The organism is Nostoc sp. JL31, from assembly GCF_017114965.1.
Lineage (GTDB): Bacteria > Cyanobacteriota > Cyanobacteriia > Cyanobacteriales > Nostocaceae > Nostoc > Nostoc punctiforme_A.
This window is the reverse complement of the sequence record NZ_JABXKO010000047.1, coordinates 57425-115095: the sequence shown is the minus strand read 5'-3', so window position 1 is coordinate 115095 and position 57671 is coordinate 57425. Positions and strand designations below refer to the sequence as shown.

Here is a 57671-nt window from a genome sequence, read left to right as displayed (position 1 = left end):
GATAGGAGTTCCCAAGGACTTGTACAGTTCACGGGCACCAATAACACCAATTTCTTCGATGGGGGTGACATCACCAGCAACGATACCGTAGGTAACGAGGCGGAGGTAATAATCTAGGTCACGCAGACAAGTAGCAGTCAATTCTTGACCGTAAGCGTTACCACCAGGAGACACAACATCAGGACGCTTTTGGAACAGTTGATCGCCAGCTTGCTTAACGAGCCGTTCGCGATTTTCTGACAAAACTTGAGCAATCCGCACACGGCGCTCGCCACTTGCAACAAAGGACTTGATCCGATCTAACTCACCAGGGCTGAGGTAGCGGGCTTCTGCATCAGCATTCACGATAGCTTTCGTGACAATACTCATTAATGGATTCCTCCAATACGAATGAAACCAGGATTTGATTAAACTGGTGCGACTTTGAGTTTGGTTTACTGAGTTTGTTTTTTCGTCCTTTTAGATACAACAGTTTTACAACTGATACGGCTAAAAAATTACGAGTTTGCTTGAGTCAACATTAGTACACAAGCTTTCAAACTCAGTTACCTTCCGCAAAACATTTTCCGGCATTCTGTTGAGCATTTATGACTGCTCTTAATACTTTGTAATATTGCTTTTCAGAATTTACTGTTCTAATTGCAATCTGAGAGCGGTATTACGAAAGGTTAAGAAGGGGACAGGGGAAAGGTTACAGGGGATAGGGAACAGTAAATAATCTGTACCCTATTCCCTATTCCCCCGACTCCCTACTTCTTAATCAACCGCTACACTGCCGAGGTAGTTACCTACTGGCAAAGATGGGAAGCGATTGTAAGGTACAACATCTTCACCGAAGTAGCGGCTATATTCTGGACTGTCGACTATTGCTTCTACAGCAGCTGACAAACCACTATCGGCTAGCAGCTTGTTGTACTGGCCAATTTCTTCCTGAGTTGCGGGTGTACGCCCCAACAGATGGCGGAAGAGGAACTCAATGACCTTGGCATGAGGATAAGGTGATAAGAAGCGCTGACGATAGATTTGTGAACTAGCTAGTTCACGCACAAACTCTCGCACGGAAATTTCACCATTTTGGAGTTTGCTATCTAGGTCAGTGCGACGGAAATTCTCAGGCACTTCACCGCTAAATACATCCAATACTTGACGATAAATGGCGTTGATTGCCTGTTGTTTTTCGCCTTGGTTGGTGTTTTCTGTTAGACGGTAAATGCGTGCATGTTTACGCACACCCATGTCCACGGTTTGTCCGCTAGCATCGTTGTAGGAACGACCTAGTTCAGCAAAGGATGGTTTACCATTTGTTTGTGCTGCGATATCTGCGATCGCCTGTACCAAAAGCGGTGTATCGTTACTAACTCCGACACGGGCTTGTACTGGTTTAAAGCTTGGTACAACAACGTCATCGTTTTGCTTGGTCAGCTGGTTGTACAGCTTCTCCGTATTCGGGAAGTTTGCCGCCGGGAGGGTCGGGAAGCGACGGTAAGGCACCGTATCTTCACCAAATACCTGGTTATATTCCACACTATCTACCAAAGCACCAATAAAGGCACGAATACCTTGAGTAGCCAAAATCTGGTTATATTTGCGGATTTCTGCTTGGTCTAGTGGCGCACGTCCCAAGAAGTGTTTGGTTCCCAACTCAATCACTTTGGTGTTGGGGTAAGGTGTGTAGAACTCTTTCAGGTAGAGGTTAGAGTAACCTAAACCTTCAATAAATTCCTTCACACTAATTTCGCCATTACCCAGCTTGCTTTCCCATTTGGTAAATTCGTTTTTGGCGATGTAGGGTGCAATATCCCGCTCAAATATCTGACGATACGCAGCGCTAATCAAAGTTTTGACTGCAACTTTGTCACTGGTATTGGCCACCAGCTTGAAGATTTTGGTCTGTTCCCGTTGCTTGCTGACACCTTGGTTAATGCGGAACTGAATATCTGGTTCTGACCGCTTTTCTGTCACTGTACCCAGTGTCACAAAGCTTGGTATTACTTCCTTCTGGACTTTTGCGGCAATATCATCACGAATGCTACCAACGCGTAATTGTCGCCCGGATACACCGCCAGGAGTCAAATACCGTTCGTAAGGAATTGTATCTTCACCAAATGCTTCGCTGTATTCTACGCTGTTAATAATGGCATCAACGACGGCGTAAAAGCCCTGTTTAGAAGCAATGTCAAAGTACTTGTTGATTTCTTGACGACCATAAGTCGGACGACCCAACAAGCGGCGGTGAATATACTCGATCGCTTTACAAACGTACAGCGATGACCAGTACAGATTGCGGAATACATCCGACTTAGCCAAAGCACGGATAAACTCGCGTACAGAGATATCGCCGTTTTCCAGCTTGATTTCCAATACCTTCGGGCGCTGGCCTTCGTAAAGATCGCGACCGAAAACTTGCAGGTAAGCAGCTTTAATCAATGCTTGCGTGGAGCTTTCGGAGAATCTGACGCTAGAATTTTTGGCAGCCTTTTTACCTCTAGTACCAGGCAGCTGATCTAACTTGAACACCTTAGGCCCAAGAGTACCAGGAGCTTCACCTCGCGCTCTGGGATTACTATTTTGGTTATTAATCCCTGCTCCTTGGTGAATCAGGATGCGTTTGGTATCCTTACTAAAAGGAGCCGGACTGGTACTGGGGTTGCGAGTTTCTTTCGGGAAAATCGCCCCAAACTGAATTTCCAAGGGGTCGTTACCAGAACCGTAGGGATGTTGATCTGGTAGCGGTTGCTCGTAAGCTGCAAATGTAGTGATGAACTGAGGTATCTTGCGGAAAGGCGCACTGTAGTTAAACAGGTCTTGCTGCGGCCCCCAGTTGCGACATTCTTGGGCTTCTTGACCCAGACCCCGCAGGTAAGGTACTGTTTCTTCACCAAAATAGTCGCTGTATTCAGCAGAATCTACTAAGGCATCTACTATGGCTGGTAGACCACCGTTAGAAATAATCGAGAAGTATTTCTGTACTTCTTCGCGGCTACTTGGCCCCCGTCCTAAAATGTGACGGAAAGCTAGTTCGATGACTCGGCTGTTAATAAAAGGCTGGTAAAACTGTTTTTGGTAAAGGGGAGATTTAGCTAAACGACGGACAAACTCTTTTACAGAGATGTCGCCATTTTTAACCTTGGATTCCAGGTCAGATATGGATAAGCTATAAGCACGGGTAATGTCGCGCTCAAAGATTTGCCGATATGCAGCCTTGATTACCTCATTTTTTTCGCTACTTGATAACCCAGTCTTCATTACAAACTTAGGACGCCGTTCTGCTGCATTAAAGTAAATTTGCGGCAGTTGTAACCCTTGTTGGTCACTAGAAGGGCGTTGGCGGACTTTGTTTGAAGGTGTGGCTGCTTTGAATTCTGTTAACAAAACATCCATGTACTGAGACACAATTTCTGTAGCCTGAGCATCGTTGCGGAAAAATGAAAGTGCCCCAGCTTTGATTTCCTGTAAAGCTACTAGCGTTGCTTCACCAGAGCAGGCATTTTCAATGATTTCTCGCAAACCCCTTGTATTCACCGCTATGATGTTGGGGTCGCCAGCAACGATCGCATAAGTAGCGTAGCGTAAGAACCAGGATAAATCCCGCAAGCTCTTGGCCATGTTGCTTGGGCCATAACGAGCAATGTTAATTGGTCTGAAACCTGCGGGTGTCGGGCCGCTAGGTGATGAATTAAATATTGAGCGTAAATTTTCTAGGAACCCACCACGACTTTCAACGTAGGTTACGGTTCCTAGTCTAAGGTCTTCTCTAACATCTTTACCACCACCAGCGGTTACTAGTTCTGCTTCTCTGGGCTTTTCTAAAAAAGCCATTGGCGAACCACCGACAAAAATCCGGTTGGCAGCCCGAGACACAATAATCTCGGCATTGTCTGTCAGCGTCTGAGAAATTTCTAGACGCTTTGCACCAGATGCAAAATAGCTTGCCAGTTCATTTAGTTCACCATTTCCCAAGAAGCGGTCTTGCTGCTCTGCTTGGATAATTGTGGCTACAGTTAGAGTTTGATATAGTTGCGGACGCGCAACCGAGCTTCCACCACTCGCCTTAACACTCATCGGATTTGTAAAACTCCCATCATAAGCGTTTATATGTTAAGTCTGGATTGTTTTGAGGCTTGACACATCGGTGTGTCTATGCTTTATGAGCTTGAGAGTGTTGCCTGCAAAACTGCCAGTAAATTAACCCAGTTAGCTTTTAGATTAGAACGTTTTGCGTTCTCAAGGCGGATTTATTAAGAAGTATGTAGAACCTGTATCTTAAATGTCTCCAGTCTTAAAAGTGCATACTCCAGATTGTCTGAGATTAAGTCTAAGTTTTGTAACTAAGTAGTAGGTTGGGAACTGTTTACTGATTTCTTTTTGATTTCAAGGCAGATGCGCTTCTTTACGAGACGCTACGCGAACGCCTTCTTGCAGGGTAAGGGCGCAGAGATCAGCCCAGAAGCACGCAGATAAGTTGCTACGAATAAATAAAATATTATACTTAGTTATGGGATAGTAGTTATTAGTCGATTTTAAGTTATTTTTGCTACTGGCAAGCTCATATTCACAACTGACACCGCACGGGAAGTAATTCCCAATTTGTAGTGGTTTAATCTGCAAAGAGTCAGTATTTACATATAGGGGAAATACTATAAACAAAAGTTGTTAATTTAACTATTTTTTCAATACTACGCTATCTGCGATCGCAGTTATTTTGGCTGTCAATCCGGCAAATGCGCTTCCAGACTAAAAACATCAACTGTCTGTTTTACATAAGCATTATCAGTAAATAAAGGCACGCAATCACTTACGTTATAAGCTGCGGACAGTTCAACATCAGACTCAAAACCTTTTTCAATCAACTCTTTACCCGAACTGCATTTTTTCAAGTACGCTATTAAATCGTGCTGGAAAGCCTGAAATGTTGTCACAGCAACTTCGGCTTCTGGTGATAAACTGCCATGTAAATAACTGAGAATTGCCCCAGCACCAATTAAATCTTCAAATGCAGGGCGGAGGCTACCATCTTCCTTCCACCTTTCACCGGCAGTAATCACAGTGATTTTATCACCATACTTTTGAGCAAACTGCGCTACAGCTTGGCAATTTCGCAAACAACCAGCCAAAGTTGGGGTAGTTCCAGTATGTAAAGTCAGAAAAGAACCATTAGGTGAAGGTAAAACTAGTCTAGTTCCAGCAGGAATCTGAGTCACCGATTTTGGCGAGAGAGAATATCCAGTTGTAGTCCAACGTTGTCTATGACTTGCTAACTCTGCTTGTACTGACTTGGCATAATCTATGGCTAATTCATTTTTCATTGCGTAGGGAAAAATTACCGCGCCGTTGTTGGTGGCAATTTCCACGCAAGTAGAAAAAGAGAGAACGTCAACTATTACAACTACATCACTGATAGAAGCGAGTTGAGCAACACCTTGTGGTCCCCATTCACAGCGTAAATTAAACTCTAATTGCTTGTAAATCATTGGAGCGATCGCAAAAGACAATATGATAAAAATTAAACCATAGATAAGTAAGGCAGTGTAAATAATTCAAGGTTTATACTCAACATAAAGCGTGCTTATTTTAGTATAAGATATCCATACAATTTGAACCTGTGAAACTCATATTAAAACAATAATCATAGATGATTTATTATCCATGTCTCTAATTGTTTCCAAGGTATTATTACAAGGTTATTTTCATTAATTTTATCTACATTGATATCATGCCAATATGACTTTCTTACTTTTTTTGCTATTACTATTTCAATACCATCTCTATTGCTAACTTCCAATTTTTTGCTTGAACTCAGTATAATTACAGTCTTATTTGATACCTTATCTAGTAAAACTAATGCTTTCTCTCCTTTTTCAAAACATGCATATGACCAACCTATATACACATTAAACTTGATATTTCCAAAGCAATCTGATTCAAATTCATCCTGTTGTCCTTTCAAGATGGCTAGGGGTTTTGCAGTGACCTTTGCACCTCTATTTTTCACAGATATAACTTGTATAAAAGCGATCAATTTTGCAGATCGGCAATCATTTAAAAAAGTATATGGGCCTGAGATTTGATATTCTTCTTTGAAGTCAAGATAATATTTAGGTAATAGCGATTCTTCTAACTCAAAATCTGGAAAAAGTGGGTCAGTTATCAATTGGAATATCTCACTTAATTCGTCATAATATTCATTCAGGCTGCGACAATATTCAGATGTATTTTTAGGGCTAGATTCAATAGAATATTTTAGTTGCCTTAAAATGTTTAAATCATTTTCTGGGAGTTCTGCATAATATTGAAACATTAGCGATCACTCAATTTTAAAATGGTTACAGATGTTCAAAGACCAATTAAAGTTAAATAATTTGTACAATCTTAACAGTTTTGGAGAAGATCCTCTCATCTTAGCGCAACACATACTTGTTGTTATTTAGATAAATGCGTATCTCATGTATTTTAGCTTGCTTGTTACTTTCAGGACTAAAACCTTACTATCAAATCTGGACAAAACTTAAATATAAGGCTTTAATCTAAGATTAGGAATTGTAAATTAGATAAAAATTTAAGAACAAAAATCTCATGAATCTAGTTGTAAAAATTTTCAGTGTGTTGGTTAAGCTTGAGCAAAGATATTACTTTGTAGATTAGGAACATACAGACTATTAGCAGCACAAGAACAAATTTTATGCTCCTTATAAACGCGAATTTACTGACTTTGCTGTTGGATAAGTAGTAAAAAATAAGTAATAGTAATCTTTGCTCTAATCAGCCACTATCCGCTAAACTCAGAAATGCTGCGTTATTCCTCATCATGTCCGATTCCCAAACCGTTAGTGCTGCTGTTGCCAAACTCTACAATACTTACCCCTTTCCGCCGGAAGCCCTGTTAGATGAACCACCTCCAGGCTATAACTGGCGCTGGAATTGGCTAGCTGCTCATAACTTCTGCACCGGTCACAAGCCCCAAAAGCAAGATATTCGGATTTTAGATGCAGGTTGTGGTACTGGTGTGGGTACAGAGTACCTAGTTCACCTCAATCCTCAAGCTTCTGTTGTGGGAATTGACCTCAGTACAGGCGCTTTAGCGGTAGCCAAAGAACGTTGTCAACGTTCAGGGGCTAACCGCGTTGAATTTCATCACCTCAGTTTGTTTGATGTGGAACAGTTGCCGGGTGAGTTTGATTTAATTAACTGTGTTGGTGTTTTGCATCATACTCCCGATCCCATTCGCGGGATTCAAGCTTTGGCGAAGAAGTTAGCCCCAGGCGGCTTAATGCACATTTTTGTGTATGGGGAATTGGGACGCTGGGAAATTCAACTCATGCAAAAAGCGATCGCACTTATTCAAGGTGACAAAAAAGGCGACTACCGCGATGGTGTCCAAGTTGGGCGACAAATATTCGCTTCTTTACCAGAAAATAACCGAATTGTCAAATATGATAAACAACGTTGGTCGCTAGAAAACAACAAGGATGAATACTTTGCTGATATGTACGTTCATCCTCAAGAAATTGACTACAACATTGAAACGCTGTTTGAATTAATTGATGCTTCGGGATTGGAATTTATTGGTTTCTCGAATCCGAGTTTCTGGGATTTAGAGAGACTTTTGGGTAAAGCACCAGAGTTAGTAGAACGGGCAAAAGAATTGAGCGATCGCCAGCTTTATCGCCTGATAGAATTATTAGACCCAGAAGTAACTCATTACGAGTTTTTCCTCGGTCGTCCTCCTTTAATCAAAGGTGACTGGTCAGAGGATAATGTCCTCCTAGCAGCGATTCCCGAACTTAATCCTTGTCTTGAGGGATTTCCCAGTCAATGTTTCTTTAATTACGATTACCAGATAGTTAATTTATCTGTAGCAGAGTTTGAGTTTATGCAAAGATGTGATGGTAATTCCACAGTTGCAGAGATATTGACAAATGTAGAACTGGAATTAGATGGAGTAAGAACCCTCCTCCAACAGCAGTTGATTTTATTGACACCTGCTTAGGGAATTCAAGTAAAAATATCCAATTATTTATTGTGGGACAGCCGAAAGGCCCATCCCACAATCAGATATTTATCTATCCTACAACAGCCGAACTTGCTACCTTCTCTTGTCTTTGGGAAGGCGGACGCATTCCCAAACCAAGTAAATTCAGCATTTCTCGGTCAGTATCGTAATCTGGACAGGGAGTTGTCACCGTCAACATCTTGTTGTCGTCGCTGGAAAAGATAGAATTAGCTCCTGCCATAAAGCAGAAAGCTTGCTCAACTTGAGAAAGTCTCGCCCTACCGGCACTAAGACGCACATCGGAAGCTGGCATTAAAATTCTGGCTGTGGCAATCATCCGCACGATATCCCAAATGGGGACATCAGGCTGATTTTCTAAGGGTGTACCCGGTACTTGTGAGAGAATATTAATTGGCACAGACTCTGGATGGGGATGTAAGTTTGCCAGAGTTTGTAACATGCCAACCCGGTCATCGACTGTTTCGCCCAAACCCAGGATACCGCCGGAACAGACAGTGACATTTGTCTGACGGACATTCTCAATTGTGTTCAAGCGATCGCTATATGTCCTTGTGGTAATAATTGTGCTGTAATATTCCTGCGAGGTATCTAAGTTATGGTTGTAGGCATAAAGTCCCGCTTCTGACAATTTTCTGGCTTGATTTGCCGTCAACATACCCAGAGTGCAGCACACTTCCAAACCCATTGCAGTCACATCCTTGACCATTTCCAGGACTTCCTCAAATTGTGAGTTATCCCGCACTTCGCGCCAAGCAGCACCCATACAAATGCGACTAACACCAGTTTCTTTAGCTTTCTGGGCGATGTTAACTACCGTTTCTTTTTCTAGGAGTGCTTGCGCCTTTACCTCTGTTTTATAGCGAGAAGATTGGGCGCAGTAGCTACAATCTTCTGGACAACCTCCCGTTTTGATAGATATGAGCTTGCAAACTTGTATTTTTGTTGGGTCATGATATTGGCGATGCACGCTAGCAGCTTGATAAATAAGCTCTAGCAATGGCGTATTGTATATCGCCCGAATCTCTAATTCCTGCCAATCGTAGCGTATTCCCACCACATCACTATCCTTCTTGTAGACTGGGTTAATCAAGAGCTGTTTTTTGCTTGAATCTGCTGCGGTACAGCGTTTAGGCAAAGCGATTTTATCGAAGTTATGCCGCGCACTGTGCTTTATCATCCATTGGCTCTCAATCCTTCCGCTCTAGATATTAGACATCAGCTTATCAAGATTTTGGTTGAATGGCAGATTAAGAGCAAAAATACTCACTCTATCTGTTGTAAAGGGCATTGGGCATTCAATACTTCTCGGATTTTGGGAAAAGGGAAAAGAAAAAACCTTTAACCCAAACCCAGTAACCTTTTACCAAAACCCGATTCCGAATTAAAAATGCCTAACCGAGAAGTATTGCATTGGGCATTAAGTACTTGTACTGAGCTTTGCCGTTGGCGTGGTAAGAAAGCTTTATCGAAGTGCAGCCTCTCCAATAGTTGTATTAAACATTAGCAAGACTTATCTAACTGGTGTGCAAATTCTATTCCCCCTAGCTGCTAAACCACAGGTTATGAGAGAATTTATAAAATTTAAAGAATGTTTTGGCAAGAATCCCGCCGATTTAGCAATTTATGATATCAGAACTGCCAATAATTGCAAGCGATCGCCTATTATTACGAGCAGCGATCCATGAAGATATACCTCAAATTATCAAATACTTCATTGATAACAAAACTTATCTCACTCCATTCTATCCTCTTTGGGCTGATGGTTTTTTCACTGAAGAATATTGGCAATATCAGATAGAGAATAGTTTTCTGGAATTTATTAATGGTCAATCGTTAAAACTATTTATTTTTACCAAAAAAAATCCCACTGTAGTTATTGGAACAGTCAATTTTAGTAATTTTGTCCGAGGAGTAGCTCATTTTTGCTATGTGGGATATAGCCTTGCTGAAAATAAACAAGGTAAAGGCTATATGACAGAGGGGTTAAAATCTGCAACTCAATATCTATTTCAAGAGTTAAATTTTCACCGAGTTATGGCTAATTATATGCCTCACAATCGGCGCAGTGGTAATGTCCTCAAAAGACTCGGTTTTGTCGTTGAAGGATACGCTAGAGACTATTTGTTAATTAATGGCCAATGGGAAGATCATATTTTGACAAGTCTGACAAATCCTCATTGGAAAGCACCTAATTAATACTCTAATATCTATATAAAAATTAATTTTATATATCAATTGTGAATATCTACACATTCATAGTAAATTCATAATAACTACACAACAACTCCACAAGCAAATGCAATAGTAATATTTGTTCACTACTAGGCTCAGTTATTAAGGTTAGCTTTAGCCGATGTGTTCAATTTTATTAAATAGTTGAGGAGTTTTTTAAAATGCTCATTAATTCTATAAAGCGCTTATCTGTCTTTTCTACTATCTTTGCTTTTGCTACCATCTTAAACGGAGTTGTCTTGGCAGCACCAGGCCCAAATCCTACCACTACACCAGTCTTAAAAACTCAGACTAGTGCTGCATCACACCAGCCAATCAAACTCACACAGCAACAGCGGCTACAAATCCAAGTTGCTCGCCAGCAAAGAGATAAAGATATTGAGGCTCTATTAAACCCGTCCCAAGATACTAAATTTAAGGCGGCACTGCAATCCCGTCAGAGAATCAGAATAGTGTTAAAATCTTTGGATCTGAATCAAGATCAACAGAAACAGGTTCAATCAATTTTGCAAGCTTATAACCTGCAAGTGAAAAAAATTCTAGCTTCACAGGCATCACAAACAACATCAAAGCCAGTAGGAATTGCTGCACCACCATCAGAACCAATTAAAAAATAAAAAATCAGCTTTATTTAATTAAGATTAAGTTTCGGAAGACTGGCGGATTTTATCCAAACTTCGGTTGAGCCAGTCTTATTTTTTTTATTGCAAAACTTTATTTATTCTAAAATAAGGCAAGAGCAAAGGATTATAAATGAAAACTTTAGTTTTGAATCATTCGCTTTAAAACAAGAATTGTCTCGACCTGAAAGTGTCATAAGATACAAAAGAGTCAGTGCAGTCTTCTTCTTTAGCGCTAGCCTCTCCTTTTGGGAGAAGGGAAGACGCTTGTCGTAAGATGTCCGAAGGGCTTCGTACTTGCTTCTAATTCCACGCTTTTAAACGTGGGTTACTCCTGCCTCCTGAAGCGTTCCAGATTTTGATGGCGGCGCTGCCATATTTTAGATATGGGTCGCTTTTTGCGTCTATGCTGATGATGCTGAAGCCAGAGGTAGTATTAAAGGAAGAATGAATTAAGCTTTGCTCGTAATGACTCTGGCTGAAACCCCAAACTACAAGAATTCTAGCAATCCTTTTCTCACCCTCAACTACGAAAGCGCTTTAGAATCTCTAGGCGATGACTACTATGATGAGGTTGCAGCGGCGGAATTTCCCCAACACATCCTGCGTTGGCGTAACGATGAACTATTACCCCGTTTCGGTCTAGACCCCCAAGTAGTCAAAGACGAAGATTTCATCGCAGCCTTTGGCCAATTTCAGGGACGCAAACCCTTGTTAGCTCTGCGTTACCACGGCTATCAATTTGGTGAATATAACGGACAGTTGGGTGATGGTAGAGGCTTTCTCTACGGGCAAGTACGCGCCAATGATGGCAAATTATACGATTTTGGCACTAAAGGTTCTGGGAGAACGCCCTACTCCCGTGGTGGCGATGGTATGCTGACGCTCAAAGGTGGAATGCGGGAAGTTCTGGCTGCGGAAGCATTGCACTACTTGGGTGTACGTACTTCGCGCTGTCTGAGCATGATTGAAACAGGTTTACCACTCTGGCGGGGCGATGAACCTTCGCCTACCCGTTCATCTGTGATGATTAGAATGAGCAGTTCTCATATTCGGTTTGGCACTTTTGAGCGACTGCACTATTTCCAGCGTCCAGATTTAACTAAGAAGCTGTTAGACCACGTAATTGAGCAGTATTATCGACACTTAAATGCTGAAGAAGATAAATATGCTCTGTTTTACGCCGAATTAGTTAAACGGGTTGCAGAACTAGTAGCGCAGTGGATGGCGGCTGGCTTTTGTCATGCAGTGTTGAATACTGACAATATGTCGATTACTGGAGAGAGCTTTGACTATGGCCCTTACGCATTTATTCCGAGTTATAACCCATCCTTTATAGCTGCGTATTTTGACTATTATGGGCGCTACTGTTACGGTAATCAACCAAGTATTTGCAAGTTGAATTTACAAATGCTCCAAGAACCTTTAAAGGCGATTATCGATAAAGACGAAATGGAAGCTAGATTAGAAATGTTTGATGAGTATTATCAAGCTGAATACAGTTCTTTGATGTTGAAAAAGTTAGGTTTTTCGGAGTTGCCACATCCACAAGCTACGGAACTGTTGAATCTAACTATTGAATTTTTGAAAGATAGCCAAGTTGGTTATCACCAGTTTTTTTATGAGATGGCTCGTACTTTTTCTTCAAAATGGCGAGATGAACCAGGTTTTGTGATGAATAATTCAGATATTGTGCCAGTACCGGGTGCATCTGGAATGTTTGATGATTGGTGCATACTATATCATAAAATTTTGAACGATTTTGATAGCGGACGCACCGATATAATTGCCCAAACTCTAGCTGTTAATAATCCCAAAACGGTATTATTAAGGCCTGTGATTGAATCTGTTTGGGAAGCAATTGCCCAGGAAGATAATTGGCAGCCTTTTTATGAGTTAATCAAGGCAATTCAGTCTAGGAAATAGTTTATAAGGGGCATTGGGCATTGGGCAATAATTAATAGTTCTTTTTCCCTTGCTCCCCTTGCCTTCCCTGCATCCCCTGCCTTTAACTAATATATTTATACGTGTTAGTTAATACGGAATTTGAGTTATGGATATTGAAGAAATGTTGGATAGGTATGAAGCGGGAGAAAGAAACTTCGCTTGGAGTGTTAATTGCAGCAGAACTGGTTTATTCATGAGAGCGGTTGATCTGAGTGGGGCTGACCTGAGCGGGATCAACTTGGAAGAAGCCTTTTTGGAAGCTGCTCACCTGGACAATACCAATCTCACTGGGGCTAATCTCAGGGGAGCCTATATGGAAGGAACTCAGTTGAATGAAGCCATCCTTAACGGCGCTAATTTGAGCGAGGCTAGAGGTGGTCAAGCTAACTTCATCAATACTTCCTTTGTCAATACCAACTTGAGCAGAGCCGAAATGTACCAATGCGGTTTTGATGGCGCTAATTTCAGCCATGCTATTCTCAGGGATGCTTTCGTGAACTACTCCTTTTTCGATGGCGCTAACTTCACCAATGCCGATTTGCGTTCAGTCGAAGGCTTCCATAACATTCGTAAAGCTATTTTTAGTAATACCATTATGGAAGATGGAAGTATTTGGTACGACAGTATTGGGTATTGAATACATAGATACTCATTCTTCTAACTCAAAAACCGATTTTGTGAACTCAAAAACTAATTCGGTTGTCTCAAAACCTCGAACTTCCCCTACCTTTAACTAAACTGTTGGGCATAAAACCGCGCATAGCGACGCTCTAGGGCTAATAATTCTTCATGGGTTCCCGATTCGACAATTTGTCCCTGTTCGATAACTAAAATACGATCGCACCGTCTCACGGTCGATAACCGGTGAGCAATAATAAACACCGTCCGTTTCTCCATCAATCTTTCCAACGCTTCTGACTCAGAATCTAATGCTGATGTAGCCTCATCCAGAATCAAGATTTGGGGATTGAGCAGAACAGCACGAGCGATCGCAATTCTTTGTCTTTGTCCTCCAGATAAGTTTACCCCACGTTCGCCTACCCAAGTCTTATAACCCTCTGGTAGTTGGCTAATAAATTGATGAGCATTAGCAATTTTCGCCGCCTCTTTAACTGCTTTTATGTCAAAAATATCTTGTCCAAAGGCGATATTTTGAGCAATCGTCCCCGAAAACATGATGGTTTCTTGAGGAACAATCCCAATTTGCCGCCGCAGACTATGCAACTTCACATCCCGAATATCAACATCGTCAATGAATATTTGACCAGCTTCGGGATCGTAAAAACGCGGGAGGAGATTCACAAATGTGGTTTTACCAGCACCAGAAGCACCCACAAGCGCGATCGCTTCACCTGGTGATACCAATAAACTGATATCTTTTAATACAGGTTCACCTGGTTTATAGGCGAAGGAAATATGACGATATTCTACTTTGCCTTTGACTGGAGGGAGAGCGATCGCATTTGCTTTTTCGATCGTCGTCGGCTGAATTGCCATCAATTCAAAAACGCGGTCAACAGATGCTTCACCCTGCTTAAATTCGTTGTAGTTGTTAGTAGTGTGACCAATGGGATCAATTAATAGCGCCGCCGCCGCCAGATAACTGAAAAAATTCGCCACTGTTAAGTTACCTTGGGAAATTTGCCACGCTCCCACAATCAGTAACGATAATGCACTTAAGGCTTCCAAAAATCCGATGATGGGAATCTGGATTGCTTTCAGGCGTTCGGCTGAGTATTTTGCTTTGAGGCTGCGTTCTGCTTCATGGCCAAAGCGGGCAATTTCGTAATTTTCGGCAGCAAAAGCCTGTACCAAACGAATACCGTTGAAAACTTCCGCGAGGATGGCTGATAAACCCGACACGCGATTTTGACTTTTTAAGGAATACTTGCCCAAGCGTTCGCCAAACCAGCCAACTAAAATACCCATCAGTGGCGCAACAATCACCGTTGCGAATGTCAGTTGCCAATTTAGGTAAATCATGTAAATCGGAATTGCCACCAACTGCAAAATGCAGGGGACAAAGTCGTGAAATACTTTATTTACCACTTCACCAACTCGGTCAACATCTTCGGTGAGGCGGTAAGATAAATCACCAGCTTTTGCAGTTTCAAAATAGCTGAGATTTAGCTTTTGAAGATGTGCGTAGACTTGCTGGCGGAGATGGAAAGCAACTCTTAAAGAAGCTTTCGCCATATACATATCTTGTATAGACTGAAACAAGCCTCTGACAAGAAATACTAAAGCACAGCTACCAGTTATTTGAGCGATCGCTACTACATTACCTTGGGCAAAGGGAATTGCCAATTTACCGGCGAGATTAATTAATACTAAAGTCGCCAGCACGTATCCCAAGATCCCAATCAGTCCCCTGGCGATGGTTTGCCACTGGAGTCGGATATAAGGCAGCAGTTGCCAGTAATTAGAACGCGTTTTCAAGCTCGAAAGTCCACAGCGATATTTTACTTTGTTTGACGCTAGCAGTTTTTAGTGAGTTTCTGAACACTTAACTAATTAGTTACAAACTGTTTTAGCGTTGCTCCTAGAGTTAATTGTTCATAAGTAGTAGATAGATCCATTTAATTGCAGTGTGACAGTTCTGGGTGTGGAATCCCGGATTTAACCTTGTTTTGAATATCGCACCGCCCTCATCACCAATGCCGTCACAGGTAAAATAGATGTGCGCCAAGTCCCCATCCGCTAACCCCAGAACCTACCATGACACAAATCACCCTTTCCGATCTCCCCGAAACCGTCCAAACCCTACTCAACCAAGCCCAAAAAACAGGCGAACCCCTCACTATTACCCAAAACGGTATCCCCTTCGCCATCATTTCCCCCATCAAGAAAAAATCCCTCCTGGAAACCCTTTCCACCCTTGAACCACTGGACGAAGACTTTGCCGACGTGGACGAAGGATTATTACCCTTAGATGATATTGAGTTTTCAAAATGAGTTCTTTATACTTGTTAGATACAAACATCATTTCCGAACTAATTAAAAACCCCAGAGGAGTGCTATTTTCAAAAATTCAAGATGTCGGAGAAGACAAAATTTGTACAAGTATTATAGTAGCTTGTGAATCAAGATTTGGAGCTAGAAAGAAGAACTCCCAAAAGCTCATAGAAAAACTTGAAATAATTTTGGATAGTATTGAAATACTACCCCTAACTCATCCTGTAGAGCAATATTACGCAGAAATCCGCACTGATTTAGAACAACAAGGTAAACCGATTGGAGCTAATGACTTATTAATTGCTGCCCATTCTTTAACCCTTGGTCTAACTATCGTTACCGCCAATATTCGTGAATTTTCCCGTGTTCCTAATTTAAAAGTAGAAAACTCGCTCAAACCTCGCTAAAATCAGAAATATCTAAAAAATTAGCCCTCTCCTTGTTAAGTAAGGAAAAGACTGAATTAATCTTAATAGCGCTTCTCGTTTGCGTGAATTGCACCCGTAGGGGCACACAGTGCCGTGACCGCAGTTTTTGGGGAGTTTCTGAACAGTTAACTAATTAGTTACAAACTGTTTTAGCATTCATCATAGAGTTTCCCGGTGTTCTTCTATGATTGAAGTGAAATGTTCATTCGAGCAATCTTGCTTTATGAAACTGGAAGAGTATTTCAACGCCCTTGCGCCAGATGACATCCGACTCAAAGGAACCCGGATTGGGATTGAGAGCATTCTTTACGAGTATATCTATCGCTCTAAAACACCGTATGAAATTGCCGAACAATTTCATACGGTGACGTTAGAACAGGTTTACGCCACGATTTTGTATTACTTGCATTATCGCTCAGAGGTTGAAGCGTATCTGGTAGATTGGTTGGAATTTTCCCGAATCATGCGCGAAGAGCAACAGCAAAATCCGTCTCCTGCCAGGATGAGGTTTCGGCGGATGCAGGAAGAAAACGCTCCAAAGCAGTTACAGGAAAGCTAATGGCAATTCGGTATCTGTTGGATGAACATTTGAGTCCTATATATCGTTCTCAACTTGTGCGGCGCAACCCTGAATTGGTTGTGCGAATCATTGGGGATTTAGATGTTCCACCCAAGGGCACTCCAGACCCAGAGATTTTGATTTAGTGCGAAACCAATGGATTTATTTTAGTGACGAATAACCGTAAGTCGATGCCCGGACATTTGGCTGACCATTTAGCTTCAGGTCGCCATATCCCTGGAATATTTACCATCGATGCAAACCAAAGCATCGGACAAACTGTTGAAGAATTAATCATCATTGCGGAAGCTTCGTTTGAGGATGAATACCAGGATCGAATTGAATATCTACCCCTGAGCCGATAGCACATTCTCCACTCCCTCACTTATCCTCAAAAATTAGCCCCCTCCTTGCCTGCAAAGAGAGGGCTGAATTTATCAGAGAAATAATTTGTAATTTAAGCCGAAAATTACGAATTACGAATTACGAATTAATTAATATCCGCCTTCTTCTTCGTATTCTGGCTGTCTTTCCTTGACTTTCTTGGGAATGTTCACAGGCTTCGGTGCATCTTCCCAAGCATCGCCGTCTACGTCGTCATAATCATCATATTCGTCAACGTATGGCTTGCTATAAGGCTGGGCTTCATATTTTAGCGGCTGCGGTTGTTGATACCTGTCGTTGCCCGTTGCTTCGCTCCAGTTATCTTCTTCCTCATCTTCTTCGTATTGAATAGATTCATACTGCCGCGCCTTCATTACTTGACGTTGTGGCCTTTCCTCTTCCACATAGTCTTCATTCCATTCTTCTTCCCGCGCTACGGGTTCGGGAGCGCGAACTTTTTGCCTGGGTGGCTGCAATGGCACTCCGCTAGGCAGTTGATTCCCTGGTGCAACTTGGCGTGGTGGAGTATAGCCGTATTCTTCTTCTATATCTCGCTCCCACGGTGCTTTGCCGATACCCAGGCGCTCTAGTAAACCAACTGTCAACTGGTTTACTCGTTCTTCGGCTCCCTCAAACACAATCAACCGATTGGGGCCAGTGCTGACAATTTCATCTACTGAGAACTCGTAAGTACTCAGAAATTGATCGGGAATTTGGGGCAATCCTAAAGAAGCAATGACTATAGATTCAAGCTTCCCATTTTCACCGTTGAACTTGAAGCCCCGAACTTTGCCTAAGACTTCACCTGTTTCTGTAATTACTTCCCAGTTAATCAAATTACTGAGAGATTCAACTTCGATATCTTCAATGACATCTTCGTTATCAACCAGGATGACATCACCAATCTGGCTGATGTTGTTGAGGTACATATAGCGCGGTATGCCCGAAATGGAGATCAGGCTGTCTCGCAAACCAAGAGCCACAACCTCTCTTTGATCGATATCAACCCAGACTTGACTGATGATGCCTAGCCGCTTGCCGTTGTCGCGGGTAATCACCTGGGTATTTAATATGTCGGAACGCCTAATTATCTGTTCGGAGGTCATTCTATACCGAGTCCTGATCTCGAATCCGGTTTAACGCGATGTGCGACTTATTCTTGGAACCCCTCTCCAAACCTCTCTCACAGTGGACGAGAGGCTTTGATTTTTGCTCTCTTTCGCTGGTAGGGAAGGGGTTGGGGGTTAGGTTTGAGAGAAAGTCGGACATTACGTGGTTTATCTATACACTATTATTAACAAAAACTCAAGCAGATGTATTGGATGATTGTAACTTAATCCCCAAAACTTGAGTGTAAGCTCCTCGTGCTTGAGTAACGCCAATTGTGCGTTCGGCTGATTCTATCATCGGACGACGCAAACTCACAACTATAAATTGCGCTTGTTGTGACTGTTGTTTAATCATTCTAGCTAATCGTTCTACGTTTGCTCCATCTAGGAACATATCTACTTCGTCAAAGGCGTAAAATGGCGATGGACGGTAGCGTTGCAGGGCAAAGATAAAGCTCAAGGCTGTGAGTGATTTTTCTCCCCCAGACATGGAAGCTAGGCGCTGTACGGGTTTACCTTTGGGATGTGCGACTAAATTTAGTCCACTGCTAAAGGGATCTTCGGGATTTTCTAGTTGCAAGAAGCCGTCGCCGTCGGAAAGAATGGCAAAAATTGATTGAAAGTTTTCGTTGACAGCATCGAAGGCTTCTTTAAAGGCAAGTTGCCGCAATGTGGTAAAGTTTTCAATCCGCAAAAGTAGTTCGGTGCGTTCCCCTTCTAGTGTCTCTAATTTTTGTGTGAGTTCCTGGAGACGGTTTTGGGTGCGTTCGTATTCTTCCAACGCCAGCATATTTACAGGTTCCATTGCCTGTAAGCGTTTGGTAAGCGATCGCAATTCTTTCTGCAATTCTTCCAAATCTACCTGATCTGGAACTTCCGGCAACGGATTTGGTAATTCTGCTCCCACATCCCGCAATTGATTTTGCAGTGCAATTACTTCCTCGCGCCGCTTCTCTTGGGTTTCTTGGAGTTTTTGGATTTCCCATTCCAATTGTTGTTGGCGTAAAAGATGCGATCGCACTTCTAGTTCTGTAGCGTCGCGTTTTTGTTTCTCTTCTCCCAAATTTTGCTCCATTTGATTTAACGATAAACGGGTTTGGGTGATTTGGTCGTCTATCGTTGTGATTTGTGTGGAGACGCGATGAATCGCATCTCTACAAGATATTTGTTGGGTTTCGTATTCGGTGATTCGCGTTTCACCTTCTTGGATTTTTTCTTGCAAACGTTGTTGCTGATTTTCTAAATTTTTTAATCTTTGTTCCGCTTCCCGTAACGCTGTTTCACGTTGTTGCAATTGTTGCTCTTGAATTTTAATGGTTGCCTGGATTTGTTGCCATTCACTAGGGGTTTGGGATGCTTCTAACTCTGCTAAGGCGTGTCGCAATTGTTGCAACTCATTTTCTTGCCCAGGTAATTCCCGCTCTAAAATTTCTAATCGAGATTGAGCAGTGGCAAACTTTTCACTGTTTTGGGTGAGTTGCGATCGCGTCCCCTCTAATTGCGCTGTTAAACTCTTAATGTCTTTTTGCAACTGCTCCAATTGCAACTGCTGTTCGCGGCGCGCCTGACGCGCTTCGGTGAGTTCCTGGGTGAGTTTTTTGGTTCTGGCTGACAAAGTAGCGATCGCTTCAGTACAACGCTCTAAAACTCGTTCAATATCCACTAAGCGAGTTTTTAAAGCGATCGCTTCATCAGATTCTCCCGCTTCCGCATTGCCAAACCGCAAGGACGAACGCTGGGTGTTACTACCACCAGTCATTGCACCGCTAGTTTCCAGAAGTTCCCCGTCTAAGGTGACGATGCGATACAGCCCTAAATTTTTTCGCGCCGCCTCCAGGTTGGCGAATACCACCGTGTTCCCGAAAACATAGCTGAAAACATCTTTGTAACGGCGATCGCAATCGACTAAGTTAACAGCATAGTTCACGAAGCCGCTAGCGAAACGCAGCGTTGCATCTTGAGTAAATTTGGGAGCGTGAATTTTATTTAGCGGTAAAAAAGTTGCTCTCCCTGCACGTTTCTGTTTGAGCAGTTCAATACCCGCTGCGGCGATGCTGTCATCTTCCACCACAATATGTCCCAAGCGTCCACCAGCAGCCATTTCTAAAGCTAGCTGATGGCGGGGTTCCACCTTTCCTAGCTGCACAACTAAGCCACAAAGTCCAGGCATTCCCGATTGTAAAATGACTTTACTAGCTTGGGTTCCTTGGACTTCTTGCTGTGCTTGCGCTTGCGCCTCGATTTTATCCAACTGGCGTTGTTTTTCTCGTTGTTCAGAAAGTAACCGTTTTTGAGTTTCCTGTTGGATTTGCAGTTCTTGTTCTGTGGCTGAGAGATTTTGGGCTAAGTTTTGGATGGGTTCGCTAGAGGTGTTAAATTCCGTTTCAACTCCACTACACTGAGTTTGTTTTTCTGCTAATAGCGGTTCGTCGCGTTCAATTAACTGGGTTTGCTCTTGGATAAGCTGCTGTAACTGATTATTGCGTTCCCTGAGTTGTGCTTGTTCGGTGCGTTGCGGTTCTAGAGTATGCAGCAAAGCTTCAATTTGACGATTGAATGCTGTTTGTTGCTGCACCCAGGCTTCCGAAGCCGAGGCGATTTCTGCTGCTGCTTCGCGGGAACTTTCTAAAGCTTGCTGCGCTTCATCCCTTTGTTGCTGGGAAGACGCGATGAATCGCGTCTCTACAATGTGTGTTTCGGCAATTTCTTCTAGGGAATGACGGTGTTTTTGAATCTCTTGCTGATTTTGAGCTAGACGTTTGGCAGTTTCTTGGGAAGCTGTTTGTAATTCGGTTAGCTGACGCTGGAGTTGTTTACGTTCTGCTTCTTGGGTAGCGAGGGTAGATTGTACTGCCAAAAGTTCCTCTTCTCCCAAGGCTTTCACATGGGCATTGAGTTGTTCCAGTTCCGCAGTTTTTTCAACAATTTGGGAATTGAGGTTTGTGAGTTGGGTAGTGAGTTCAGTAAAATTGCGATCGCCTGTTTGAATTTCATGAACTAATTTTTCTTGTTGTGTTTGTAGCGATCGCCATGATAAAACAGCTTCCCAGGATTGTTTTGCCAGAAATTCCGTGCGGAGTTTTTGATATTTCTCAGCTTTAGCCCGATCTTGGGAAAGGCGATCGCGCTGTGCAGTTAATTCCGTTTCAATAATCCGACAGCTATCTTCCTTTTCCTTCACCTCATCTAAAGTTGATTTGGCTTGGACAATTTTGCGATCGAACGCCGCCACCCCAGCTAATTCATCAATAATTTCCCGCCGTTCCCGCGCATTCATCGAGATAATGCTGGTGACATCCCCTTGAAGCACCACATTGTAGCCTTCAGGATAAACCCGTAGATTACTTAGTTCCCCATGCAACTCTGTTAACGTGCAAGGTACACCATTAATATAGTAATTCGATGTGTAAGTCCCTTGGTGAGTGACTCGTAGCCTTCTAGTAACACTCCACTCATCCAATTTTGGATTTTGGATTTTGGATTTTGGATTTTCTTCCTCTACTTCCTCTGCCTCCCCTGCCTCCTCTGCATCCCCTGCCTCCTCTACTTCCTGCCTTTGTGCCTTTGTGTCTTTGTGTGAAATTTCATCCGACAAATCAAATGTCACCGTGACGCTAGCCTCAATCGAAGCACGTCCTTTTGCCGTTTGAGTGTTATTTACCAAATCTGGTAAGCGTTCGGCTCGCATTCCCTTAGAACTGGAGAGTCCCAGGCAAAAGAGCAGTGCATCTAAGATATTGGACTTACCCGAACCATTTGGCCCAGATATGACAGTACACCCCGGTAGCAAAGGGACAGAAGTATTGCCACCGAAGGATTTGAAGTTCGTAAGTTCCACGCGCTTGATGTGCACCATAGGCGCTGGTTCCCTGGGCTAATGAAGAACAAGTGTATCAACTAATTAAGAATTCGCAAGAGGGTAAGGGGGAGAATTGGAAATTATAAGTAGACGCGTTGCAGTGAGTCTGCAAGCTTCACTCAAAAGGCTTACCGCAGGTGATCGCTCAGTCTACAGCGAAAATTTTGATGCCGCAAACTGACCATCAAATTTTCCCAGAGCAGATAATATCATGTCCGACTAATTACTTGTAATTCAAAAATTTCTGCGTTTGCATATCTTTGTGTCTTTGCGTCAGCCCTAATTACAAGTATTTAAACGGACACTAACTAAGAAGATTTTAAGTTTCAAGGTAAACCAGTTGGTATAGTTTAAATCATCTGTTCTGTATCTGTCGTCCTCAGTTGAGCGTGACAACAAAGCGTCGCATTTTTATCTCAGCATATAACTAGTTTGAAATAGGATCAAGGCATTCTGACACAGTAATGTGAGTTGCTAAGTAACAGGGGGGAGGAAGTGAAAAAAGCAACTCACCCCAATGGTAGAGGGTATTAAAAGCACTAAATGAATTTATAATATAATAATCTTTACAATTGTCAAAACGTAGAAAGAAAGCCCTCTTTACTACCTTAATCTGCTGTCTGTAATTTGGTTATTAACCCTCAAATATTTGTAGAACTTAGTAATGAAGAGATTAATTAAAGGTCTGCGCGAATTTAAATCTAGTTATTTTTCGACACATCAACAATTATTTGAGCAACTTTCACAGGGTCAAAAGCCCAGAGTATTATTTATTACCTGTTCTGATTCGCGTCTCGATCCAAATCTAATTACACAAGCCCAAGTTGGTGAATTATTTGTCATTCGCAATGCAGGTAACATCATTCCACCGTATGGGGCAAGTAATGGCGGTGAAGGTGCGACAATTGAATATGCTATTCAAGCTTTAGATATTCGCCAAATTATTATTTGCGGTCACTCTCATTGCGGTGCAATGAAAGGATTAATGAAGTTACACAATCTCAGCGATGAAATGCCGCTCGTACATGATTGGCTTAAATATGCAGAGGCAACTCGAAGGCTAGTTCTAGACCACTACAGTCACTACGACGGCGAAGAACTGCTAGAGATTATGATTGCCGAAAATGTTCTTACTCAAATTGAAAATTTGCGGACATATCCAGTGATTCATTCTAAGCTTTATCAGGGAGAACTCAGCATTTATGCTTGGATTTATCACATTGAGACAGGAGAAGTTTTCGCATACGATCCCCAAAAACACGCTTATGTTTTGCCTCAAACTCAGCTTCCAGAATCAGAAATAGATGAGTCCTTCAGGGTTCAGCTTCCAAATACCAATGTAGCAGTGAATTCCCCTCAAACCCAGCACGATGATGGTCAATCTTATGAGAAAGTGTCTATTTCTGCATTTGAGTGGTTTCCAATGAAACGCCTTTCTCCAGAGCAGATGGAGCGAATTTATCGAGGTTCAAATAATGGAAGTTGAAAGATGAGAAGATAGAATTATAAATAAGCCATAGCTAAGGGACTTGCAGTTAAAAAAATATCCTATTTTAGGGACGCAAGGCCTTCATTGGTGTCAACTTAACGTGAAAGCCAGCCTAGAACCAGCTTTTACATATTGTCTAGTTCCCAGGCTGTGCCTATTGGTGACAACTTAAAGCGATCGCCAAAATGTCAAGTGGGGTGTGGAGATAAGTCCAAAGTGTCTCGCTGTTGAGATTTGAGTTGATATTTAACAACGTTAGACAATGCTTGTTGCGATACGCAAGTCGCTTTGCACAATCAATTTGTCTTCTCGATTTAATAACCGATGTAACTCGCGCACCGATGGTACTTGTCGCCACAGTAGTGTTAATACTGCTGCCACCATTAGAGGTAAACCCAGAATCCGGTCGCGTAGCCCCAACTGCTGGTAATAGGACAGTTGATTGTATACCAGTGGTGTTAATAGCTCTTCCATCCACGCGGCGATTACTTCGTTTTCTGGCGCTGGCATGTTTCTATCCCGCTTGTGATCTGGGTTTCCGACTCTTGGATTTGCCATCGTTTTTTCCCTTGATGCACCTGTTGACATTACTTTTTTCTTAAGTTGTCACCAATAGGCTAAGGCACAGAGTCAACAGCCTAGGCAGAGCCTTCCATAAGAGCATTACAAAGGCAGAGCCTTGTAACGAGAGGAATCCACAGTTGGCTGTCTTTGTCAATGCGTAAGTTCTATTCTCTTCTTTCCTTGACAAATTAAATTATGTATTTTTGATCGAAACAGAATTCATTCTGAATTGTGTACGGGACACGGCGCGAACACAGAAGCAAGCTGCGTATAGCGTCTTGATTTTGACCGGAGCTTTCGGAGTCTCCGGCTCCGCTCCTGAATTCTGACTTCTTCAATTTTCTTCAGAAATTTGCCGTTTGCAAATTGATGTTATAAATTGGTGCTCAGGTTTTAAGCAGAGATTTATTTACCAATGAAAACCCAACAGTTGAGTTCAACAACCCTAGAAAATATATCTAGTAAGACGAAAAAACAGTCTTTTCCTGGTACGAGTATTGGTACTCCTAAAGTACCCTTCCGTAAATGCCATAAAATAGTACAAAAACACGAATTACTTAGTGACTGGGAACACGCAAGTTAATTCAATGAAATCCTCCAGTAGGAATAAAGTACAAGTGTTCATTTTCCTCGTGCAGCGGCAAAAACTGCATATCCATACTCTAAAAATTCTTACTCCTTTATGATGTGGAAAACTGAAAATCAATCATTGATCGGGCTTTTCTAATGTTGTCTGACCACTCCACACTCGCGCCTTAGATGCGATCGCCTACGGTGGGCGCTTCCGCCATCGCCAATTTCTCAGCATTTTCAAAAGACAGATAATTTGGACACGCCGCAGACTGACAATAATAAGCCATGCCGCTTTTGAGCATCTCTTCTTGAATAACTGACCTCAATACTATCTTTGTCAGTAGTCATCACCTCAGCAACAGTCCGCCCATTACTATCTTTTTCCACTGAAATATTATGCCTATCACTATCCCGTAGTGGTCAATATCTTGTACTCTTATTTCTGATGCTGATGATGTCATTTATCAAAAATACCATCAATCTCTTCACTTACCTGCGGAATGTGAGTCAGCCTACTGGAGAAAAACACATGAACACGATCGTAGTGAAAGACGGTATAGAGATTTACTACAAGGATTGGGGCAGCGGTCAGCCCATCGTTTTCTCGCATGGTTGGCCTCTATCGGCCGACGACTGGGACAACCAAATGATGTTCTTCTTAAATCACGGCTATCGCGTCATCGCGCACGATCGACGAGGGCATGGACGATCGTGCCAAGGTGGCGACGGACACGATATGGATCATTACGCCGATGACCTCGCTGCGCTTACCGCGCATCTCGACTTAAAGAACGCCATCCACGTTGGACACTCGACTGGCGGCGGTGAGGTGACACGCTACATTGCGCGCCACGGCGAAAGCCGCGTTGCCAAGGCCGTTCTCATTAGCGCCGTGCCACCACTGATGGTGAAGACCTCAGCGAATCCCGGCGGTCTACCTAAAGAGGTATTTGACGACTTTCAGGCGCAGGTTGCCACCAACCGGGCGCAATTTTATTGGAATGTGCCGAGCGGGCCTTTTTACGGTTACAATCGGCCGGGCGCGAAAGCGTCGCAAGGCGTGATTGAGAATTGGTGGCGCCAGGGCATGATGGGCGGTATCAAGGCGCAGTACGATGGCATCGTGGCCTTCTCCCAGACCGACTTTACCGAGGATCTTAAGAAGTTCTCTGTGCCGACTTTGGTAATGCACGGTGATGATGACCAAATAGTCCCCTATGCCGACTCCGCCCCACTGAGCGCTAAGTTGGTCAAGGGGGCGGTATTGAAAACCTACAAGGGTTTCCCGCACGGTATGCCGACGACAAATGCAGACCAGATCAATGCCGATCTCCTCGAATTCATTCAGTCGTAAACGCAAACCACTCGGTTCTCAGAAAAGTCTCCATACTGCCGCCCTAAAGCGTCTAACCAGGCGATGCAGGGAACCGTGCCCCGCTCGCTCCGATGCGTGGCTTTAGTATAGTGATGTTCATAGTGATGTTCATCCACCTTGCAGCCATGCGCGCTCTTGGGCGCAGTTGCCGATCTTGTTTGTGTCTCGTTAGCCGGGATTGCTTCTCTACGAGACGCTCCGCGAACGCAATGACTGTAATTAATTCTGTACACTTACTTATATGGATGAAATCAAACAAAAAACCTCACACCTTTAAGATGTGAGGTTTTTAAGGCTTGGTTAATCATTCTTCATAAGTCGTTGGTTGCGTTGAGACTTTTCAATTTGTTTGGCTAGCACGGTGTCAATATCAACTTGTTCTAATTCAGCATTTTTTCCAAAAGTTTAGCTGAAAACTAATGTTTTCTATGCTTTTAGAGCCTTTTATAAATCAATACGCAAAATCTTTGCCTTAGAATGTAATATTCACTCTACAACTAGGGTCAGAAGCCCTACTTTTATCAAAAATAAACCTAGCAGCGACGCTTCCATAACCTCGTGTATAGCTACCACCCAAGTAATTCCATTGATTGTTTTGGATGCCTGCGTCTCCGGTATTGAACCTTTTTATGGGGAGGGTTCCACCGTCACTATAAGTAACATTTGCTTTATTTCCGCCTTTATTACTTCCCTTGTTAATTTTATAAGAGACTTCTATTATTGAGCTTGCATTTCTTCCGATGCCTTGATTGTAATCGACTCGAATTGTGCCTGTAAAACCTCCAGCACGACATGAATACTCACGAGTAGCAGCATCAGCAGTTGCTGAAATCAAAGCAATGCTGCTACAAGCAATAGACATTGCAGCAGTACCAATAACAAAACGGTTTGTTGTCCTTCTAATTTGACGAGCAGTCAAACTATTAACCATTTCAGACTTCCTTTTTGATTGAGTTATACCTTGCCTTGAGTAAATTAAAATCAATAAATACGAGATAATTTCAAAGATAATACAAAACTTTAAAAAATCTTTTCATAGCAATAAGTGTCGCCAAAAAGAATGCTAAGGATGACTTGAGACACTTGCTAGAAAACAGTGCCAGTCAACCCACGCTCTTAACGGTAAAGCGAGAAAATATACGCCGCCTACGCGAGTTGATGAAGAATTCCGAAGATCGGGACTAATACCGTTTCACTTTAAAAATGATACAGACGGGCAAGCAGAGGGAGCAGAGGAGCAGAGGAAGCAGAGGAAGTGATTTGTATCAGTAATTTCGTGAATTGGTATAACCACTTACCTGTTCCCCAGTGATCACCAATCAACCCCATAGTCTCTGATGTGCTATGGGGTTTTTGGTTTTGCAAGAAGCAGTGCGATCGCATTAGGCAAAACATTGTCCCTGCGATCGCCAAAAAATAACCTTTTTTGGAGAACTTTATTACCAATGTAATACGCCAAAAACCCTTGCTGTGTAGCTCTTTAACCCTGATTTCGAGATAGCTATATTTCCCGACATCTCCGCCCACAATCATCTTGTCAAATGCGAGGATAAATCAAAGGAAAAACCGACTCCTTAAAATTCAGAAGTCGGTCAAAGAAAAGTTAGTTGTTATTTAAGGCAGTAAGAGTGCAGAGCTTTTTTGTTTAAGGGACTATTATGTTCCCGGACGAGAGCGAATACCATCGGGTATATGATGGCGATCGCCTAATATTTCTAACAAAGGGCCATTAACGTCAAATTTAACCATACTTACCGACGCGACCAAAATATTCACCCGATAGCGATAGCGTCCCAAATCAATTCCCAGTAAACTGCAAAGCATAATCCGAATCGTGGCTTTATGGGAAACTACTAAAACATTGCCTTGGGGGTATTTTTCTTGAATTTCAGCAATTACAGGCATAGAACGGTTAGCAATATCTACCGCAGTTTCTCCACCTAGTGGTGCATTCCAAGCGGGTTCTGTCAACCATTTTACATAGTTTTCTGCGTAATTCTCTTGAGCAAATGATTTACTCTTCCTTTCCCATTCGCCGTAACTACCTTCTCTAAGTCCGTCACGCAACTGCATATCCATACCAATAGCATCACAAAATGGCTTGGCAGTTGCAATTGTGCGCTTCATCGGGCTAACATAAACAGCCTCCCACTTCAATTTTTGATAAACATCGGCAAAACCGGATGCCATCTGCATCCCTTCTGTTGTCAACTCCGCATCAGTTTCACCGCAGAAATTACCACTTTGACTAAAAGTAGTTTCTCCATGTCGCAGTAAATATAAATTGAGTGTCATAGCTTGTATTGCAATTGGGTAAAGGAGTTTGTGCAAAAATAAACTACCATCAATCTCGCCATCGAGTCTGTGACACCAGGACATAATTAATCAACCAAAAAAGTCAATCAACCACAAACTTTTGAAATCGAAGATAAAAGTAGCAGTTTCAGCTAGTACTAGTACAACACGGCGGAAATAAACCAATCATTCCAAATCAACGAAACCCTGATGCTGTATTCATTTTTAATCCCCTTGATTGTGGATGCAACAGTAACCATGTGCTATTAATTGAAACACAATATTTATCACCAGAAGAGTTAGTATATGGAGCCATTAACTGCTAGTGCGATCGCCACGCTCGTTTTTACCAAAATGCTTGAAAAGACAATTGAGAAATTCACAGAAGCAACACTTGCCAAGATAAAAGTGCTGCGTGATAAGATTTGGAACAAGTTCAGAGTTAATCAGGAGGCTGTAACTGCTTTTGTCGAAGCCGAAAAAGGCTCCTCAACAGATTTAGATAAGGTTGCTGTCTACTTACAGGAAATAATGAAATCTGACCTGAATTTTGCCCAAGAGGTAGAAAAACTAGTTGGTGAGATTCAGCAAGAGATAAATATAAATAAAATTCCTGGTCAGAATGTTCAGAATATTTATGGAGGAGAAGCACAACAGAACAATGCGATCGGCACTAATGCTCCAGTAATTCAAGGTGGCAGTGGTCACAATATTACATTCAACTGACTACAGTCATCCGAAGGGGAAGGATAAAGTTAAATAGATAAAGAATCTGTGTCAATTTCCCGGAATACTACGTAGTACTTCCCCAATAGCTGATAATTTTTTGCAGCCTTCAAATGTTACTTATAAATTCATATTGGGCGCAGGTTAGATTGCTCTCTTAGTGCTATCTAGGATCTATATCACAGTGTATACTGAGAGAGCTTTTTTACAAGCTGCTTAACTTTTCAAAAACCCTTTTACTCTGTACACTTATCCGTATTATCTCGTAAATTTATCAAAAATTAAGTATTATTACTATAGTCATAATTTAAATCAATATATTTAGTAAAAATAATTTTAAAACTTGAGAAAATTCAAAAGTTTACATTGAAGAGTACAAAATCAACAAAATTCTATATGAAAGCTGACATTTTTATGAAAGTTTTATATAAAACAAACATTAAATGAACATTAAAGCTCTGATTTATTATTGATTAGTTGTATCTTTTACATTTTTAATATAGGCAAACTATTTACATAACTGAAAACGTATGTTTAATTGGATTAAGTAGCGAGCGAAAGCAAATGCCTAGCTAATACTAGAAACAAACAATCAGTTAAGGTTTTAAATCAGATCCAATTTTGATTTTTTGTATGTACTCGACACTTTATACAGACTTGGTATAAGTAATTATGACTCTTCGGTTACTTTTATAGAAAACCTAGTTCAAACATAGGTATTTCATTGAAAAAAAAGACCATGATTATTTATAATCATTGCACCGAAATGTTTTTTATCATCCATCCTTAATCACCATAAAATAGAGTGAAAGAGCCATTAATTAAAAGAATTTAATATAATTTTCGTAACTTTAGCAATTTTCGATTACGCAATTTATCCAACTGGACTTTTATTATTAGTTTTTCATAAAAGTAGCAATTATTTTTGTGTTTAGCTACTTAGAATCACGGTTTGATTAACTTTATGGAACCAGCAACAGCAATTGCCAATCTTGCTTTTACAAGAGATTTTGAGAATACTATTGAAACGGTCACAGAAGCTACTCTTGCGAAGATAAACGATTTACGGAATAAAATCAGGGACAAATTTCGAGAAAATCACAAAGTAGGAACAGCGCTCGCTTCTGTTGAAAAAGGTTCTAAGGAAGATTTAGAAAAGATCGCTGCTTATTTACACATAGCAATGAGTGAAGATGACCAGTTTTTTCAGAAAGTAAAGTCACTGGCACATGAGATTAATCAAGAAATTAACATTGCTAATATTCAAGCTCAGAACGTACAAAACGTCTATGGTGACAAAACTCAACAGAACAATGCTATCGATACTAAAGCCCCTGTAATTCAAGGAGGTAGTAGAGGTAGTAATCAAATAATAAATTTTAACTATAATGAGCCATCACCTGCTTGACTAGAGTCATCTAACCAGAAACAGGTAAATTCAAATCTAGTCAATTACATTCCTTATACAGGAGTCGTCAACTTTGTTGGACGACACAATGAACTTCTAATACTGCATAAAAAATTGCAAAAATCAGGCATGGTGGTGATTACCGCTATTACTGGTATGGGGGGAGTTGGTAAAACAGAACTAGCAATTCGCTATGCTAAGGAGCATGAAGCAAGTTATCCTGGTGGCATTTGCTGGTTCTCAGCAAGAGAATCGAATCTAGCTGCTGAGATTATACAGTTTGCTCGGCTTTATATGAAATTAGAAGTACCACAGGAATTGGCAGGAAAACCACTCGTTCTCAAGCAACAAGTGGAGTGGTGTTGGCAAAACTGGCAATCCTCATCGGGATTAGTATTATTAGTTTTAGATGATGTCACTAACTTAAGAAGTTGTCGAGAGTTACTACCAAAGGCTAACCACTTTCGCGTCTTGATTACAACACGTCTACGCAGTATGGATTCTAGTGTTGTAGAAGAGATATCTCTAGATGTTTTGGAACCAAAAGATGCTTTACAACTGCTGACATCTTTAGTAGATGAAAAACGAGTCCAGCGTGAATTACAGACAGCTAAAGAATTGTGCCAGTGGTTGGGATACCTCCCTTTGGGTTTGCAGTTAGTAGGGGTGTATTTAGCTAAAAAACCTCCCAATTGGTCTTTAACAAAAATCCTACAACGACTCAAAGAACAGAAATTACTAAATGAGGCGCTTAATCCCTCACAACAGCAATTAGAACAAACTCTGAATACAGCTCAACGAGGTATTTTCGCCGCATTTGAATTTAGCTGGCAAGAACTAAACCCCACAACGCGTCATGTTGCTAAGTTATTAAGTTTATTTGCTCAAAATGATTTTCTTTGGGAATGGATAAATTCGGCTAGCCAGCATCTTTCCCTAACAGAATCAGAAATTGAAACTGCAAACGATGAACTTTACCAACACCATTTAGTTCAATGGATAGAAGAAAAAGAGGGTTATTGTAGAATTCATACCTTGATTAGGCAATTCCTACAGGATAAATTAGCATCTAACTCTTCCTCATCAATAGTAGATACTACAAAAGAATTACAAATAAGTTACAAACAAGCTTTTGCAGCAGTAATGGTGGAAATTGCTAAAGAAATTGCTGAATCTCCTACCCGTGAATTTATTACCTCAGTACAAGATGCTATCCCTCATTTAATAGAAGTTGCCCAAAGTTTTATTGAGGCTGTAAGAGATGAAGATTTAATTTTTTTCTTTGTTGGATTAGGGACATTTTATATACAACAAGGTTTGTATACCTTAGCCGAAAATTGGTATATACAGTGTTTATCAATAGTCAAAATCCGGCTAGGAGAAGAACATACTGATTTTGTAGAAAGTCTTAGCAACCTAGCAGAAATTTACAAGTTATTGGGAAAGTACACAGAAGCGGAACATCTAGTCCTACAAGTCTTGGCTCTGAAAAAATCTCTGTTAGGAGAAGAACATCCTGATATCGCAGAAATCCTCAATAAACTAGGAGTAATTTACTATTCATTAGGAAGGTACGCAGAAGCTGAACCTTTGTATTTAAAAGCCTTGGAGATGAAAAAATCTCTGTTAGGAGAAGAACATCCTGATATCGCAGAAAGCTTCAATAATCTAGCATTGCTCTACAATTCATTAGGAAGGTACACAGAAGCTGAACCTTTGTATCTAAAAGCCTTGGAGATGAGAAAACGCCTATTGCAAGAAGAACATCCTTATATCGCAATAACACTCAATAACCTAGCATTGCTCTATGATTCATTAGGAAAGTATACGGAAGCTGAACCTTTGTATCTAAAAGTCTTGGAGAAGAGAAAACGCATATTGGGAGAAGAACATCCTAAAGTGGCAATGACACTGAATAACCTAGCATTACTTTACTATCATCAAGGGCATTACAATGAAGCCGAAAAATTTTCCTTACAAGCAGTAAAAATAGATAAGCACTTTTTAGGAGAAGAGAATCCAGATTTTGCAACAGATTTGCACAATTTGGCATTAATTTACTCCGCTCAAAAACGCTATGGCGAAGCAGAAATATCATTTCTACGAGTCATGGAAATTAAGCAACGTTCGCTACCAAAGGATCACCCTCTTTTAACAGATACAATTTACGCTTTAGGTAAGATGTATAAACAGATGGGGTGCTATAGCAAAGCTGAACCTTTGTGTATAAAAGCACTTGAACTAGATAAAAACTTGTTGGGAGATGAACATCCCTGTGTTGCCACTAGTCTTAACAACTTGGCTGAACTTTACAATTTAGAAGGAAGGTACACAGAAGCGAAACCTTTATTTATCCAAGCTTTAAAAATATGGGAAAGTCGTCTAGGAATGAATCATCCTAATACTGTTATATGTCGTAATAATCTTGAAAATCCTCTTGCTAGAATCTCATCTATTCCTTCAACTTAGAGACTTCCAAAGAATAAATGACTCAATAAAAATTAAAAGTACACACTAAAACACTCTGGAATGGTTGCACAGTCCAGAACTGATACAATACATTAACTTTTGAGACAAACTCTGCCACTACCGCGATTTTCTCTTTCGTTGTTCATACTGTACCCTTTAAATCCCCAAGTTGCTAAAACTGATGGTTCTATTGTTCTTTTTATGCCAAACCAAATTTTGGTTTTTTGAACCCATTATCATGTAAGCGTTTGAAAGAAAATAAAGATGTAAGGCTTACAAGACAAGTTTTTCACAACTTGGTTGGGTTCAAAAGCATAAGGGAATTGATAGAGCTAATCCTTTCTTCAACCAGTTAAAAGCAATTTCCGGACAGATCAGAAATAAAATGAGCAGTGGATGCTGTTGGCGAATTCAAAAGTAGACAGGAATCCTGTAGAGTGTCACCTAAAATTCGCAGTCTATATATAGCCAGGAGAGTTAGGGATATATCACTGAAACCGCAACCCATCAGTCCTGTGCCAGAGGAAACAGTTCGTGTCGCCCGTGCTGCTTTCCCCAAAGGAACCTTTATCTTGATTCCCCTTATACCCAAAAGTCTTATGAATTAGAACTTACGCATTGACAAGCAAGACAAAAGGTGAACCAGAAAAATTCTGAAAAAACTAGCGATCGCTATATCGCATTTATAATAAACACGAGGGAAAGACTAAAAATTATTATTTACGATATCTGACATAATTTTTAAAAAAAGGGAAATTTTATCTTTGCTTTCTAAGAATGAAATTCCCCTTAAACCCTTATAAGAACCTTGAAATCAGATAGTTAGCCACAGGTGAGATTTACTTAGTTACCACCAGATACAACAGCTTTATGATGTATCGCAGTATCTTCAGGCTTTCTCTGCCATTTGCCATCATTGCCTGGCTCGTATTCATTTTTTACACTATTCCAAGCAATATCACGCGCGCCATCTTCACTTAAACCATCACTTTGAGCAGCATTAAATGCCGCAACGAAAATCTGTTGTGCATGTTCAGGCAGTTGTTCTTTGATGTCTTCAGATAATTCATCTATTTTGTTATAAGGCATAAATACACTCCAATTATTTCAACTTAAGCTTATGCTAAAAAACTGGCAGTCAAATTTCCTCTTTCTTTAAGTAGAGAATCAAATAATCATACTTATGGCTGAGTCAAGCAATTTTTAAATCAGCGATGCAATAATATTAATACTCATAGCTACAATGGTAGTATTGAAAAAGAAGGATAATATGCCATGCAACAGAGTCAAGCGCCTCATATTGGGTGATGTTGTTTGCACATCTGAAACTTGACTAGTCATGCCAATTACAAAAGAATAATATAAAAATTCCCAGTAGTCTGGATAGTCGTTATGAGGAAAATCTAAACCTCCGATGATTTCTTCACTATGATTACGATTAATATATTTGTAATAGCTGTGTGCATATTGTACTGCAAACATCGTATGCACTAGTAACCAGGAACCGACAATAGTCATAATTGAAAGTATGACGTGTAGGGTAAGCAGAATTGTTGACAATCCTTTTTTATCAGTTAGTAAAAACCCAATGGCTAAAACACTAGCACAAGCCGCAGCAATCACTAACATGAATATAGCCAAATGCCCTTCATATTCACTCTCAGCATAACGGCGAATTTTTTCTGGGTTAGCCTCAATCATTTTCCACCACGTTATGGCTAAGAAAAAGTCAATACCGGAGTTCCAAGCGCAGAGAATGCGAGTAGGTAAGTGCAGAGAATGCGGTAGGATAACTGAAACTAATACAGCGATTCCGATAGCAACAATTAGTCGGGGTCGGGAGTCAAAGTTTTTAAATAAATTAAGTTTCACAAATATTGCGATCGCAAAGTTTAACTAATTCGTAATTCATCATTTTTGGTGAAACACCACACCACACAATCGTCATTTCAGATTTGACTGGGAGCTGAATCCACATAAGTAGGTGGACAAAATATTTACAACCATTACAAACTCAATGAATCAATCCAATACTCTGCGAATGTTTCACTCGTAATGACATTGTGTAATTGATTTAGTCCAACTACTTACTTATCTTCCCAGTCTTTAATTTCCAGTCCTTAGTTCAATTATAAATTACTTGAACTTAGCTCTAATCGTCTCTATTCGTTGACGATTAACACCCAAATCGCTCTGACCTAAACGTGAAGCTGAACGCACATGGATAACATTGGCATTCCGGTCTATATAGAATTCTACATCATCCACAAATCCCAGTAAAGCACTTTTAAATTCTGCATATAAATAATCTTGGCTTTCGGTAATGATTTTGGTTCTTGGTAAAGACTCAATAATCTGTTTAAGATTAGTAATCGCTTCTTCTGGAGTAGATGTAAAAGTCAGTGGTGCAATTTGGTGAGATGCATCTGTACTCTGACTAGAAACGCAATTGGGGGAATTAGGGCAAGATGCTAATTTACCGTTGCTAATACCTAAATTATTTGGTCGTTTGCCAGCAAAAACCATAATTGTGTCTCCAGTGTCTCCAGGTGAGTGAATAAATATACTCTCACACATTTTGAATCACTGTAATACTTTGCCGTAATCGCATCTTCTGGCAAATGACAGATTCACTCAAACATCGGTGATGCGTTCGCTCTATGATCCGGTAAGTATCATCTAGGCAAAGACAGATTTATGACGCAAACAATTTCAATTAACGACTCCGGGCGCTTGCAACTCACGCCGCTAGAAATTCCATCTCGTCTGCTGTTGGGGCCAGGGCCATCTAATGCCCATCCCACAGTTCTCCAAGCGATGAATACTTCACCCGTTGGGCATCTTGACCCAGCTTTTCTCGCACTCATGGATGAAATTCAGTCGTTGCTACGCTACGTATGGCAAACAGAAAACTCACTTACCATTGCAGTCAGCGGTACGGGAACAGCTGCAATGGAAGCAACCATCGCCAATGCTGTAGAACCCGATGATGTAGTTTTAATTGGTGTAGCTGGTTACTTTGGTAATCGCCTTGTGGATATGGCTGGACGTTATGGCGCTGATGTGCGAACCATTACCAAACCTTGGGGACAAGTCTTCAACTTGGATGAACTCCAAACTGCCTTACAAACTCATCGTCCAGCTATCTTAGCTCTAGTTCATGCCGAAACTTCCACCGGCGCACGTCAACCTTTGGAAGGGGTCGCTGATTTGTGTCGTGAATTTGGCACTTTGTTACTAGTGGATACGGTGACAAGTTTGGGTGGTGTCCCCTTGTTTTTGGATGCTTGGGGAGTTGATTTAGCCTATAGTTGTAGCCAAAAAGGGTTAGGTTGCCCACCTGGTGCTTCTCCCTTTACAATGAGTGCGCGTGCAGTTGAGAAATTGCAACAGCGGCAAACGAAAGTTGCAAACTGGTATTTAGATATGTTGTTGCTGGGCAAGTATTGGGGCGCTGAACGCACCTATCACCACACAGCACCGATTAATTTATACTATGCATTGCGGGAAGCACTACGTTTGCTTGCAGAAGAGGGATTAGCAAATTCCTGGCAGCGGCATCAAAAGAACGTAGAATATCTCTGGGAAGGTTTAGAGAATTTAGGACTGAGTATGCACGTTGAGCAAGAGTATAGACTGCCAACGCTTACCACTGTCCGCATTCCAGTCGGGGTAGATGGTAAAGCGATCGCTCGGCAGTTACTCAATGAACATAATATTGAAATTGGCGGTGGTCTTGGCGAACTCGCTGGAAAAGTTTGGCGTGTGGGATTGATGGGCTTTAATAGTCGAAAGGAAAGTGTTGACCAACTTTTAGCCGCACTACGGCAGGTTTTGCCTAAGTAGTTTTGATATAATCAGGTGCGTTAACAGTAACTTAACGCACCTGAGATAAAGAGCATCGGGCTAACTTCACTGCGATAAAAAGCCAACAACTAGCAGAGGCAAGAGTATTAAGGCAGATACAATCAAAACGAGGGTTGCCGGCTCAACTTTAATGTGGTTCTTTTGTGGATCGCGCATTTGGAACTATCTCGAAGAATAAATATACTAACCAAGCCTAAAGGATGTTTACTTTGTTTTCCAAGCCCAATGAGATTTAAAAGTATAAACTTTTTAGCTCATCAGCTTATTTCTTCCAAGGCAATTTAGTTCCCATTTCAGTTAAGGCTGAGAAGATAAGATAGAGAATGAGTAACCCAGCAGCCGCAAGGAAAGCGAGTAAATCGTTATCCATAAATGCCCTACGCTAAAACTTCGCTAATCATAGCGGAATCATCTAATCTTTAGAATTTTTTTGAGTCTGCAATTTTTGATCTTCTGGGTGCAAACTGTACCAGCCATACCAGTGACGAACTGCTAGCCAAACCGCTGAGAGCAAACCCGCTAAACTAAGAGTTAGTCCGCTAAATGGTACTAATAATCCAAAAATTGGTAGCACTGCTCCAGCAATAGTGGCGACGATTGCAGCCAGGGAAGCACTGCGGCTAGCTCCCAATCCCCATGTTAAAATTAGTAAAATGATAGAAATTAAAGTCCAAGCCAACTGAGCATTGATAACGCGAGCTAGATAGGTCAAAGTCAACAGACAAGCAAAGAAAATACTACCAGCGATCGCAATATTTCTGAAACTCATTGGCAGTGACAAATATAACAACAATATCCACCACAAAAATATTGTCGGTGCTAGTAATAAAAGCCGGGGAATGATGCCAGTATCACGAATGGGGTCAGTGTTAGTAAACACTCCAAATGGATTTTTGACTGAAACATTATCGTCAAATTTCCAAATAAATTGCGTACTACGTCCATTAACTTTAATCTCATTCGGTACAACACCACTAGCAAAATCAGCCGGAGCAAAGTTGGCAATTGCTGTGAGGCGAAAATTAGAAAGCAACTGTCCTGCGGCGCTGTAAACCCAGCGAGGCCCGCCTTGAGCCTGATAGGTGACTCGAAAGGTGGTTTCTTCTCCTGGTTGCAGCTGGAAGGGAAAGCCATAGTCTCCTGAATTTGTTTGTTGTAGCCTAGTACCGTTACGCTCTACTTTGTAGCCAGCGAGCAGTGTGTAGCCATTAGGTGGCGATGCTTCAAAAAAGAAATTATTAATATCCTTGAGTTGGTTAACTACTTTATAATCAGCAGTGTATTCCACGCGATAAATTGAACTGCGACCTGGAACATCTACGCTTTGGTCTAGCTTGACTTGAATTTGCGAACCACCCAGCGTTAAGAAGCGGTTAATCTCTCGCGTATCATTGACTTTGACTATTTTGCCATTGGCTTGCGTGGTATAAGAGTATGGCTCCTGGATAGTGTAACGGACTTGCGGCGCAGATTGTTCGAGCTTTTCACCTGCGACACTTTCAGCTACTTGAGCCACCTTTGTTTGTTCCCAGTAGTGATAACGATTGCTCAAAGTTGAACAGAGAAAAAATCCCGGAATTAACAGGACTAATATTAGAGTTAAATGCTGTAATCCCCGCAACAGTTGGGAATAACGAACAGCCCATTCGCCAATGAATATAAATTGTTCCGGCTGGCTGCGACGCAGAGAAAAACTGATGAGTGCGATCGCAACTCCTAAAGCTACGACCAAAAATACTAATAACAGTGAAGCTTTGAGCGCCTGGGTTCCAAATTGAACAAGTTCAATCGGATGCGTCAAATCAGGTAATCCGGGAATACCTTGAGCAGAAGATGACATTGGTTGATTTTTGCAGAATTTGGAGAACCAGACCAATAAAATCTCTTAAAAGTTTCTGGACAATAGTTTTATTTGATACTTAGACAGTTTAAAGAAGTGCTGCGTTGGCGTAGGCATCCCTCTGTCCCTGACTTGCTCGACTGTATACTTAGTATAAACACCAAAAACCCGGTCTTCATGACCGGGTTTTTGAGGGAAAACAATGGGGATATATTCCCCGAAGGTTAGTTATAGAGGTTCAGTATAATATCGATGCTCTGATATTTACTACCACGCCATTGTTACCCATTCCGGAAAATTAGCTAAGAATTTTTGACTAGTCTTCTTTGATCTCCTAAAATACAGCAACCTACTGGTAACATCAGCGTGTAGGATTGATAAATATTAATTTTCCGGCTTTTGCTGATGAACAATGCATTTGGTAGCTGGCAAGAATGGCTAACAGTATTCACCTATCTAGGTTTTACCGTCTTCATTATCTGGCGCGTGTTTACCGCCGAGAAGAATTAAAAAAGCTGCATATCATCTCACCAGGGCCTTTTTGCTCAAAAGGCAAAACAGTCCCAGCTTGTTGAACCTTGACTCGTTCGCGACAATTGTAAACCTCTGTAGGTCTTTTTATGCCATCTACGCTAACAATTGCCCTGTATTCCCAATAATTTTTGGCACTTCGGCTGATACTGAGAATGCAAATCTGGTGGCGTAGACCATCGTAGGCAGCGTAATTGCGGCATACAGATGCAAAAGCCGGATGGACTATGGAGAAAGGTAGTATTAATAGCAACATAAATATTATGTATTTAATTCTGCTCATAAAAAATTGTTTAACATTATTGGGAAATATTATTAGATTTTTCAGCCCTTTGAGTTGATTCAATTACTTTTCCTAGTTTGACGAACGAGAGATTGCTACTCCCTAGCACACAATGCATGAGTTAATTGAGAAAGTCAGATTACATCTGGCTGGGTTCCCACCATTTGTATCTGTAGTCTTATTTTAGAAAATTGATATAACAACAAATGTGCAAAAAAAGTCAGTCGTAAGGACGATAAAATTGCAACCAAAAACAAAATTTGAGCAATCTGGAATTACACGCTGTTTTGCAGCAATACTGCTCTTTGGTCAAGTGTGGCTACATTTACTCCAAGGGAAAACCTACTATCGCAAAATTTTGCAACACCTTGTTACCGCTGGGCCAGGTTCTATCTCTCCAGTTCTCCTTGTCAGCGGTTTTGCAGGAATGATTTTTACTATTCAAACGGCGAGAGAATTAGTGCGATTTGGGGCTGTTGATGCAGTGGGAGGTGCTTTTGCCTTAGCTTTTTGTAGAGAATTAGCTCCAATTTTGACCGCTAGTATTATGGCGGGACAAGTAGGTTCTGCTTTTGCAGCAGAAATAGGTGCAATGCGAGTTACCGAGCAAATTGATGCACTTTATATGCTCAAAACCGATCCAATTGATTATCTAGTACTTCCTAGAGTAATTGCTTGTTGTTTGATGGTGCCTTTGATGACGATTTTGGCTTTAGTTACAGGCATCATTGGCGGAGTTTTTGCCGCATCAAAGTTCTACCAAATTATTCCCGAAACATTTTTAGAATCAGTCAGAAATTTTTTAGAACCGTCAGATTTGTTTATTATTTTGCTAAAAGGGTTTATTTTTGGAGTGCTGGTTGCTGTCATTGGCTGTAGTTGGGGTTTAACTACTAGAGGGGGAGCAAAGGAAGTCGGAGAATCGGCAACAAAAGCAGTTGTTACTAGTTGGGTATCAATTTTTATTATGGATTTTTTCCTATCTCTACTGCTGTTTGAACAGCCTGCATTTTGAACCAAAGTAAGTATTGAACAAAATTCCCAACTTCTTAGAAAGTTGGGAATTTGAGCTACAAAGAAAGTTGGGGGAAAATAATACTGCTTCTAAAGCATTGGCACAAACCAACCCAGTCATGGCTTGCTTTTTCGGATATAACTCATCACGTTAACGGAATTTGGGAATATATGAACTTGTAGATTAGCGCACCCAAAGCTAAACCTCCCAATGAAAAGATAGAGGCAGTCGAAAAAGCTAACCCTTCTCTAAGACCTGCTCTTTGAAAGTCTATCCTGACTAATATAGTCGCTGAAATGATGAGTAAAGTATCAAGAAAGACCCGAAACCAGGCAATCATAATAAAGAATAAGAAAGCTGCTAAGACGGCAACGCCGAAAGCCCTGGTATTTGATTGAAGAAAAAGACTGTAGTAATATGTCATCTTCGGCCAAGGAGCGGTCAACGTTATGATTAAAAGCAAGATAGCAATTACAGTTGCCACCCACACAAATATAGGAGCACGTGTTTCTGATATTACCCAGCCCAAAGTACTGTAACTCAGCAGTACTAGCGCCAGGGACACCCAAGGAACTCTTTTCAAAATTGACATGGGTTTATATTTCTAGTACAGGATTAAGGTTTTATCGCATAAATAAGTGTAGTAACTCAAGACTTTATTTTGCTTGAGGACTTGCTCAGTTTATGATCATTGTCCTTCCTTAAGGATATCCCAGTATCAAAGGAGTTTTTTCCGATACGGGTATCAGTGAGACAAGAAACCAAAAGTTCTTACAGATAAAATTATCTAGATTTTGAATATATGGCTTAAACTAGTAAGTTTAGCATCATATTTTATAGCTTCAATCAATAGACTTTTATGCTGTTCACAAGAAAGCCAAACAAGTTTGTCGAGAATTGCGGTACAAAGTAGTTAAAGATTTGTAAACTGTTAGCAGCCGAGTAGCCGCGTGTCACATCTTGTTAAGGAATTATCATGAAACAACTTATTATTGCTGAACGCGTATGCCTCATTGGTCATATCGCGTCAAAAGCCTTTGGACTGGTAGGGATGCTACTGGTAGTACCTAATGCTGAAATAATTTTCAACTTATCGCAGGTAGGAGAAACTGCCGTACAGTTAAGTATGGCTGGCGGCGGTGTAGTTGATATCATCTTAGGGACAGTAGCTGTCTCTATTTATGCCTACCGGACGTTGGGGTTAGGAACTTGGCTAGCATTTATGCTACCGGCTATGTTTATCTCTTTGGGAAGTGAACTACTGGGAACTAGTACAGGGTTTCCATTTGGTGATTATAGCTACTTGAGTGGCTTGGGTTATAAGATTGGAGGGCTAGTTCCTTTCACAATTCCTTTATCTTGGTTTTATGTTGGGCTGTCATCTTACTTAATTGCGAGAACTGGTTTGAAAGTGGCTCAAAAACCCAGTTGGGGTCGCCATATTGCTGCAATAGCCGTTGGTGCTTTGCTCTTCACTTGCTGGGACTTTGCCCTAGAACCGGCTATGAGTCAAACTTCTCTGCCCTTCTGGTATTGGGAACAACCAGGAGCTTTCTTTGGAACACCTTACCAGAACTATGTAGGTTGGTTTGGTACTAGCGCCCTGTTTATGAGTGTGGCAGGATTATTGTGGAGAAATATCTCGATTAAATTAGAGCGATCGCAACTCAATCTGCCATTAGTCGTTTATTTAACTAACTTTGCATTCGCCGCCGGACTAAGCTTGGCAGCTGGATTTTCTATCCCTGTGTTACTCGGCTTATTGCTAGGTGTAATTCCGGCTGTAGCGCTGTGGTCAAGGAGTTCAACCACACCGGCTCAAGTTACTGTTGAACCAGTAACCAAAGAAGTATCAGTAGCAAAGGTTGAAGTTGCCTTGAAATAAGTCTATTTGGGAGCAGAGGGGCAGGGGAGGAGAGGAGACAAGGAGACAAGGGGGAATTATTGAACAAGTCTCTCCCTTGTCTCACCCTTCTTCCTCGTCTACCTTGTCTCTTCTCCATGTCCAATGCCCTATGCCCATTTATTTTGTATAGTCGCAATTTTAATTGTTAAGTATTTTGACAACATTAGACAACGCTTTGATAGTAGAAAGCGCTATCTCTCTTTTATTGTTACTTATCCAAGTACCAGCAACGGCGATTCTGTTTTCGCGCCTGTTAAAAGGACCAAGACGCCATCCTCCAATAGAACCCCAACAGCCGACGCCTGAGCTTTTGGGTAGGGTTAGCATCGTTGTTCCCACACTGAACGAAGCGCTTCGCATTAGCCCACTGTTGGCTGGTTTAAGTCAGCAAAGCTATGAAGTTCGGGAAATTATGGTTGTAGACAGTAAATCGAGTGACGGCACCCCCGACTTAGTAAAAGCCTCACAGCAGAAAGATCCCCGCTTTTGCCTGATGACAGATGATCCCTTACCCTCTGGTTGGGTGGGGCGTCCTTGGGCGTTACATAACGGATTTCTATATAGCTCCGAGGCTAGTCAATGGTTCCTGGGGCTGGATGCTGATATCCAACCGCATCCTGGTTTAGTTGCTGGTTTGGTGAAGACAGCCGAAGCACAAGGCTATGATTTGGTTTCTCTTTCACCCCAATTCATCCTCAAATATCCTGGGGAGTGTTGGCTACAACCCGCTTTGTTGATGACTTTGCTTTACCGATTTTACCCAGCAGGGATCAATACAGAGCAACCAGAACGGGTAATGGCTAATGGGCAGTGTTTTTTGTGTCGTCGCTCCGTTTTAGCTGCTGTAGGTGGTTATAGCAGTGCCAGAAGTTCTTTTTGTGATGATGTCACGTTGGCACGAAATATTGCTGTTCAAGGGTATAAGGTGGGCTTTTTAGATGGCGCAAAAGTGTTAAAGGTACGCATGTATGAAGGGGCGATGGAGACGTGGAAAGAATGGGGGCGGAGTCTCGATCTCAAAGATGCAACTTCTCGTTCTCAGTTGTGGGGAGATTTATGGCTACTCACATCTGTTCAAGGTCTACCTCTTTTAATTGTCCTGACTTTTTTGTTGATTTCTCCCCCACTCTCATATTCGCCCACTCCCCCACTTTTGCTGCTGGGACTGAATTTATTCCTGTTGGTGATTCGCTTTGCGATGCTAATAGCGATCGCACCTTCTTACGATCGCACAAACGCTAAAGGCAGTTGGTTATTCTGGCTTTCCCCTTTGGCCGATCCTTTAGCTGTACTGCGAATCTTTTTATCTGCATTCCACACCCCGCGTGAGTGGAGAGGACGCAAGTATATATAGTGGAGGCATTGGGTATTAGGCATTGGGCATTGGTCATTGGTCAATAACTAATAGTTATTCTTCCCCTGCTCCCCCTGCCTCCCCTGCCTCCCCTGCCTCTCCTGCTCACTCGCCTACTCCTCTTCCCCTCCTACCTGATCCCCGCGTTCCAATTCCCAAAGAATTTGATTTCCTTCACGACGTACCCGTGACACTATCCAGTTTCGCCAACGCCATTGATCTCCACGACTGGTGACAGCGCTGGCGTGGACATCCATCAAGTCTGCTAACTCAGAACTGGTGATTAAATAGCCTTTTTCAGAAATTTCGTCAGCTATACGCAGAGTTTCGACCAAGCTGCGGAGTTGCGAAACCCTCATTTCTGGCGGTTTTTCATCGGTTACGGCCGCAGTTGGCCCGGTTGATGGTTCCATAACGGTTATTTCTAGTGCAGAAGTACTGATTTTTTGCGGACTTTGGTTAGTTATTCTAGAGTTTTTTTCATAATCAGCTACTTTTGCTACATTTATTTCATTTGTGGAAGGTAAAGATTTATAAAAATCTGTGGAAGATAATTGTTGTAGAGAAGGGGTTTTGCCACTTGCATAAGTGCGAGCGATCACATCACAACGTTCGTTACCTATATTACCAGAATGTCCACGGACGTGTTGCCATTTTACTTGTTGGGTATTGAGTTCATCTAAGATTTGTAAAAGGTCTTGGTTTTGGACGGGTTTACCATCTGACTTTTTCCAGCCTTTATTTTTCCAGCCTTTCACCCATTTGGTAACGCAGTTAATCAGGTATTCACTATCGGTATGAAGGGTGATTGGTTGTGCTTGTTGAGATGTTTGCAGAAATTGAAGAGCGGCGATCGCAGCTTGCATCTCCATTTTATTATTAGTGGTATGAGGGGATGCATCGCCCATTTCGTGGATTGAGCCGTCGCTGAAGTAGACGACAACACCCCAACCGCCAGGGCCAGGATTACCGGTGCAAGCACCATCGGTGTATATGCTTTGAATTATGGGTTGGGTGGACATGTTTAGAGGAGCGAACCGCGAAGGCAAGAGTTATTAGCGGCGAATTTTTTAACAATATCCAGGTTATTATACTGATAAAAACTCTTAATTCTGACTCCTGATTTCGGAATTCTTCTTTAATCCTCATCATCAGGCAAGTTTTCGATTTCTTCAGTAATTAGCGTCTGAAAATCTTCGTCACAATGATTATACAGATGAACCGCAGCAGCTAGGAGTTCTGCTAGAATTTCAGCTTGTTGGTTAGCAGTTAAACTAGTTAACTGTAGCTGGTTAATTAAGGCTTGTACTTTCAGGCATTCTGTACATAATTCAGCAATCAAGGTACTGAGGGTTGAATTGGTGACTGCAAGAGGGCGATCGCTAATCTGCATATTTTAGTTATTGTCCCAATCTACGCGCTTGTTGGATTGCCTTGTCAAAAGCACGAATCTCTTTTTCTCAATGCTTAATTAAACCTTCGTCAGGAAAACTCTTCTCTGATTCCAGTCTAATCTTTTCTTGAGGTTCGGTAATTCTTTGAGCTAAAGATTCAATCGCCTTTTGATTGTGTTTCTTACTCATTACTCAGAACGATAGGCAACGCGGAGACTTTGGATTAAAATCACCAGAGATGCGATCGCCATTAACCCGCCCCAAAACCAGTAAGGTAAAAGCAAATATCGCTGCATTTGCGCTGTATCAGATGCACCAAGGGGGCCAGCAGAACTACTAAATAGATAATCAAGTTGATGGTACGTACTTACACAAGCTTGTACACCCAAAAATTGAATGACAAACCCTTGCGCCCAGCGAGGTGCTTTCAGGGAAATACCTAAGATTATTAAACCTAGTAAGGGAATTGCCACCAATCCGAACCAGGAACGCACCCAAATTAATGTCGAAAATAGCAAAAAACTTCCTAAAATTTTTAAACAGAGGGTTGCTGCTGTAAAACTGCGGGAAGCCAGAATCAAAGCTGCACCAGCAAGAGGTGGCCCCATTGGCCCGGCTGCGGCGATTATTGCCGGGCCAATTGGCCCCAATGACGATCGGATGCCATAAGTTGCGACACCAGAACCATTGCTAAAAATCTGCAACTTCTGAAACTGTCCCCCTAATAGCAGTGCCATTAAGCCGTGACCCATTTCATGAAACCAAGTTGCCAGAATTGTAAATGGGTATAAGATATAATCCCCTCCTGGTACTTGCCACAATAGAGCAGTTGCGATCGCTGCTGCAACTAGCCAGGTAAGCCCCATGCGTTCAACAACTGGTGGGGCTTCTTTAGCGAGCAAGGTTTCAAAATTTTTACTTGGTTCCCTCATAGGTCACTCAATTTTGGATTTTGGATTTTGGATTTTAGATTTTCTGAAAAATTAAAAATCTAAAATTGGCAGTGTATTTCCATCCATCCTAGTGTAATTATTCAGGTAATGGAGTTGCTAGACAATGCAACAATTCGCACTCACATCAAAGCGACGGCTGTCAACTATGGCGCTATCAAGAACGACATAGTTATCCGTCGCTTGTCTGATGCAGTTCATTTGTTTCTCCTCCAAAATGGATGCCGGAGGATGGGCAGAAAATACTTAGGCTGATGTCACAATTTAACAAGAATCAGTTAAGCAAGTTGAAAGAGGAATGTCATCAAGTCTCCTTTACCCAAGCTGATGCGATCGCCTGTTCGCAAGCGATGACGGTTCCCTGGTAAAAGTGGCAAATTATTAATATAAGTGCCATTAGAACTTCCCACATCCTCTACATAATGGGCATCTCCCTCGACGCGAATATCTGCATGAATCCGCGAGACAATTTCGGAATTGGGAAATCCTGAAACATCTATATCTGGAGGAATCCGGTCATTGGGCTTGCCGATATGAATCACAGAGAAATTTTGCGGCAATTCAATTAAGCGATCGCTTTGAATGTGGAGTAACCGCGCTGTAACCTGCTGCAATTGAGTTCTGGCAGCAGTTGCAGTTGGTGCTGCTGGCGGGGATACTTCGGCTTCAAAGGCTGGTGTTGGTTCCACAGGTGGTGGAGTCGGAATACTACTTTGTCCAGAAACTACGGGTTGAGCGACAACAGTTGATGTTGATGCTGCCTCTGGAGGGCTGCTTTCTGCAACAGGCATCTGTGGCGTAGGTTCTGGGGGAACTGCCATCTCTGTTGGTGGTAAAGATGATTCGGGAGGATGGGAGTTAGTAGAACCGCTCATTCCTAAAGCATCTGGTTGTAAAAGTTCTAACAATGGATCGGGTGGAACTAACGCTGGCACTTCCACGGGAATATCGGGAGTGACTGTTGTAGCTACTGCGGGATGAACGTGTGGAACTCCTGTGGAGTGAAGGTTATAGCCACACTGACCGCAGAATGCAGCATCTGCCTGCACAGTTGCCCCACAACTGGGACAATTAGTAGTCGCAGGTAATGGTGTATAACAAGCTTCACACTGGACAGCGCCATCAGGATTGGGATGATTGCAATTAGGGCAGACGATCATCGATATTTAGCCTTTGTTCAAGATCATCATAAATATAGTTAGGACTGGCAAGCAGAGGGCGGCCCTAGCTTTAGATTCTAGCAATTACTGCTAATGGAACAATGAATTGGACACTCTTATGCGGGGAAGGGGAGCAGGGGAGCAGGGGAAATAATAGTAACTCCTAACTCCTAACTCAGCACTCCCAATGCCCCATTGTTCAATGCTGAAGTTCCAAACCTGCTGCCGCATCCAGCAGCCACCAAAGTTCTCCTTGGGGCTGAATTAAGCGGGATGGGTAAGTAAAGTCATCGGCTACAGGTGCAAAGACTTGCGCTAAAGCTGGTCGTTTATTAGCACCAGCAACCAGAAAAATCACGCTACGAGCAGAGTTGATGAAGGGGTATGTGAAACTTATCCTGGGGTTTCCGTCTTTGTTACCCACAGTCACGAGGCGATCGCGTACTTTAAGAGCCTCTGTTTGGGGAAACAAAGATGCAGTATGTGCATCATCACCCATTCCTAGTAATACTACATCCAAGGGGGGAAACTCGACACCAGAAGAATTGAAAAATTCTTTGAGATGCTGTTCATACTTGGCAGCAGCCAGTTCTGGATTGGCTTCTAAAGTTGGTACGGGGTGAATGTTAGCCGCTGGGATATCAACGCGATCTAGCCACGCACGACGCGTCATCAGTTCATTGCTATCGGGGTGATCTGGTGGTACGTAACGCTCATCTCCCCAGAATATATGAATTTTATCCCAAGGCAGTTTTTGAGTAGCGATCGCTTCGTATAAAGGTTTAGGTGTACTGCCGCCAGATAAGGCGATGGTAAACCGTCCCCGCTGCTCAATGGCAGTTTTTGACTTGGACAGAATTAATTCTAGCGCTCGTGCAACCAGCGCCGGCTGATCCGGTAGAACTTCAACAGTTTTGTTCATAGCTTCATCATCATATTGCTGGCTTCCAGCAATACAATACCGAACTTATTACAATCCCCCTTTTTAACTTTTGAAACATTTAACATCGTGGATTAAGTAGACTGGAAAATGTAGACCCTCTTTATCACGTTTTACCGTAAGTTGTCAGTAGTGAGTCGTACTAACTACTAACCACTCTGATGATTATTTTTATTTACATCCAGTTACTTGATACTTTGTTGATTAACGCTACAAAGGATACGTTTATTAATTCTTATTAAAAATTAATAAAACTAATCGATGGCAAACAACCCTTCCCAGTCAGGGATCGCTTTACGTTGGGCAATTAACAATTCCTGAATTCCTTTTTGGGCAACATCTAGCAGTTGATCTAACTGAGTGCGGCTAAAGCTGCCTTCTTCGGCTGTTCCTTGGACTTCAATGATTCCCAGGTGTTGATTCATCACCACATTAAAATCTACTGTTGCAGCCACATCTTCGATGTAATTTAGATCCAAAAATGGCTCTCTCTCCAGTAATCCTACGGAAACTGCTGCTACTTGTCCACACAAAGGCGATCGCTCCAACACGCCCTCTTGCAATAATTTAGAAATCGCATGAGCCAACGCCACAAACGAGCCTGTAATGGCTGTTGTCCGAGTTCCGGCATCTGCTTGCAACACATCAGCATCTACAGTCAGCGTGCGTTCTCCCAGTGCCTCAAAATCCACTGCTGCGCGTAAGCTACGTCCAATGAGACGTTGAATTTCTTGCGTCCGTCCAGATAATTTCAATAATTCCCTTTCTTGACGTTTTTGGGTAGCGGATGGTAACATTCGGTACTCAGCAGTTAGCCAGCCTTTACCAGTTCCTTCAAGAAACTTTGGAACTCCCTTATTAACGCTAACAGTACAAAGTACTTGCGTATCACCGCATCTTGCAAGAACAGAACCGGGGGCAAAGCGGGTGAAACTGGGGTGAAAGCTAATCGGACGTAGTTCGTAGGGAATCCGACCATCAGGACGCTGCCAAGCCATTAGAATTGCCTCAAGTTTTACAATACTGCCTTAAGATTACCTTAGTGTTATTGGGCATTGGGCATTGGGCATTGGGTATTGGGCAATACACTAATAGTTATTCTTCCCCTGCCTCCCCTGCTTCCCCTGCTTCTTTATCTAAGGAACTGAAAGCAGAGTCAAAATATTTTGCTGCACCATCTCTGGTGACTGGTCGCCGTTGATGGTCAACAAGCAGCGACGACGGTCGTAATATTCTAGGATGGGAATGGTGCGATCGTAGAATAATTCTACACGGCGCTGCACGATTTCTGGTTGGTCATCTGGTAGCGATCGCCCCAAGGATCGGCTAACCATGACTGCTTCCGGGACTTGGAGATAAATTGCCCAATCTAGCTTTTGCTCTAAATCATCTAATAAAAAATCTAATTCTTCAGCTTGGAAGGCAGTACGGGGATAGCCTTCTAAGACCCAATCACAGTTGATATCTGGTTGTCTGAGGCGAATTCGGATCAATTCAACGATCATTTCGTCTGGAACTAAATCCCCTTTTTGCATATAGGGTCGAGCGTGGTAGCCTAGTTCACTCAGGCTAGCGTAAACCGAAAGAGAAGTCCGGGGATCGGCTTCCAACCATCGAAATTCCGGCAGGGGCTGATTGCCAGATATTGCTTCTCGTAAAATCTCACCTGTGGAAATCAGAGGAATATCAAGGTATCTGCAAAGCCTTTGTGCTTGAGTGCTTTTCCCCGATCCTGAACCTCCCAGAATCACCAATCTCACAACGATTTACTCCTCATCCTGTCAAATTCACTACTAGCTAAGTCTGTTTTGCCCAAACAACCGACAAATCTAACATTTAGCGATTTTCAGATGTTCTGCCTAGCTTTTTTGAATAATTGGGACTGTAACTCTTATGTTTTCATTTTTACAACTCATTTCCGATAAAAGACGAAAAAAATTTAAATCAAAATAACCCTTGACTTCAATACAAACGTAGTGTTTGACTAAGAATGCAATTTGCCAAATCCACCACACCTGTGAAAAACAGATTGATTATACAGGCAAATTTATCAGAATTACCGCCAGCAATAACCCTTAACTTGTTGTATTTTTTTAACTTAACCTTATGGTTGCCCAGCTAGAAAGTCAAAGTATCAATTCAACCTTAACCCTACCATATCCAGTTGAAGGACTAGTGCAAGTTTTCACTAGCTCTCATCGCAACTTTTTTACGAGCGTGATGGCTCAATCACTGAGAATAGCTGGACAAGGAACGGCAGTATTAATAGTGCAGTTCCTCAAAGGAGGTATTCGCCAAGGACAGGATCGACCCATCCAATTAGGACAAAATTTAGATTGGATTCGCTGTGATTTGCCTCGTTGTATTGATACACCACATTTAGACGATACGGAAAATCAAGCTTTACAAAAGTTGTGGCAGTATACACAGCAGGTAGTGTGTGAGAGTAAGTATTCTCTCGTTGTCTTAGATGAGTTAAGTTTAGCGATTAACTTTGGTTTAATTCCTGAAACTGAAGTTTTAGCGTTTCTGGCAAAGCGCCCTCCCCACGTCGATATCATTCTGACAGGGCCAGAGATGCCAAAATCTCTTCTCGATGTGGCAGATCAAATTACAGAAATCCGCCGGAGTTATCGACCTTAAATAATCTCAGGATTTGAGATTTTGGATTTAATAATCTTCAATCAGAGGGTGTGTTAAAGTTCGTGAACACACCTTACTGTTCTAGCTACAGATGTCGGATTGAGGAGAAATTGAGCAGCTTGTTGTGCCGTTACTAGAGATAACTGAATCTGTTTGAGGGTGACTAGACCTTCATTAACAAAGGAATCTCTTACTAAGGCTTTCTCGCCGCCATTGAAAGAAGTTTCATAAAATACTTCCTTAATTCCTGCGGAGATAATTAATTTCAAACAAGACAGACAAGGTTCTAGAGTGACGTAAATACTTGCACTATCTGTAGAAGTCCCATGCTTTGCTGCTTGTGCGATCGCATTTGCTTCCGCATGTACAGCCCTTGATGGTAAAGTTTTACTAGCATCACAGCTACTCAATCCTGGATAACAGTAGCCCTGAGTCGTACAATGTGCCGAACCCGATGGTGAGCCATTGTAACCTGTTGCCACCACCTGCTTGTTTTTCACAATCACAGCACCTACTGGAAAGGCTAAACATGTTGAGCGAGTTGCTGCAAGTTTAGCCAACATCAGAAAGTATTCATCCCATGTTGGTCTTTGATGGGGTTCGTCGATTGGAGAAATATCTTGCATAATCTGTCAATTTCAAACTTTATTTTACTGCCTTGCTGACAAAGGAAACTGTCGATGCTCTGGGTTCCACTTCGCCAAAATGTTTTTAAGCTGATTCAAAGCATCTTCATGATCGTAAAACTGTATTTCAGCAATCACAGTGGGAATGCCGCGTGGAAATCTTGATATTGTTTTACCTGTTTCGTATAGAAGAATGATAGGAATTTTGTTTGTCTCTGCAAAAGCTAACTCCATTCCAACACCAAAGGATAGTGAGCCAAGATAAGCAATAACTAAGTCCGAATTGCTTACCTGATACTTATCTTGGTCGAAAACTTCACGAGGACTAATATCGGGATTATTTACGGGATCAGTTTGTTTGTGTGGAACATAGGCTTGAAGGCCAATTTCTTCGCAAAGTAAGCCAATTTTTTCATAAAGCACTTTAGTTTCTGCTGGATTTTCTACATTAGTTAAGGCACCAGACACATATACTTTGTACATTTTTATCACTGTTTGTTCGCTAAGAAATAACTATTTTTTTAAGGCTCAATCATTGCCAGAATTGAAAAATATAATTATTAAGTTGAAATATTTATAGTTAGTTGTTTCTCTCATTTCTGGTAAATTCAGATACAGCTGCATAAGCAACGGGTATAATAGCAATAATTAACTCATTGCTAAGTTTATTATTACGATATAAATAAAGTAACAAGAGCAGGGAAACGGCTATAGGAGCAGCCCATCTCTTTATTATGGTTTTAAGTTGGTAGCTTGCCCTTTCCTGGTCAAGATTTTTCTTAACCTCTTGATACTCAGAAGATGCCTTTAATCTTTGCTGAAGTGCTTTTCTATCACCATTTCTCCACGGATTTTTACTATCGTGAATCCATTCATTAAGTTGTTGAGGAACATTCCCAGGAAAATCATTCAATCTTCCTGATTTATGTTCTGCAACAATATCTAAACTCCTCGAACTCAACTTATGAAATACTAAATAGGCAATCACTTCATCAACATTAATTCTGTTACTTCGATTTGAAACATTCTGAATCGGGATAGACAAAATTCCTGACCAACCTGGATTTACTTTAGTCCCTAGATGTCCTAGTCCCCTTGATACCATTTTTACCTTAGAATGAATAGTGCCACAATAATAATTATTCAGTGCCACACATTCATTAGTAAATACCAAAACTGTATCTCCTGCTGTTATTTCAAAGAATCTGGTATTTGAATTTGCATCTGTTTCAATCGTTAAAAGAACTTGCTTTTCAATAGAGTAAGCAAAATCACTTGCAGTTAGACCAAGAACACAACCTTGCAAATTCTCTTTTTTGAATGGATAAAAAAGTATTTTCCCACGCACCAATTCATCGATAATATCCCGATCGCTCAAGACTGACATCTCAATACCCCCTAATTCCAAAAACCACCAGAATTTTCCACAAAGGCATACGATATAGTTATAAAGTCAAGCACATCGTGTCAGTAGCTAAGTAGGACGCTTTGACTATCTTGATGAAAAGACTACTTTGATCACACGTATTTTAAATTATATTGTGGCGTGTTGCAAATTAATTTATACATTTAGCACGCCGATATTCACACTAGGATTGCTAGTTATTTATATATGAATTACAGTTTTTTAATTTACTGATCCTGAATATAAGTCTTGTTACTTTTAATACAGTTGCTAGCCTTTTGTAGTTCTATACCTAAATAACCAGTATGTTCAGGCTGAATTGCTGGAGAGGTAGCACAAATCTCTCTTAGTAGGCTGAGAGGATTTTTCCCACGATAAGATTTAATCACCTCACCACTACCAGGGGTTGTGTGGGTAACGACTATCTCTTTACCATCAACCTCAATTAGGAAATTGCCGGAGGGGTCATAATAGCTACGCTGATTAAAAATTGCAGCGTATTGATTTGCAATTAGCCTCTCTGCATTGTCCCAGGTATCATCATATATATGAGCAGACTGACTAATAGTTATGAGTGGCCCCATTTTCAAATCATACTCAGAACGTTGAGCAATTTCATCCCTAATATGTTGTTGCAAAGCCCTCAATCCCATTGCATTTGCAGGCCATGCAGCAAACATATCATTACTTCTAAGAGTTGCAGTTAATGATAATTCATTATCAACCACTCTCAACCAAATGTGATTTAGACAAGGACTACCACCTTTTTCATGGTCTTTTACATCCCATAAATTCATCACTGCACTAGCGGCATCAATTTCTCCAATTAACTTCTGAATTACCTGGTCAATTTGATCGCGCTCAAACCAGGAACGTAAACGTTGACCATAAGTATATTTCAATCCTTCCCTATAAGGTGCATCATCTAAAATCTGCGAAACGTATTCTTTAAGAAAAGGGCGATCAATTGGCAAATAATTCGGATCGGGAAAATAAAAGTCAACAGGCTCATCAGTAATAATTGCCATTAAATCAATTAATTCTTGCCATTGCCCATCATAGCCAGTTGGTCTAATTGTTCCTGTTGTCTTAATCCGATGAATGATTTTTACCCAAGTTTCGGCTATAGTCTGACCTTCTATTCGATGTCCGTAACGCGAGCCTGGTAAAACACTTGGTTCAACGAGAGACATGGGAAATTCCAACCGCGAACCCCAAGGAGAAAGTGCTTCTAATTGGGTATAAGATTTAACTAGACTAACTGCCTCAACGATTGATTTGGCTTCTTTGCAATCTACAGAATGCCGCAGGTGTTCTAAATCACTAGCTTCGACTTCAAGATCAATATATCCAGGGATAGGGGAGCGAATTACCCAGCAACGCAACCCAGTATCACACACACCTTCTTCAAAGCCATTACGGAAAAAGTCCAGCAAGCACTGACATGCACCCGCGTTATTATCTTCCCTTGTAGCATTGAGAACAACCAAAAAGCGGACGTGGGGATTAAATAGCAAATTGCGAATCAGTAAGTTTATCCCCCTTGTGGGCGAGTATAGTTGCCCAATTACAGCATACTCTGGCGGTTGCAAGTGTTTAGCGATCGCCTGCTTTACTGTCCATCCTGTAATCACTGCCGTCTGACCTAGACCATAAATAAGCTGGTTGGGCTTGTACAGTGCTTTGTACTCGAATTGGGTTGCCTTACCCGTTGCTGTCATGATTGGCTAAAATTAAAAAATTAACGATCTTCTATCGTATCACTAAATCTAAATCGCTCTGAATCCAGTTCCATAAATCAGATTGCGATCGCTTGCTTTATCCCACTGCAAATTCTGTCAGCTTTCGCATATAAGGAGGCTGATAAGCCAGTACTATATCTTGCTTAGGAATACCATACTCTATTAATTCATTAGCCACGCCAACCTCAGTACCATCATACTGAATCCAAATCTTACAATCTCGAATATCTAGATGAATTAAACAGCCATAAACCCGACGACGATTTTCCCAACCCGTATTCACAACTTGATAATGATCTTGTTGTACATCAAAAATAGTTTGCCGTTCGATTTCACCATAGGCAGGTTTAACCTGAGCATGATTTGCCAAAACTTGCTGGATGATTTCTCTATACTTTGCTAGTTTATCCATTGTACAATTACCTCATTTTCCGGGTCAAATACTAGCAGTTTCAATTGATATTCATGAATACTCAGTTGTGGCAATTGCCGTGAGAAAAAATCTTCATAAGTTGCTAGCGGAACAGCTAAATAGAGAACTCGCTCTGGTTCTTTTAGTTTTAGTGCTACTCGATAATTTAAACATTGTCCTAAAGCTGTATGAAACTCAGAAATCGCAGAAGGAGCAACAAAACTCTTGATTTCTACAGCAATTCTTTCGTCTTGCTTTTGAGCAGCAATTAACCGTTCTGCACCCAAATCAATTTGCAGTTGTCCATCTGCTAAATCAATAGACAGTGGATCGTGTGTAATTGTCCAGCCATCTTTTTGCAAAGCCAATCTAACTAAATTATGGAAAATATCTCTTGCAGACATTCATTAAAATTTTAAGTGTAATAACTCGAAAATTTTATAGTCTAAACTTTCATCATAATTCTAGCTCTTAAGCAAAAGTTGGAGCGATCGCTTTATCCTACAAAACATTCCGTAACTCTTGAATTGTATTTGCTACAACAATCCTGCGTAAAATCTCTTTCAATTGCTCTAAGTCAGAAATTTGCGAAATTTGCGACATCAACTCCAAACCATCGCTGCCAAATTTCGCCTCTAAACTTGTTTCAATGCTAGAGATTATTCCACGTACTTCTCCTCGTGCTTCTCCTCGTGCTTCTCCTCGTGCTTCTCCTTCTGCTTGTCCTCGTGCTTGTCCCTCACGTAAAATTTCTTGATACCAAGGTGACTCTCTTAAGACTGTCATATCCCACCTCATGATTTCCTTAACTAAAGTACTTTCTAATACAAAGGTTGCAAAAAATGCCAGAACTGTCTCAAGTTGATTTAATTGCTCATCAGCACGCAGCATTCGCAATGCTTCCCTAATTGTAGACTCGTTTTCTCCGCCTTTAAGAATCGGTACAAAGGGAAGCAGCGACGGTAACGGCGTCTCAAAAGCTATATTTACGTCAACTTCCCAGAGATTGATTACGCGGTAATCTTGAATTGCTCTTAACCCGATAAAATTTGATGCAAAGCTTGTAGGTATTTCACTGTTGCTGATTTTGAGAATGTTAATTAGTACAGGGTAGGTTTGTAGTTTATATTTCTCTTCCGCAAGAGCAGCATAAGCACGCATCCGACGCGGCATTTCTGATGTGTGGCGTAATTGTAACTCATTGAGGATGAGAAATTTCCCGTATTGGGGACTTTCAGCCTGAATTACAACATCGCTTTGTCGGCTAATCCATTGGAATTCTGTATTTAAGATTTCGCCTGTAACAATGTCGGGAATTCCTGTCACCCATTTTGCCCAATTATTTGGTGCAAGGCTGATTAATTTTTTAGTGCTAATATCGGCAGCTTTGTTCATCAAAAAAAGATAGATGCGATCGCCCTAAATCAAACCCAATAAATCCGAGGATAATCGCTTCGCCTTATCCTACCGCAAATTATGTCAACTTTCAGCCATTATCTAAGGTGCTAACCTGGCTTTACCTAGACGCTGCTTTTCATACCATTGTGCGATCGCAGGTGCCCAATCTTCAAAATGAGGCCACATCATTTCACATAACTTTTGAATTTCAAGTTGAGCATCTTTCTTGTTTCTCAGGTCACAAAAATGCAAGAAAGACCTTAAATTGAAACTAACTACAAAATGCTGGCGATAGTCAAAAGGCACTTTACCTCTGGCGTGTTCTTCAGACATTCCACTCTCAAAATCAGCTTTATATCGTTTAGCTGCTTCTAAACACCACTCCAAATCTGCTGCTCGTTGCTCTGGTGAATAGTGATACTTTTTGCCTTGTCTATCAGTGTAATAACCAACGGGACGTAGATAAAAAACATCTTCTATGTCTCTCTTGCCTTCTACTACGTCAATAAATTGGTTGCCTGTATATCTAAAAGATTGCACATCAAATGATACAGAAACGCGATGAGTCCGCGCCTGCTGCATCACACTGTGGGGAAAGTAGCCACAGTTGAAAACAATCTGGGGATGCTCTAAAGGCCCATAGTGTCCCCTCTCACCCGCTAAAAGCCGCTTAACAATAACTTCGCCGCTTTGTGACTCCGAGGGCCAGGAGTCGCGCTCATCAAACACAAACCCATCAGTATAGTCCTGGTGCATTGCGGCATAAATCACCTGCTGCGGGTTTGGTGTTTTGGCAATAACCTCTACTCGAAATCGATGCATTAGCTGTTGGGGAATGGATTTGTGATTGAAAGTGCTTACGCACAAGGAGCGGAGTCTGTTGCTTAGACATAGCTTTGAACTCGATTCATCATCATATCTTTTCTCTGGCTTGCTTGGACTACTACTTGATTAGATTAAGATACTTTACAAATATTAATAACTTTGTTACACTTATTTACATAAAGACGAAGACAGGGAAAAATCCATGCGTACAAACACTGCTATAATTGACGACCAAGGCAAACTGAACAACTTTGCGATTGAGCCAAAAGTATATATAGATGAGCAAGGCGATCGCACTGGTTTCACTCCTTATGCAGAAATGCTCAACGGTCGGTTAGCAATGATTGGTTTTGTCTCTCTCATAGTATTAGAAGTAT

The 57671-nt window shown here is 41.6% G+C and carries 55 protein-coding genes and 2 pseudogenes (2 of these 57 running past the window's edge); 24 read left to right on the top strand and 33 right to left on the bottom strand.

The window, feature by feature from the left end; all coding sequences use genetic code 11:
- The 4 genes and pseudogenes from apcA to HWQ43_RS11740 all read right to left on the bottom strand — a co-directional run.
- Positions 1-369: the 5' portion of an allophycocyanin subunit alpha gene (gene apcA / locus HWQ43_RS11755; RefSeq protein WP_094349823.1), read on the bottom strand. 120 nt of this gene lie to the left of the window's left edge; only the first 369 of its 489 coding nucleotides appear in the window; it begins with the start codon at positions 367-369; its stop codon lies beyond the left edge, outside the window.
- A gap of 399 nt (positions 370-768) precedes the next feature.
- Positions 769-4062, bottom strand: a pseudogene (locus tag HWQ43_RS11750) (phycobilisome rod-core linker polypeptide); the annotation flags it as partial.
- 647 nt (positions 4063-4709) lie between these two features.
- The gene (locus HWQ43_RS11745; RefSeq protein ID WP_292733252.1) at positions 4710-5471 is read right to left on the bottom strand and encodes a 2-phosphosulfolactate phosphatase; all 762 of its coding nucleotides are present in this window, start codon (positions 5469-5471) and stop codon (positions 4710-4712) included.
- A gap of 155 nt (positions 5472-5626) precedes the next feature.
- Positions 5627-6298: a hypothetical protein gene (locus tag HWQ43_RS11740; protein ID WP_292733249.1), complete on the bottom strand. Its 672-nt coding sequence runs from the start codon at positions 6296-6298 to the stop codon at positions 5627-5629.
- Positions 6299-6805: 507 nt separating this feature from the next.
- Between HWQ43_RS11740 and HWQ43_RS11735 the strand changes: the two genes are divergently transcribed.
- Positions 6806-7987 carry a class I SAM-dependent methyltransferase gene (locus HWQ43_RS11735; RefSeq protein ID WP_292733246.1) on the top strand — a complete coding sequence of 394 codons (1182 nt, stop codon included), beginning with the start codon at positions 6806-6808 and terminating at the stop codon, positions 7985-7987.
- Positions 7988-8060: 73 nt separating this feature from the next.
- On the opposite strand, the gene bioB is transcribed toward HWQ43_RS11735, so the two are convergent.
- Complete coding sequence (gene bioB, locus HWQ43_RS11730) at positions 8061-9068, bottom strand: biotin synthase BioB (protein ID WP_292733636.1); 1008 nt, start codon at positions 9066-9068, stop codon at positions 8061-8063.
- A 391-nt stretch (positions 9069-9459) separates the two neighbouring features.
- On the opposite strand from bioB, the gene HWQ43_RS11725 reads away from it, so the two are divergent.
- The 5 genes from HWQ43_RS11725 (at position 9460) to HWQ43_RS11705 (ending at position 13447) form a co-directional block, all read left to right on the top strand.
- Positions 9460-9696, top strand: a complete 237-nt coding sequence (locus HWQ43_RS11725) for a hypothetical protein (protein ID WP_292733243.1) — start codon at positions 9460-9462, stop codon at positions 9694-9696.
- Complete coding sequence (locus tag HWQ43_RS11720; RefSeq protein ID WP_292733240.1) at positions 9635-10207, top strand: GNAT family N-acetyltransferase; 573 nt, start codon at positions 9635-9637, stop codon at positions 10205-10207. Before HWQ43_RS11725 ends, HWQ43_RS11720 begins: the two co-directional genes overlap by 62 nt.
- Before the next feature lie 197 nt (positions 10208-10404).
- The gene (locus tag HWQ43_RS11715) at positions 10405-10860 is read left to right on the top strand and encodes a hypothetical protein (protein WP_292733237.1); all 456 of its coding nucleotides are present in this window, start codon (positions 10405-10407) and stop codon (positions 10858-10860) included.
- 471 nt (positions 10861-11331) lie between these two features.
- Positions 11332-12789 carry a YdiU family protein gene (locus HWQ43_RS11710; RefSeq protein ID WP_292733234.1) on the top strand — a complete coding sequence of 486 codons (1458 nt, stop codon included), beginning with the start codon at positions 11332-11334 and terminating at the stop codon, positions 12787-12789.
- A gap of 127 nt (positions 12790-12916) precedes the next feature.
- Complete coding sequence (locus HWQ43_RS11705; RefSeq protein WP_292733232.1) at positions 12917-13447, top strand: pentapeptide repeat-containing protein; 531 nt, start codon at positions 12917-12919, stop codon at positions 13445-13447.
- Between the two features lie 92 nt (positions 13448-13539).
- On the opposite strand, the gene HWQ43_RS11700 is transcribed toward HWQ43_RS11705, so the two are convergent.
- Complete coding sequence (locus tag HWQ43_RS11700) at positions 13540-15249, bottom strand: ABC transporter ATP-binding protein (RefSeq protein WP_292733230.1); 1710 nt, start codon at positions 15247-15249, stop codon at positions 13540-13542.
- A 279-nt stretch (positions 15250-15528) separates the two neighbouring features.
- On the opposite strand from HWQ43_RS11700, the gene HWQ43_RS11695 reads away from it, so the two are divergent.
- The 5 genes from HWQ43_RS11695 to HWQ43_RS11675 all read left to right on the top strand — a co-directional run bounded on the left by HWQ43_RS11695 (position 15529) and on the right by HWQ43_RS11675 (position 17117).
- Positions 15529-15765 (top strand): type II toxin-antitoxin system Phd/YefM family antitoxin, encoded by a 237-nt coding sequence (locus tag HWQ43_RS11695; protein WP_292733228.1) that lies wholly within the window; start codon positions 15529-15531, stop codon positions 15763-15765.
- Complete coding sequence (locus HWQ43_RS11690; RefSeq protein WP_292733226.1) at positions 15762-16172, top strand: type II toxin-antitoxin system VapC family toxin; 411 nt, start codon at positions 15762-15764, stop codon at positions 16170-16172. Before HWQ43_RS11695 ends, HWQ43_RS11690 begins: the two co-directional genes overlap by 4 nt.
- A 244-nt stretch (positions 16173-16416) precedes the next feature.
- Positions 16417-16752: a DUF433 domain-containing protein gene (locus tag HWQ43_RS11685; protein WP_292733223.1), complete on the top strand. Its 336-nt coding sequence runs from the start codon at positions 16417-16419 to the stop codon at positions 16750-16752.
- Positions 16752-16898, top strand: a complete 147-nt coding sequence (locus tag HWQ43_RS11680) for a hypothetical protein (protein WP_292733220.1) — start codon at positions 16752-16754, stop codon at positions 16896-16898. The genes HWQ43_RS11685 and HWQ43_RS11680 overlap by 1 nt, the downstream gene beginning before the upstream one ends.
- A 24-nt stretch (positions 16899-16922) precedes the next feature.
- Complete coding sequence (locus HWQ43_RS11675) at positions 16923-17117, top strand: hypothetical protein (protein ID WP_292733215.1); 195 nt, start codon at positions 16923-16925, stop codon at positions 17115-17117.
- Between the two features lie 129 nt (positions 17118-17246).
- Here HWQ43_RS11675 and HWQ43_RS11670 read toward each other — a convergent pair whose 3' ends face one another.
- Positions 17247-18242, bottom strand: a complete 996-nt coding sequence (locus tag HWQ43_RS11670) for a PRC-barrel domain-containing protein (RefSeq protein WP_292733213.1) — start codon at positions 18240-18242, stop codon at positions 17247-17249.
- 199 nt (positions 18243-18441) lie between these two features.
- Entirely contained in the window at positions 18442-22101 is a 3660-nt protein-coding gene (smc, locus tag HWQ43_RS11665) for a chromosome segregation protein SMC (RefSeq protein WP_292733210.1), read from the bottom strand.
- A 667-nt stretch (positions 22102-22768) separates the two neighbouring features.
- Here smc and HWQ43_RS11660 point away from each other — a divergent pair.
- Positions 22769-23590, top strand: coding sequence for a carbonic anhydrase (locus tag HWQ43_RS11660; RefSeq protein WP_292733207.1), 822 nt, complete (start codon positions 22769-22771; stop codon positions 23588-23590).
- A 260-nt stretch (positions 23591-23850) separates the two neighbouring features.
- Here the strand turns inward: HWQ43_RS11660 and HWQ43_RS11655 are convergent.
- Positions 23851-24103: pseudogene (locus HWQ43_RS11655) on the bottom strand (IS4 family transposase); the annotation flags it as partial.
- A 469-nt stretch (positions 24104-24572) separates the two neighbouring features.
- Here HWQ43_RS11655 and HWQ43_RS11650 point away from each other — a divergent pair.
- Both HWQ43_RS11650 and HWQ43_RS11645 read left to right on the top strand, forming a co-directional pair.
- Positions 24573-24740: a hypothetical protein gene (locus tag HWQ43_RS11650; RefSeq protein WP_292733204.1), complete on the top strand. Its 168-nt coding sequence runs from the start codon at positions 24573-24575 to the stop codon at positions 24738-24740.
- A 519-nt stretch (positions 24741-25259) separates the two neighbouring features.
- The gene (locus tag HWQ43_RS11645) at positions 25260-26084 is read left to right on the top strand and encodes an alpha/beta hydrolase (RefSeq protein ID WP_292733201.1); all 825 of its coding nucleotides are present in this window, start codon (positions 25260-25262) and stop codon (positions 26082-26084) included.
- Positions 26085-26577: 493 nt separating this feature from the next.
- Here HWQ43_RS11645 and HWQ43_RS11640 read toward each other — a convergent pair whose 3' ends face one another.
- Together HWQ43_RS11640 and HWQ43_RS11635 are read right to left on the bottom strand one after the other, a co-directional pair.
- Positions 26578-27036 (bottom strand): hypothetical protein, encoded by a 459-nt coding sequence (locus HWQ43_RS11640; RefSeq protein WP_292733198.1) that lies wholly within the window; start codon positions 27034-27036, stop codon positions 26578-26580.
- A gap of 725 nt (positions 27037-27761) precedes the next feature.
- On the bottom strand, positions 27762-28400 hold the full coding sequence (locus HWQ43_RS11635; protein WP_292733633.1) for a histidine phosphatase family protein: 639 nt from the start codon (positions 28398-28400) through the stop codon (positions 27762-27764).
- A gap of 306 nt (positions 28401-28706) precedes the next feature.
- On the opposite strand from HWQ43_RS11635, the gene HWQ43_RS11630 reads away from it, so the two are divergent.
- From HWQ43_RS11630 to HWQ43_RS11615, 4 genes are all read left to right on the top strand, one after another.
- A complete protein-coding gene (locus HWQ43_RS11630; RefSeq protein ID WP_292733195.1) occupies positions 28707-29126 on the top strand; it encodes a hypothetical protein in 420 nt (139 codons plus the stop codon).
- A 964-nt stretch (positions 29127-30090) separates the two neighbouring features.
- Positions 30091-30534 carry a hypothetical protein gene (locus tag HWQ43_RS11625; RefSeq protein WP_292733193.1) on the top strand — a complete coding sequence of 148 codons (444 nt, stop codon included), beginning with the start codon at positions 30091-30093 and terminating at the stop codon, positions 30532-30534.
- A 114-nt stretch (positions 30535-30648) separates the two neighbouring features.
- A complete protein-coding gene (locus HWQ43_RS11620) occupies positions 30649-33003 on the top strand; it encodes a tetratricopeptide repeat protein (RefSeq protein ID WP_292733191.1) in 2355 nt (784 codons plus the stop codon).
- Positions 33004-33440: 437 nt separating this feature from the next.
- Entirely contained in the window at positions 33441-33611 is a 171-nt protein-coding gene (locus HWQ43_RS11615; protein ID WP_292733189.1) for a hypothetical protein, read from the top strand.
- Positions 33612-33846: 235 nt separating this feature from the next.
- On the opposite strand, the gene HWQ43_RS11610 is transcribed toward HWQ43_RS11615, so the two are convergent.
- The 3 genes from HWQ43_RS11610 to HWQ43_RS11600 all read right to left on the bottom strand — a co-directional run bounded on the left by HWQ43_RS11610 (position 33847) and on the right by HWQ43_RS11600 (position 35529).
- On the bottom strand, positions 33847-34092 hold the full coding sequence (locus HWQ43_RS11610; protein WP_292733186.1) for a ChaB family protein: 246 nt from the start codon (positions 34090-34092) through the stop codon (positions 33847-33849).
- Between the two features lie 114 nt (positions 34093-34206).
- Positions 34207-34875, bottom strand: a complete 669-nt coding sequence (locus HWQ43_RS11605; protein WP_292733185.1) for a DUF1345 domain-containing protein — start codon at positions 34873-34875, stop codon at positions 34207-34209.
- Between the two features lie 264 nt (positions 34876-35139).
- On the bottom strand, positions 35140-35529 hold the full coding sequence (locus HWQ43_RS11600; RefSeq protein ID WP_292733630.1) for a DUF1499 domain-containing protein: 390 nt from the start codon (positions 35527-35529) through the stop codon (positions 35140-35142).
- Between the two features lie 171 nt (positions 35530-35700).
- Between HWQ43_RS11600 and HWQ43_RS11595 the strand changes: the two genes are divergently transcribed.
- Positions 35701-36849 (top strand): alanine--glyoxylate aminotransferase family protein, encoded by a 1149-nt coding sequence (locus HWQ43_RS11595; protein WP_292733183.1) that lies wholly within the window; start codon positions 35701-35703, stop codon positions 36847-36849.
- A 433-nt stretch (positions 36850-37282) separates the two neighbouring features.
- On the opposite strand, the gene HWQ43_RS11590 is transcribed toward HWQ43_RS11595, so the two are convergent.
- Together HWQ43_RS11590 and HWQ43_RS11585 are read right to left on the bottom strand one after the other, a co-directional pair.
- On the bottom strand, positions 37283-38710 hold the full coding sequence (locus HWQ43_RS11590) for a hypothetical protein (protein WP_292733180.1): 1428 nt from the start codon (positions 38708-38710) through the stop codon (positions 37283-37285).
- 490 nt (positions 38711-39200) lie between these two features.
- Positions 39201-39497, bottom strand: coding sequence for a hypothetical protein (locus tag HWQ43_RS11585; RefSeq protein WP_292733178.1), 297 nt, complete (start codon positions 39495-39497; stop codon positions 39201-39203).
- A gap of 268 nt (positions 39498-39765) precedes the next feature.
- Here HWQ43_RS11585 and HWQ43_RS11580 point away from each other — a divergent pair, with 268 nt between their 5' ends.
- Positions 39766-40539 carry an MlaE family lipid ABC transporter permease subunit gene (locus tag HWQ43_RS11580; RefSeq protein ID WP_292733175.1) on the top strand — a complete coding sequence of 258 codons (774 nt, stop codon included), beginning with the start codon at positions 39766-39768 and terminating at the stop codon, positions 40537-40539.
- Between the two features lie 145 nt (positions 40540-40684).
- On the opposite strand, the gene HWQ43_RS11575 is transcribed toward HWQ43_RS11580, so the two are convergent.
- On the bottom strand, positions 40685-41131 hold the full coding sequence (locus HWQ43_RS11575; RefSeq protein WP_292733172.1) for a hypothetical protein: 447 nt from the start codon (positions 41129-41131) through the stop codon (positions 40685-40687).
- A gap of 384 nt (positions 41132-41515) precedes the next feature.
- Between HWQ43_RS11575 and cruF the strand changes: the two genes are divergently transcribed.
- Positions 41516-42424, top strand: a complete 909-nt coding sequence (gene cruF, locus HWQ43_RS11570; protein WP_292733170.1) for a gamma-carotene 1'-hydroxylase CruF — start codon at positions 41516-41518, stop codon at positions 42422-42424.
- Positions 42425-42599: 175 nt separating this feature from the next.
- The gene (gene cruG, locus HWQ43_RS11565; RefSeq protein ID WP_292733167.1) at positions 42600-43799 is read left to right on the top strand and encodes a 2'-O-glycosyltransferase CruG; all 1200 of its coding nucleotides are present in this window, start codon (positions 42600-42602) and stop codon (positions 43797-43799) included.
- Positions 43800-43912: 113 nt separating this feature from the next.
- Here the strand turns inward: cruG and rnhA are convergent, their stop codons facing one another.
- From rnhA to HWQ43_RS11525, 8 genes are all read right to left on the bottom strand, one after another.
- Positions 43913-44821: a ribonuclease HI gene (rnhA, locus tag HWQ43_RS11560; protein WP_292733164.1), complete on the bottom strand. Its 909-nt coding sequence runs from the start codon at positions 44819-44821 to the stop codon at positions 43913-43915.
- Positions 44822-44937: 116 nt separating this feature from the next.
- A complete protein-coding gene (locus HWQ43_RS11555) occupies positions 44938-45192 on the bottom strand; it encodes a hypothetical protein (protein WP_292733161.1) in 255 nt (84 codons plus the stop codon).
- A gap of 67 nt (positions 45193-45259) precedes the next feature.
- Entirely contained in the window at positions 45260-45382 is a 123-nt protein-coding gene (locus tag HWQ43_RS11550) for a hypothetical protein (protein WP_292733158.1), read from the bottom strand.
- Entirely contained in the window at positions 45382-46125 is a 744-nt protein-coding gene (locus HWQ43_RS11545) for a M50 family metallopeptidase (protein ID WP_099101890.1), read from the bottom strand. Before HWQ43_RS11545 ends, HWQ43_RS11550 begins: the two co-directional genes overlap by 1 nt.
- 296 nt (positions 46126-46421) lie before the next feature.
- Positions 46422-47303, bottom strand: coding sequence for an FHA domain-containing protein (locus HWQ43_RS11540; protein WP_292733153.1), 882 nt, complete (start codon positions 47301-47303; stop codon positions 46422-46424).
- A 199-nt stretch (positions 47304-47502) separates the two neighbouring features.
- On the bottom strand, positions 47503-48225 hold the full coding sequence (gene pgl, locus HWQ43_RS11535; RefSeq protein ID WP_292733151.1) for a 6-phosphogluconolactonase: 723 nt from the start codon (positions 48223-48225) through the stop codon (positions 47503-47505).
- Between the two features lie 272 nt (positions 48226-48497).
- The gene (gene rph, locus HWQ43_RS11530) at positions 48498-49241 is read right to left on the bottom strand and encodes a ribonuclease PH (protein WP_292733149.1); all 744 of its coding nucleotides are present in this window, start codon (positions 49239-49241) and stop codon (positions 48498-48500) included.
- A gap of 138 nt (positions 49242-49379) precedes the next feature.
- Complete coding sequence (locus HWQ43_RS11525; RefSeq protein ID WP_292733147.1) at positions 49380-50003, bottom strand: nucleoside monophosphate kinase; 624 nt, start codon at positions 50001-50003, stop codon at positions 49380-49382.
- 346 nt (positions 50004-50349) lie between these two features.
- Here HWQ43_RS11525 and HWQ43_RS11520 point away from each other — a divergent pair, with 346 nt between their 5' ends.
- Positions 50350-50886: a P-loop NTPase family protein gene (locus HWQ43_RS11520; RefSeq protein WP_292733146.1), complete on the top strand. Its 537-nt coding sequence runs from the start codon at positions 50350-50352 to the stop codon at positions 50884-50886.
- Positions 50887-50939: 53 nt separating this feature from the next.
- Here the strand turns inward: HWQ43_RS11520 and HWQ43_RS11515 are convergent, their stop codons facing one another.
- From HWQ43_RS11515 to thyX, 8 genes are all read right to left on the bottom strand, one after another.
- On the bottom strand, positions 50940-51512 hold the full coding sequence (locus HWQ43_RS11515) for a dCMP deaminase family protein (RefSeq protein ID WP_292733145.1): 573 nt from the start codon (positions 51510-51512) through the stop codon (positions 50940-50942).
- Positions 51513-51536: 24 nt separating this feature from the next.
- The gene (locus HWQ43_RS11510) at positions 51537-51995 is read right to left on the bottom strand and encodes an XRE family transcriptional regulator (RefSeq protein ID WP_292733143.1); all 459 of its coding nucleotides are present in this window, start codon (positions 51993-51995) and stop codon (positions 51537-51539) included.
- Positions 51996-52092: 97 nt separating this feature from the next.
- Positions 52093-52899, bottom strand: a complete 807-nt coding sequence (locus HWQ43_RS11505; RefSeq protein WP_292733141.1) for a hypothetical protein — start codon at positions 52897-52899, stop codon at positions 52093-52095.
- Between the two features lie 245 nt (positions 52900-53144).
- Positions 53145-54638 (bottom strand): thymidylate synthase, encoded by a 1494-nt coding sequence (locus HWQ43_RS11500; protein WP_292733139.1) that lies wholly within the window; start codon positions 54636-54638, stop codon positions 53145-53147.
- A 97-nt stretch (positions 54639-54735) separates the two neighbouring features.
- Complete coding sequence (locus tag HWQ43_RS11495; RefSeq protein WP_292733136.1) at positions 54736-55071, bottom strand: XisI protein; 336 nt, start codon at positions 55069-55071, stop codon at positions 54736-54738.
- On the bottom strand, positions 55059-55475 hold the full coding sequence (locus tag HWQ43_RS11490) for a XisH family protein (RefSeq protein ID WP_292733134.1): 417 nt from the start codon (positions 55473-55475) through the stop codon (positions 55059-55061). Before HWQ43_RS11490 ends, HWQ43_RS11495 begins: the two co-directional genes overlap by 13 nt.
- Before the next feature lie 97 nt (positions 55476-55572).
- On the bottom strand, positions 55573-56466 hold the full coding sequence (locus HWQ43_RS11485) for an Rpn family recombination-promoting nuclease/putative transposase (protein ID WP_292733132.1): 894 nt from the start codon (positions 56464-56466) through the stop codon (positions 55573-55575).
- Positions 56467-56568: 102 nt separating this feature from the next.
- Positions 56569-57291, bottom strand: coding sequence for an FAD-dependent thymidylate synthase (gene thyX, locus HWQ43_RS11480; protein ID WP_292733129.1), 723 nt, complete (start codon positions 57289-57291; stop codon positions 56569-56571).
- Positions 57292-57496: 205 nt separating this feature from the next.
- On the opposite strand from thyX, the gene HWQ43_RS11475 reads away from it, so the two are divergent.
- A protein-coding gene (locus tag HWQ43_RS11475) for a chlorophyll a/b-binding protein (RefSeq protein WP_292733127.1) crosses the window boundary here: on the top strand, positions 57497-57671 show its 5' portion. 41 nt of this gene lie beyond the right edge of the window; only the first 175 of its 216 coding nucleotides appear in the window; the start codon lies at positions 57497-57499; the stop codon falls past the right edge of the window.

Bases quoted from the DNA above. Each gene is read 5' to 3' on its own strand.
- HWQ43_RS11745 (WP_292733252.1), bottom strand. From the start codon at position 5,471: ATGATTTACAAGCAATTAGAGTTTAATTTACGCTGTGAATGGGGACCA.
- HWQ43_RS11740 (WP_292733249.1), bottom strand. From the start codon at position 6,298: ATGTTTCAATATTATGCAGAACTCCCAGAAAATGATTTAAACATTTTA.
- HWQ43_RS11735 (WP_292733246.1), top strand. From the start codon at position 6,806: ATGTCCGATTCCCAAACCGTTAGTGCTGCTGTTGCCAAACTCTACAAT.
- HWQ43_RS11720 (WP_292733240.1), top strand. From the start codon at position 9,635: ATGATATCAGAACTGCCAATAATTGCAAGCGATCGCCTATTATTACGA.
- HWQ43_RS11715 (WP_292733237.1), top strand. From the start codon at position 10,405: ATGCTCATTAATTCTATAAAGCGCTTATCTGTCTTTTCTACTATCTTT.
- HWQ43_RS11710 (WP_292733234.1), top strand. From the start codon at position 11,332: ATGACTCTGGCTGAAACCCCAAACTACAAGAATTCTAGCAATCCTTTT.
- HWQ43_RS11705 (WP_292733232.1), top strand. From the start codon at position 12,917: ATGGATATTGAAGAAATGTTGGATAGGTATGAAGCGGGAGAAAGAAAC.
- HWQ43_RS11695 (WP_292733228.1), top strand. From the start codon at position 15,529: ATGACACAAATCACCCTTTCCGATCTCCCCGAAACCGTCCAAACCCTA.
- HWQ43_RS11690 (WP_292733226.1), top strand. From the start codon at position 15,762: ATGAGTTCTTTATACTTGTTAGATACAAACATCATTTCCGAACTAATT.
- HWQ43_RS11685 (WP_292733223.1), top strand. From the start codon at position 16,417: ATGAAACTGGAAGAGTATTTCAACGCCCTTGCGCCAGATGACATCCGA.
- HWQ43_RS11680 (WP_292733220.1), top strand. From the start codon at position 16,752: ATGGCAATTCGGTATCTGTTGGATGAACATTTGAGTCCTATATATCGT.
- HWQ43_RS11670 (WP_292733213.1), bottom strand. From the start codon at position 18,242: ATGACCTCCGAACAGATAATTAGGCGTTCCGACATATTAAATACCCAG.
- smc (WP_292733210.1), bottom strand. From the start codon at position 22,101: ATGGTGCACATCAAGCGCGTGGAACTTACGAACTTCAAATCCTTCGGT.
- HWQ43_RS11660 (WP_292733207.1), top strand. From the start codon at position 22,769: ATGAAGAGATTAATTAAAGGTCTGCGCGAATTTAAATCTAGTTATTTT.
- HWQ43_RS11650 (WP_292733204.1), top strand. From the start codon at position 24,573: ATGAAAACCCAACAGTTGAGTTCAACAACCCTAGAAAATATATCTAGT.
- HWQ43_RS11645 (WP_292733201.1), top strand. From the start codon at position 25,260: ATGAACACGATCGTAGTGAAAGACGGTATAGAGATTTACTACAAGGAT.
- HWQ43_RS11640 (WP_292733198.1), bottom strand. From the start codon at position 27,036: ATGGTTAATAGTTTGACTGCTCGTCAAATTAGAAGGACAACAAACCGT.
- HWQ43_RS11635 (WP_292733633.1), bottom strand. From the start codon at position 28,400: ATGACACTCAATTTATATTTACTGCGACATGGAGAAACTACTTTTAGT.
- HWQ43_RS11630 (WP_292733195.1), top strand. From the start codon at position 28,707: ATGGAGCCATTAACTGCTAGTGCGATCGCCACGCTCGTTTTTACCAAA.
- HWQ43_RS11625 (WP_292733193.1), top strand. From the start codon at position 30,091: ATGGAACCAGCAACAGCAATTGCCAATCTTGCTTTTACAAGAGATTTT.
- HWQ43_RS11610 (WP_292733186.1), bottom strand. From the start codon at position 34,092: ATGCCTTATAACAAAATAGATGAATTATCTGAAGACATCAAAGAACAA.
- HWQ43_RS11600 (WP_292733630.1), bottom strand. From the start codon at position 35,529: ATGGTTTTTGCTGGCAAACGACCAAATAATTTAGGTATTAGCAACGGT.
- HWQ43_RS11595 (WP_292733183.1), top strand. From the start codon at position 35,701: ATGACGCAAACAATTTCAATTAACGACTCCGGGCGCTTGCAACTCACG.
- HWQ43_RS11590 (WP_292733180.1), bottom strand. From the start codon at position 38,710: ATGTCATCTTCTGCTCAAGGTATTCCCGGATTACCTGATTTGACGCAT.
- HWQ43_RS11585 (WP_292733178.1), bottom strand. From the start codon at position 39,497: ATGTTGCTATTAATACTACCTTTCTCCATAGTCCATCCGGCTTTTGCA.
- HWQ43_RS11575 (WP_292733172.1), bottom strand. From the start codon at position 41,131: ATGTCAATTTTGAAAAGAGTTCCTTGGGTGTCCCTGGCGCTAGTACTG.
- cruF (WP_292733170.1), top strand. From the start codon at position 41,516: ATGAAACAACTTATTATTGCTGAACGCGTATGCCTCATTGGTCATATC.
- rnhA (WP_292733164.1), bottom strand. From the start codon at position 44,821: ATGTCCACCCAACCCATAATTCAAAGCATATACACCGATGGTGCTTGC.
- HWQ43_RS11555 (WP_292733161.1), bottom strand. From the start codon at position 45,192: ATGCAGATTAGCGATCGCCCTCTTGCAGTCACCAATTCAACCCTCAGT.
- HWQ43_RS11550 (WP_292733158.1), bottom strand. From the start codon at position 45,382: ATGAGTAAGAAACACAATCAAAAGGCGATTGAATCTTTAGCTCAAAGA.
- HWQ43_RS11545 (WP_099101890.1), bottom strand. From the start codon at position 46,125: ATGAGGGAACCAAGTAAAAATTTTGAAACCTTGCTCGCTAAAGAAGCC.
- HWQ43_RS11540 (WP_292733153.1), bottom strand. From the start codon at position 47,303: ATGATCGTCTGCCCTAATTGCAATCATCCCAATCCTGATGGCGCTGTC.
- pgl (WP_292733151.1), bottom strand. From the start codon at position 48,225: ATGAACAAAACTGTTGAAGTTCTACCGGATCAGCCGGCGCTGGTTGCA.
- rph (WP_292733149.1), bottom strand. From the start codon at position 49,241: ATGGCTTGGCAGCGTCCTGATGGTCGGATTCCCTACGAACTACGTCCG.
- HWQ43_RS11520 (WP_292733146.1), top strand. From the start codon at position 50,350: ATGGTTGCCCAGCTAGAAAGTCAAAGTATCAATTCAACCTTAACCCTA.
- HWQ43_RS11515 (WP_292733145.1), bottom strand. From the start codon at position 51,512: ATGCAAGATATTTCTCCAATCGACGAACCCCATCAAAGACCAACATGG.
- HWQ43_RS11510 (WP_292733143.1), bottom strand. From the start codon at position 51,995: ATGTACAAAGTATATGTGTCTGGTGCCTTAACTAATGTAGAAAATCCA.
- HWQ43_RS11505 (WP_292733141.1), bottom strand. From the start codon at position 52,899: ATGTCAGTCTTGAGCGATCGGGATATTATCGATGAATTGGTGCGTGGG.
- HWQ43_RS11500 (WP_292733139.1), bottom strand. From the start codon at position 54,638: ATGACAGCAACGGGTAAGGCAACCCAATTCGAGTACAAAGCACTGTAC.
- HWQ43_RS11495 (WP_292733136.1), bottom strand. From the start codon at position 55,071: ATGGATAAACTAGCAAAGTATAGAGAAATCATCCAGCAAGTTTTGGCA.
- HWQ43_RS11490 (WP_292733134.1), bottom strand. From the start codon at position 55,475: ATGTCTGCAAGAGATATTTTCCATAATTTAGTTAGATTGGCTTTGCAA.
- HWQ43_RS11485 (WP_292733132.1), bottom strand. From the start codon at position 56,466: ATGAACAAAGCTGCCGATATTAGCACTAAAAAATTAATCAGCCTTGCA.
- thyX (WP_292733129.1), bottom strand. From the start codon at position 57,291: ATGCATCGATTTCGAGTAGAGGTTATTGCCAAAACACCAAACCCGCAG.